This is a genomic window from Sphingomonas sp. IBVSS2 (assembly GCF_002127225.1).
Taxonomy (GTDB): domain Bacteria; phylum Pseudomonadota; class Alphaproteobacteria; order Sphingomonadales; family Sphingomonadaceae; genus Sphingomonas.
Window position 1 is genome coordinate 1 of sequence record NZ_NFUR01000005.1, and the last position, 52,758, is coordinate 52,758.

The 52,758-nt window shown below is 68.5% G+C and carries 65 protein-coding genes (1 of these 65 only partly in view); 40 read left to right on the plus strand and 25 right to left on the minus strand.

Translation table 11 applies throughout. The annotated features are described in order from the left end of the window. On the plus strand, positions 1-726 hold a 726-nt coding region (locus CAP40_RS15480; protein WP_306298586.1), incomplete at its 5' end, for a sigma factor-like helix-turn-helix DNA-binding protein. A 4-nt stretch (positions 727-730) separates the two neighbouring features. Here CAP40_RS15480 and CAP40_RS15485 read toward each other — a convergent pair. Genes CAP40_RS15485 through CAP40_RS15495 form a run of 3 tightly spaced genes read right to left on the minus strand, consistent with a single transcriptional unit; the run spans position 731 to position 2,934 of the window. Further along, on the minus strand, positions 731-1,186 hold the full coding sequence (locus tag CAP40_RS15485; protein WP_086130461.1) for a GNAT family N-acetyltransferase: 456 nt from the start codon (positions 1,184-1,186) through the stop codon (positions 731-733). 33 nt (positions 1,187-1,219) lie between these two features. Next, a complete protein-coding gene (locus CAP40_RS15490) occupies positions 1,220-2,338 on the minus strand; it encodes a M14-type cytosolic carboxypeptidase (RefSeq protein ID WP_086130462.1) in 1,119 nt (372 codons plus the stop codon). Further along, positions 2,335-2,934 (minus strand): DUF4136 domain-containing protein, encoded by a 600-nt coding sequence (locus tag CAP40_RS15495; RefSeq protein WP_086130463.1) that lies wholly within the window; start codon positions 2,932-2,934, stop codon positions 2,335-2,337. The genes CAP40_RS15490 and CAP40_RS15495 overlap by 4 nt, the downstream gene beginning before the upstream one ends. A gap of 172 nt (positions 2,935-3,106) precedes the next feature. Between CAP40_RS15495 and ykgO the strand changes: the two genes are divergently transcribed. Both ykgO and CAP40_RS15505 read left to right on the plus strand, forming a co-directional pair. After that, positions 3,107-3,232 carry a type B 50S ribosomal protein L36 gene (gene ykgO / locus CAP40_RS15500; RefSeq protein ID WP_086130464.1) on the plus strand — a complete coding sequence of 42 codons (126 nt, stop codon included), beginning with the start codon at positions 3,107-3,109 and terminating at the stop codon, positions 3,230-3,232. A gap of 5 nt (positions 3,233-3,237) precedes the next feature. After that, a complete protein-coding gene (locus CAP40_RS15505; protein WP_086130465.1) occupies positions 3,238-3,849 on the plus strand; it encodes an HAD family phosphatase in 612 nt (203 codons plus the stop codon). Between the two features lie 44 nt (positions 3,850-3,893). On the opposite strand, the gene pyk is transcribed toward CAP40_RS15505, so the two are convergent. Beyond that, a complete protein-coding gene (gene pyk / locus CAP40_RS15510) occupies positions 3,894-5,372 on the minus strand; it encodes a pyruvate kinase (protein ID WP_086130466.1) in 1,479 nt (492 codons plus the stop codon). A 75-nt stretch (positions 5,373-5,447) separates the two neighbouring features. Between pyk and CAP40_RS15515 the strand changes: the two genes are divergently transcribed. After that, on the plus strand, positions 5,448-5,810 hold the full coding sequence (locus CAP40_RS15515; protein ID WP_086130467.1) for a DUF1244 domain-containing protein: 363 nt from the start codon (positions 5,448-5,450) through the stop codon (positions 5,808-5,810). On the opposite strand, the gene CAP40_RS15520 is transcribed toward CAP40_RS15515, so the two are convergent. Beyond that, a complete protein-coding gene (locus CAP40_RS15520; RefSeq protein WP_086130468.1) occupies positions 5,773-6,624 on the minus strand; it encodes an SGNH/GDSL hydrolase family protein in 852 nt (283 codons plus the stop codon). The two genes, CAP40_RS15515 and CAP40_RS15520, sit on opposite strands and share 38 nt — an antisense overlap. 125 nt (positions 6,625-6,749) lie before the next feature. Between CAP40_RS15520 and CAP40_RS15525 the strand changes: the two genes are divergently transcribed. The 4 genes from CAP40_RS15525 (at position 6,750) to ruvC (ending at position 10,329) form a co-directional block, all read left to right on the plus strand. Continuing rightward, positions 6,750-8,435, plus strand: coding sequence for a serine hydrolase (locus CAP40_RS15525; RefSeq protein WP_179188262.1), 1,686 nt, complete (start codon positions 6,750-6,752; stop codon positions 8,433-8,435). Between the two features lie 64 nt (positions 8,436-8,499). After that, entirely contained in the window at positions 8,500-8,736 is a 237-nt protein-coding gene (locus CAP40_RS15530; RefSeq protein ID WP_086130470.1) for a DUF2312 domain-containing protein, read from the plus strand. Positions 8,737-8,861: 125 nt separating this feature from the next. Then, complete coding sequence (locus tag CAP40_RS15535; RefSeq protein ID WP_086130471.1) at positions 8,862-9,605, plus strand: YebC/PmpR family DNA-binding transcriptional regulator; 744 nt, start codon at positions 8,862-8,864, stop codon at positions 9,603-9,605. 235 nt (positions 9,606-9,840) lie between these two features. After that, positions 9,841-10,329 carry a crossover junction endodeoxyribonuclease RuvC gene (gene ruvC, locus CAP40_RS15540; protein WP_086130472.1) on the plus strand — a complete coding sequence of 163 codons (489 nt, stop codon included), beginning with the start codon at positions 9,841-9,843 and terminating at the stop codon, positions 10,327-10,329. Here ruvC and CAP40_RS15545 read toward each other — a convergent pair. Beyond that, positions 10,326-10,769 (minus strand): hypothetical protein, encoded by a 444-nt coding sequence (locus CAP40_RS15545; protein ID WP_086130473.1) that lies wholly within the window; start codon positions 10,767-10,769, stop codon positions 10,326-10,328. The two genes, ruvC and CAP40_RS15545, sit on opposite strands and share 4 nt — an antisense overlap. 220 nt (positions 10,770-10,989) lie before the next feature. On the opposite strand from CAP40_RS15545, the gene ruvA reads away from it, so the two are divergent. Continuing rightward, on the plus strand, positions 10,990-11,589 hold the full coding sequence (gene ruvA / locus CAP40_RS15550; protein ID WP_086130474.1) for a Holliday junction branch migration protein RuvA: 600 nt from the start codon (positions 10,990-10,992) through the stop codon (positions 11,587-11,589). Beyond that, entirely contained in the window at positions 11,586-11,984 is a 399-nt protein-coding gene (locus CAP40_RS15555) for a GFA family protein (protein WP_086130475.1), read from the plus strand. Before ruvA ends, CAP40_RS15555 begins: the two co-directional genes overlap by 4 nt. Here the strand turns inward: CAP40_RS15555 and CAP40_RS15560 are convergent. Beyond that, complete coding sequence (locus tag CAP40_RS15560) at positions 11,956-12,885, minus strand: 2-hydroxyacid dehydrogenase (RefSeq protein WP_086130476.1); 930 nt, start codon at positions 12,883-12,885, stop codon at positions 11,956-11,958. The two genes, CAP40_RS15555 and CAP40_RS15560, sit on opposite strands and share 29 nt — an antisense overlap. Before the next feature lie 45 nt (positions 12,886-12,930). Between CAP40_RS15560 and CAP40_RS15565 the strand changes: the two genes are divergently transcribed. The 9 genes from CAP40_RS15565 (at position 12,931) to pal (ending at position 19,296) form a co-directional block, all read left to right on the plus strand. Then, positions 12,931-13,485 carry a DUF4337 domain-containing protein gene (locus CAP40_RS15565; RefSeq protein WP_086130477.1) on the plus strand — a complete coding sequence of 185 codons (555 nt, stop codon included), beginning with the start codon at positions 12,931-12,933 and terminating at the stop codon, positions 13,483-13,485. Continuing rightward, positions 13,482-13,886, plus strand: a complete 405-nt coding sequence (locus tag CAP40_RS15570; protein WP_086130478.1) for a hypothetical protein — start codon at positions 13,482-13,484, stop codon at positions 13,884-13,886. Before CAP40_RS15565 ends, CAP40_RS15570 begins: the two co-directional genes overlap by 4 nt. Next, on the plus strand, positions 13,883-14,905 hold the full coding sequence (gene ruvB, locus CAP40_RS15575) for a Holliday junction branch migration DNA helicase RuvB (RefSeq protein ID WP_086130479.1): 1,023 nt from the start codon (positions 13,883-13,885) through the stop codon (positions 14,903-14,905). Before CAP40_RS15570 ends, ruvB begins: the two co-directional genes overlap by 4 nt. Positions 14,906-14,950: 45 nt before the next feature. Beyond that, positions 14,951-15,397 (plus strand): YbgC/FadM family acyl-CoA thioesterase, encoded by a 447-nt coding sequence (locus tag CAP40_RS15580; RefSeq protein ID WP_086130480.1) that lies wholly within the window; start codon positions 14,951-14,953, stop codon positions 15,395-15,397. Between the two features lie 7 nt (positions 15,398-15,404). Beyond that, positions 15,405-16,094, plus strand: a complete 690-nt coding sequence (tolQ, locus tag CAP40_RS15585; RefSeq protein ID WP_086130481.1) for a protein TolQ — start codon at positions 15,405-15,407, stop codon at positions 16,092-16,094. A gap of 4 nt (positions 16,095-16,098) precedes the next feature. Continuing rightward, positions 16,099-16,542, plus strand: coding sequence for a protein TolR (tolR, locus tag CAP40_RS15590; RefSeq protein ID WP_086130482.1), 444 nt, complete (start codon positions 16,099-16,101; stop codon positions 16,540-16,542). Then, positions 16,542-17,336 (plus strand): TonB C-terminal domain-containing protein, encoded by a 795-nt coding sequence (locus tag CAP40_RS15595; protein WP_086130483.1) that lies wholly within the window; start codon positions 16,542-16,544, stop codon positions 17,334-17,336. Before tolR ends, CAP40_RS15595 begins: the two co-directional genes overlap by 1 nt. 2 nt (positions 17,337-17,338) lie before the next feature. Then, the gene (gene tolB / locus CAP40_RS15600) at positions 17,339-18,715 is read left to right on the plus strand and encodes a Tol-Pal system beta propeller repeat protein TolB (RefSeq protein WP_086130484.1); all 1,377 of its coding nucleotides are present in this window, start codon (positions 17,339-17,341) and stop codon (positions 18,713-18,715) included. Between the two features lie 68 nt (positions 18,716-18,783). After that, positions 18,784-19,296 (plus strand): peptidoglycan-associated lipoprotein Pal, encoded by a 513-nt coding sequence (gene pal / locus CAP40_RS15605; RefSeq protein ID WP_086130485.1) that lies wholly within the window; start codon positions 18,784-18,786, stop codon positions 19,294-19,296. A 61-nt stretch (positions 19,297-19,357) separates the two neighbouring features. On the opposite strand, the gene CAP40_RS15610 is transcribed toward pal, so the two are convergent. Next, entirely contained in the window at positions 19,358-20,731 is a 1,374-nt protein-coding gene (locus CAP40_RS15610; protein WP_179188263.1) for a serine hydrolase, read from the minus strand. A gap of 131 nt (positions 20,732-20,862) precedes the next feature. Between CAP40_RS15610 and CAP40_RS15615 the strand changes: the two genes are divergently transcribed. From CAP40_RS15615 to CAP40_RS15630, 4 genes are all read left to right on the plus strand, one after another. Further along, positions 20,863-21,768, plus strand: a complete 906-nt coding sequence (locus CAP40_RS15615; RefSeq protein WP_086130788.1) for an SPFH domain-containing protein — start codon at positions 20,863-20,865, stop codon at positions 21,766-21,768. A gap of 17 nt (positions 21,769-21,785) precedes the next feature. Beyond that, on the plus strand, positions 21,786-22,001 hold the full coding sequence (locus CAP40_RS15620) for a toxin-antitoxin system HicB family antitoxin (RefSeq protein WP_086130487.1): 216 nt from the start codon (positions 21,786-21,788) through the stop codon (positions 21,999-22,001). Between the two features lie 154 nt (positions 22,002-22,155). Then, positions 22,156-22,428: a hypothetical protein gene (locus tag CAP40_RS15625; RefSeq protein WP_256924261.1), complete on the plus strand. Its 273-nt coding sequence runs from the start codon at positions 22,156-22,158 to the stop codon at positions 22,426-22,428. Beyond that, positions 22,428-23,390, plus strand: a complete 963-nt coding sequence (locus CAP40_RS15630) for an alpha/beta hydrolase (protein WP_086130489.1) — start codon at positions 22,428-22,430, stop codon at positions 23,388-23,390. The genes CAP40_RS15625 and CAP40_RS15630 overlap by 1 nt, the downstream gene beginning before the upstream one ends. On the opposite strand, the gene CAP40_RS15635 is transcribed toward CAP40_RS15630, so the two are convergent. Together CAP40_RS15635 and CAP40_RS15640 are read right to left on the minus strand one after the other, a co-directional pair. Beyond that, positions 23,387-24,223 carry a S1/P1 nuclease gene (locus tag CAP40_RS15635; protein ID WP_086130490.1) on the minus strand — a complete coding sequence of 279 codons (837 nt, stop codon included), beginning with the start codon at positions 24,221-24,223 and terminating at the stop codon, positions 23,387-23,389. The genes CAP40_RS15630 and CAP40_RS15635 overlap by 4 nt on opposite strands. Continuing rightward, complete coding sequence (locus CAP40_RS15640; RefSeq protein WP_086130491.1) at positions 24,223-25,392, minus strand: acyltransferase family protein; 1,170 nt, start codon at positions 25,390-25,392, stop codon at positions 24,223-24,225. The genes CAP40_RS15635 and CAP40_RS15640 overlap by 1 nt, the downstream gene beginning before the upstream one ends. A gap of 85 nt (positions 25,393-25,477) precedes the next feature. Between CAP40_RS15640 and CAP40_RS15645 the strand changes: the two genes are divergently transcribed. Further along, a complete protein-coding gene (locus CAP40_RS15645; protein ID WP_086130492.1) occupies positions 25,478-26,311 on the plus strand; it encodes a LytTR family DNA-binding domain-containing protein in 834 nt (277 codons plus the stop codon). Here the strand turns inward: CAP40_RS15645 and CAP40_RS15650 are convergent. Next, the gene (locus CAP40_RS15650) at positions 26,204-27,436 is read right to left on the minus strand and encodes an acyltransferase (RefSeq protein ID WP_179188265.1); all 1,233 of its coding nucleotides are present in this window, start codon (positions 27,434-27,436) and stop codon (positions 26,204-26,206) included. The genes CAP40_RS15645 and CAP40_RS15650 overlap by 108 nt on opposite strands. A gap of 139 nt (positions 27,437-27,575) precedes the next feature. Here CAP40_RS15650 and ispG point away from each other — a divergent pair, with 139 nt between their 5' ends. Genes ispG through CAP40_RS15680 form a run of 6 tightly spaced genes read left to right on the plus strand, consistent with a single transcriptional unit; the run spans position 27,576 to position 31,151 of the window. Continuing rightward, positions 27,576-28,700, plus strand: coding sequence for a flavodoxin-dependent (E)-4-hydroxy-3-methylbut-2-enyl-diphosphate synthase (ispG, locus tag CAP40_RS15655; RefSeq protein WP_086130494.1), 1,125 nt, complete (start codon positions 27,576-27,578; stop codon positions 28,698-28,700). Positions 28,701-28,736: 36 nt separating this feature from the next. Next, complete coding sequence (locus CAP40_RS15660) at positions 28,737-28,982, plus strand: AbrB/MazE/SpoVT family DNA-binding domain-containing protein (protein ID WP_086130495.1); 246 nt, start codon at positions 28,737-28,739, stop codon at positions 28,980-28,982. After that, a complete protein-coding gene (locus CAP40_RS15665) occupies positions 28,982-29,359 on the plus strand; it encodes a type II toxin-antitoxin system VapC family toxin (protein WP_218822163.1) in 378 nt (125 codons plus the stop codon). Before CAP40_RS15660 ends, CAP40_RS15665 begins: the two co-directional genes overlap by 1 nt. A gap of 2 nt (positions 29,360-29,361) precedes the next feature. Continuing rightward, positions 29,362-30,264: a DMT family transporter gene (locus tag CAP40_RS15670; protein ID WP_086130497.1), complete on the plus strand. Its 903-nt coding sequence runs from the start codon at positions 29,362-29,364 to the stop codon at positions 30,262-30,264. After that, on the plus strand, positions 30,261-30,734 hold the full coding sequence (locus CAP40_RS15675; protein WP_086130498.1) for a GNAT family N-acetyltransferase: 474 nt from the start codon (positions 30,261-30,263) through the stop codon (positions 30,732-30,734). The genes CAP40_RS15670 and CAP40_RS15675 overlap by 4 nt, the downstream gene beginning before the upstream one ends. 60 nt (positions 30,735-30,794) lie before the next feature. Continuing rightward, entirely contained in the window at positions 30,795-31,151 is a 357-nt protein-coding gene (locus CAP40_RS15680) for a TfoX/Sxy family protein (protein ID WP_086130499.1), read from the plus strand. 60 nt (positions 31,152-31,211) lie between these two features. Here CAP40_RS15680 and CAP40_RS15685 read toward each other — a convergent pair whose 3' ends face one another. From CAP40_RS15685 to CAP40_RS15705, 5 genes are all read right to left on the minus strand, one after another. Then, positions 31,212-31,763, minus strand: a complete 552-nt coding sequence (locus CAP40_RS15685) for a hypothetical protein (RefSeq protein WP_144034390.1) — start codon at positions 31,761-31,763, stop codon at positions 31,212-31,214. A gap of 204 nt (positions 31,764-31,967) precedes the next feature. Continuing rightward, complete coding sequence (locus CAP40_RS15690) at positions 31,968-32,618, minus strand: DUF1345 domain-containing protein (RefSeq protein ID WP_179188267.1); 651 nt, start codon at positions 32,616-32,618, stop codon at positions 31,968-31,970. Further along, a complete protein-coding gene (locus CAP40_RS15695) occupies positions 32,615-33,256 on the minus strand; it encodes a hypothetical protein (protein WP_086130501.1) in 642 nt (213 codons plus the stop codon). The genes CAP40_RS15690 and CAP40_RS15695 overlap by 4 nt, the downstream gene beginning before the upstream one ends. 29 nt (positions 33,257-33,285) lie before the next feature. Continuing rightward, positions 33,286-33,834, minus strand: coding sequence for an inorganic diphosphatase (ppa, locus tag CAP40_RS15700; RefSeq protein ID WP_086130502.1), 549 nt, complete (start codon positions 33,832-33,834; stop codon positions 33,286-33,288). Between the two features lie 42 nt (positions 33,835-33,876). After that, a complete protein-coding gene (locus CAP40_RS15705; protein ID WP_086130503.1) occupies positions 33,877-35,784 on the minus strand; it encodes a M61 family metallopeptidase in 1,908 nt (635 codons plus the stop codon). Between the two features lie 138 nt (positions 35,785-35,922). Here CAP40_RS15705 and CAP40_RS15710 point away from each other — a divergent pair, with 138 nt between their 5' ends. After that, positions 35,923-37,224, plus strand: coding sequence for an isoprenylcysteine carboxylmethyltransferase family protein (locus CAP40_RS15710; protein WP_144034391.1), 1,302 nt, complete (start codon positions 35,923-35,925; stop codon positions 37,222-37,224). A gap of 96 nt (positions 37,225-37,320) precedes the next feature. On the opposite strand, the gene CAP40_RS15715 is transcribed toward CAP40_RS15710, so the two are convergent. Then, on the minus strand, positions 37,321-38,061 hold the full coding sequence (locus tag CAP40_RS15715) for a 16S rRNA (uracil(1498)-N(3))-methyltransferase (protein WP_086130504.1): 741 nt from the start codon (positions 38,059-38,061) through the stop codon (positions 37,321-37,323). A 32-nt stretch (positions 38,062-38,093) separates the two neighbouring features. Continuing rightward, the gene (locus CAP40_RS15725; protein ID WP_179188269.1) at positions 38,094-38,777 is read right to left on the minus strand and encodes a hypothetical protein; all 684 of its coding nucleotides are present in this window, start codon (positions 38,775-38,777) and stop codon (positions 38,094-38,096) included. Positions 38,778-38,890: 113 nt separating this feature from the next. On the opposite strand from CAP40_RS15725, the gene ubiA reads away from it, so the two are divergent. Genes ubiA through CAP40_RS15740 form a run of 3 tightly spaced genes read left to right on the plus strand, consistent with a single transcriptional unit; the run spans position 38,891 to position 41,961 of the window. Further along, positions 38,891-39,808: a 4-hydroxybenzoate octaprenyltransferase gene (gene ubiA / locus CAP40_RS15730; protein WP_086130505.1), complete on the plus strand. Its 918-nt coding sequence runs from the start codon at positions 38,891-38,893 to the stop codon at positions 39,806-39,808. 31 nt (positions 39,809-39,839) lie between these two features. Further along, entirely contained in the window at positions 39,840-41,186 is a 1,347-nt protein-coding gene (locus CAP40_RS15735; RefSeq protein WP_086130506.1) for a TldD/PmbA family protein, read from the plus strand. Continuing rightward, positions 41,179-41,961: a 3'(2'),5'-bisphosphate nucleotidase CysQ gene (locus CAP40_RS15740; protein WP_086130507.1), complete on the plus strand. Its 783-nt coding sequence runs from the start codon at positions 41,179-41,181 to the stop codon at positions 41,959-41,961. The genes CAP40_RS15735 and CAP40_RS15740 overlap by 8 nt, the downstream gene beginning before the upstream one ends. 15 nt (positions 41,962-41,976) lie before the next feature. Here CAP40_RS15740 and CAP40_RS15745 read toward each other — a convergent pair whose 3' ends face one another. After that, positions 41,977-42,810 carry a class I SAM-dependent methyltransferase gene (locus CAP40_RS15745; protein WP_086130508.1) on the minus strand — a complete coding sequence of 278 codons (834 nt, stop codon included), beginning with the start codon at positions 42,808-42,810 and terminating at the stop codon, positions 41,977-41,979. Positions 42,811-42,897: 87 nt separating this feature from the next. On the opposite strand from CAP40_RS15745, the gene CAP40_RS15750 reads away from it, so the two are divergent. Continuing rightward, positions 42,898-43,359, plus strand: coding sequence for an Rrf2 family transcriptional regulator (locus tag CAP40_RS15750; RefSeq protein WP_086130509.1), 462 nt, complete (start codon positions 42,898-42,900; stop codon positions 43,357-43,359). Here CAP40_RS15750 and CAP40_RS20215 read toward each other — a convergent pair. The 4 genes from CAP40_RS20215 to CAP40_RS15765 all read right to left on the minus strand — a co-directional run bounded on the left by CAP40_RS20215 (position 43,351) and on the right by CAP40_RS15765 (position 45,930). After that, positions 43,351-43,533, minus strand: a complete 183-nt coding sequence (locus CAP40_RS20215) for a hypothetical protein (protein WP_144034392.1) — start codon at positions 43,531-43,533, stop codon at positions 43,351-43,353. The two genes, CAP40_RS15750 and CAP40_RS20215, sit on opposite strands and share 9 nt — an antisense overlap. Positions 43,534-43,564: 31 nt before the next feature. After that, positions 43,565-44,275 carry a hypothetical protein gene (locus CAP40_RS15755; RefSeq protein ID WP_086130510.1) on the minus strand — a complete coding sequence of 237 codons (711 nt, stop codon included), beginning with the start codon at positions 44,273-44,275 and terminating at the stop codon, positions 43,565-43,567. 3 nt (positions 44,276-44,278) lie between these two features. Then, positions 44,279-45,478 (minus strand): toxic anion resistance protein, encoded by a 1,200-nt coding sequence (locus tag CAP40_RS15760; protein WP_086130511.1) that lies wholly within the window; start codon positions 45,476-45,478, stop codon positions 44,279-44,281. Between the two features lie 104 nt (positions 45,479-45,582). After that, a complete protein-coding gene (locus CAP40_RS15765) occupies positions 45,583-45,930 on the minus strand; it encodes a hypothetical protein (RefSeq protein WP_144034393.1) in 348 nt (115 codons plus the stop codon). A gap of 140 nt (positions 45,931-46,070) precedes the next feature. Between CAP40_RS15765 and CAP40_RS15770 the strand changes: the two genes are divergently transcribed. After that, positions 46,071-47,786: a hypothetical protein gene (locus tag CAP40_RS15770; RefSeq protein WP_086130513.1), complete on the plus strand. Its 1,716-nt coding sequence runs from the start codon at positions 46,071-46,073 to the stop codon at positions 47,784-47,786. 13 nt (positions 47,787-47,799) lie between these two features. Here CAP40_RS15770 and CAP40_RS15775 read toward each other — a convergent pair whose 3' ends face one another. After that, positions 47,800-48,186: a VOC family protein gene (locus CAP40_RS15775; protein WP_218822164.1), complete on the minus strand. Its 387-nt coding sequence runs from the start codon at positions 48,184-48,186 to the stop codon at positions 47,800-47,802. An 80-nt stretch (positions 48,187-48,266) separates the two neighbouring features. Between CAP40_RS15775 and CAP40_RS15780 the strand changes: the two genes are divergently transcribed. After that, entirely contained in the window at positions 48,267-49,040 is a 774-nt protein-coding gene (locus CAP40_RS15780) for a helix-turn-helix transcriptional regulator (RefSeq protein WP_086130515.1), read from the plus strand. Here CAP40_RS15780 and CAP40_RS15785 read toward each other — a convergent pair. Next, complete coding sequence (locus tag CAP40_RS15785; RefSeq protein ID WP_086130516.1) at positions 49,015-49,590, minus strand: NADPH-dependent FMN reductase; 576 nt, start codon at positions 49,588-49,590, stop codon at positions 49,015-49,017. The two genes, CAP40_RS15780 and CAP40_RS15785, sit on opposite strands and share 26 nt — an antisense overlap. Before the next feature lie 248 nt (positions 49,591-49,838). On the opposite strand from CAP40_RS15785, the gene typA reads away from it, so the two are divergent. The 3 genes from typA to CAP40_RS15800 form a co-directional block, all read left to right on the plus strand. Next, positions 49,839-51,677 carry a translational GTPase TypA gene (gene typA, locus CAP40_RS15790; protein ID WP_086130517.1) on the plus strand — a complete coding sequence of 613 codons (1,839 nt, stop codon included), beginning with the start codon at positions 49,839-49,841 and terminating at the stop codon, positions 51,675-51,677. Positions 51,678-51,744: 67 nt separating this feature from the next. Further along, positions 51,745-52,305 (plus strand): hypothetical protein, encoded by a 561-nt coding sequence (locus tag CAP40_RS15795; protein WP_144034394.1) that lies wholly within the window; start codon positions 51,745-51,747, stop codon positions 52,303-52,305. Continuing rightward, positions 52,302-52,758, plus strand: the 5' portion of a protein-coding gene (locus CAP40_RS15800) for a hypothetical protein (protein ID WP_086130519.1). The gene runs 116 nt beyond the window's last position; only the first 457 of its 573 coding nucleotides appear in the window; its start codon is at positions 52,302-52,304; its stop codon lies off the right edge, out of view. Before CAP40_RS15795 ends, CAP40_RS15800 begins: the two co-directional genes overlap by 4 nt.

Below are 52,758 nucleotides of genomic sequence, written 5' to 3' on the forward strand. Positions count from 1 at the left end.
ACCTTCGTGAACTGGCAGATCCGCGGCGAGCTCCAGAGCCTGCGCTTCCGCCTGATGACCGACCAGCGCCCCTCGGCCAGGAAGGTCGAGGCCACCACCGTCTCGCTCAGCGCGCTCGCCGCCACCGACGGCGACGAGATCGCCCCCGAGGCGATGATCGAGGACGAGGACGCCGTCGCCCGCACCGAAGCCGCCGCTTCCGACTATCTCGCCGAGGGCGCCGTCTCCCAGCTCATCCATGCCTATGTCGACCAGCTCCGCAAGGTCGGCGTCGAGGCTCTCCGCCGCCGCCCGCGCGTCAAGGCCGTGGTGCGCGGCGAGGGCCCGCGCTTCAAGACGGTCGACTCCGCCGAACTGGAGAAGCTCGAGGCCAGGCTATCGCGGGACCGCGAGATCGTCGAACGCCGCGTCTTCGACGGCGCCACGCTCGACGAGGTCTCGCTCGCAACCGGTGTGACCAAGGAACGTGTCCGCCAGATCACCAGGCAGGCGACGAAGCTGCTCACCGAGATCGCCGCCGAAGCGCCGCGCTTCGCCGTGATGGCCGACAAGGCCCGCCGCACGATGCCGCCGGCCCGCCCGCGCCGCAGCGGCACGGCGAAGGTGCCGCTGCTTCCCGATCCAGGCGCGCTCCACAACCGCCTCGCCCATGTCGAGGCGATCGAGGCGGAGCGGGCGTCCTATGCCACGCCCGTGCTGCCGGTCGCCCAGCTGGTGCTGCACTGATCCTTCATACCACGCGCGACAGGAAGCGGCTGAACGGATCCTCGCGATAGTCGCCGAACGGCCCGCATTCGGTGAAGCCGAACTGGCGGTAGAGCGCATGGGCGGCGTCGAAGGCATCGCCCGATCCCGTCTCCAGGCTCACGCGCCGATAGCCCCGCGAACGGGCGGTGCTCAATATGTGCCCGACCAGCTTGGCGCCGGTGCCGCGGCGGAGATGCTCCGAGGCGGTGCGCATCGACTTGATCTCGCCATGTTCGGGATCGAGCTCGCGCAGCGCGCCGCAGCCCAGCAGGTCCTCGCCATCCCACACGCTCCAGAAGGTCACGTCGGGCGCGGCGAGGCCGGAGAAGTCGAGGAAATGCGTGCTGTCCTTGGGCGAATTGGCCAGCATGCCGGCAAAATGCGCCTCGAGCAGCGACCGGACTCGCGCATCGTCGAGCCCGCCTTCGCGGATTTCCATGTTCGACCCCCTCTGTCGTTCTTCGTTCTCGCGTCAGATCTCGTCGATAAATCCTGCCAAAGTCTCAAGACAGGAATGCGCCAGCATCTTGCAGCGCGCCGGCGACCAGGCGAATTCGGGATCGGCGTTCGCCTCGTGATCCTTGAACGGCATTTCCAGCGTCATCGAGACCGCGCCGAAGCGCTCGGCGAGCTGGTTGGTCGACATCGAGAGATTGGCCTGGCCCGGCGCCGATTTCTCATAGCCCAGGTCGAGCTGGAAATCGGGCGTCGCCCTGGCGAGGCGACGGGCATATTCGTAGAATTTCTCGCCATGCGCGTCGGTCCATGACGCGATGCCTTCGAACCCTGCCAGGAAATTGGCCGGGATCGCCTCGTCGCCATGCACGTCGATCGCGAAGTCGACGCCGGTCTCGTCCATCGCCGCGCGGACCAGGAACACCTCGGGGCTCTTCTCCATCGTCGGGGCATGCCATTCGCGGTTGAGGTTGATGCCCGCGGCGTTGGTACGCAGATGCCCGCGGCGCGAGCCGTCCGGATTCATGTTGGGCACGATGTGGAACACGGCCTTCTCGCGCAGGGCAAGGGCGGTCGGGTTGGCCGGGTCGGTCAGGAACTCCAGCGCCCCCTCCATCCACCATTCCGCCATGGTCTCGCCCGGATGCTGGCGCGCATAGAGCCACACCGTCTTCGGCCCGGTGCCGAGCGTCAGCAGGTCCATCGGCTGGCCGTCGAGCGTCTTGCCCAGCTCGCGGTGCGACACGCCCGGCATCAGCGCCATGCGGCTGACCAGGTCGTGGTGCCGCTCCATCGAATAGGGCGCGAAATAGGCGAACCAGACCAGATCGGTGTCGATCGCCTTGGTGAAGCTCAGCACGCCGTCGGCATAGCTCGATTCGGCCGTGCGCCATGCCTCGCGGTCGGTCGACCAGCGCGCCTTGTAGCCCGGCCAGCCGAACGCATAGGCCGCTCCGCCCGCGTTCAGCAGGCGGAAGGTGAGCGTGCGCCCCTTCGCCCCGGCCACGCGGAAGTGGAACCACTGGTAGAAGTCCGAGAGGTGATCGGTGACGATCTCGAGGTCGACGCGGTCGCCCTCGATCCCCACGACGCGGATGTTGCCGGAATCGAAGCCGGAATTGATCTGGATGGTCATTTCACCGTGATAGTGATGCCGGACTCGCCGGGGAAGTCCTTGAAGAGTGCCTTGGCCATGCGCGCGGCCGCTGCCCCGGGCTGGTCGGGATCGGTGCCGCTCACGCTGCCGCTCTGCGCCCGGCCTTCCCACACGGTGGTGTTGTCGCTGCGGCGGCGCAGCTGCACCCACAGCTCGGTCTGGTACAGCTCGCGGGTCTTGCCGCCGATGCCGAAGCCGACATCGCCGCCGACGCCCACGCCGCCGCGGCGCCCGCCGCTGAAGCCGCCCGCGCCCAGGCCGATGCTGACGGGCGGCGGTTCCTTGAACGCGCCCTTGCTCGTGCGGCGGAAGCCGACCGCGGCGATATAGCCCGAAGGCGTGCTGCTCACCGACTGGACATAGCCCAGCCGCTCCAGCTCGGCGCGCACCGCATCGGCATAGGTCTGGTATTCGGGGCCGAACGAATCGGTGTTGGCCATCGGCTCGACCGCGACGGTAGTGCGCTCGATCGGCGCGCCCAGATGATAGCGGGTGACGTCGATCGGCTGGGGGCGATAGCTGGGAGCGCAGGCTCCCAGCGCGGCGAGCAGGGCGATGCTGAGCGGCTTCTTCACGCGAGGAACTCCTGTTTCGCGGACGGAACGTCTCGGTTTTGCCCTCCAACACGGATCAGGTCGAGTCGGTTCCGCAGCGTCGAGGGGCGACTCCTGCCTTGACTTGGCGGGCGTCGGCCACTAGGCGAGCCCCTCTTTCCGGCATTCCTATAGTTTGAGAAGCGAATCGGTCATGAAGATCGTGAATTCATTGAAGTCGCTCAAGGATCGGCATCGCGACAACCGCGTGATCCGCCGTCGTGGGCGCATCTACGTCATCAACAAGACCCAGAAGCGTTTCAAGGCCCGCCAGGGCTGATTCGCGTGGTCCAGCCCCATACCGTCATCTTCGATGTCGGGAAGGTGCTGTTCGACTGGGAACCTCGGTTCCTCTACGAGCGCCTGATCGAGGACGATCGGGCGCTCGAAGCGTTTCTGGCGAACGTCGTCACCCGGGAATGGCATTTCCAGCACGATGCGGGGCGTCCGTTCGCGGAAACCTCGGCGGAGCTGCGCGCGCGCTTTCCGGAGCATGAAGCGCTGATCGCCGCCTGGGCGCCGCGCTTCAACGAAACGCTGGGCCCGGCGATTCCCGGCATGACCGCGCTCGTCGAGGCGCTCGATGCCGCCGGCGTGCCGCTCTTCGCGATCACCAATTTCTCCGGCGAGTTCTGGCCGCCGTTCCGTGCGCGCGAAGCCGCGCTGTTCGACCGCTTCCGCGACATCGTCGTCTCGGGCGACGAGAAGCTGGTGAAGCCCGATCCCGCGATCTACGCGCTCGCGCTGCGCCGATTCGGCCTGGAGGGGCCGGATGCGGTGTTCATCGACGACAGCCTGCCCAATGTCGTCGCGGCGGCGGATGCGGGTATCCACGCCTTGCACTTCACCGGCGCGGCGAAGCTGCGGGCGGATCTCGAGGCGTTCGGGCTGCTTTAATCTTCAGTCTTCTCCCCTCCCTGGAAGGGAGGGGAGCGCAAGGATCAGATCGCGTCCGGCCCTTCGCGGCCCGGATGGTTCTTCAGCTCGTCGCCGACCAGCGTCACCACGTGCAGCACATTGGTCGAGCCGGGCGTCCGGAAAGGCACGCCGGCGCACAGCACGACGCGGTCGCCCGCCGCGGCGATGTGGTGGCGCAGCGCCATCCGCTTCGACTTGGCGACCATCTCCTCGAACGAATCGACGTCGCGGGTGTGGACCGCGTGCGTGCCCCAGAGCAGGCCGAGCCGGCGCGCCGTCTCGATCTTGGGGGTGAGCACCAGGATCGGCACCGACGGGCGCTCGCGCGCGATTCGCCGCGCGGTCGAGCCCGAACTGGTGAAGCAGGTAATGCCGGAGGCGGAGACGGTGCGCGCGATGTTCTTCGCGGCCTCGGCCAGCGCGTCGGCGGTGGTGGGGTCGGGGCGCGTCACGGTGAAGTGGACGCGGTCGCCATGCGCAGGGTCGCGCTCCACGGCGTCGGCGATCGAGTTCATCATCGAAACCGATTCGACCGGCCATTTGCCGGCGGCGCTTTCCGCCGAGAGCATGATCGCATCGGCACCGTCATAGACCGCCGTGGCGACGTCCGAGACTTCGGCGCGCGTCGGCGACGGACTCTCGATCATCGATTCGAGCATCTGGGTGGCGACGATCACCGGGCGGCCCATGCGGCGCGCGGTCTCGACGATGCGCTTCTGGAGCGGCGGCACGGTCTGCGGCGGCAGTTCGACGCCCAGGTCGCCGCGCGCGACCATCACGCCGTCGCATTGCTCGACGATCTCGTCGAGCCGTGCGATGGCCGAAGGCTTCTCGATCTTGGCGAGCAGTGCCGCCTTGCCGCCGATCAGGCGGCGGGCCTCCATCAGGTCCTCGGGGCGCTGGACGAAGCTGAGCGCGATCCAGTCGGCGCCCTGCTCGACGGCAAAGGCGAGGTCGCTGCGGTCCTTTTCGGTGAGCGCGGCGAGCGGCAGCACCATGTCGGGCACGTTCAGGCCCTTGTTGTTCGACAGCGGACCGCCGACCTCGACGATGGTCGTGAGGCGATCCGGCGCGACCGAGACCACGCGCAGCACCAGCTTGCCGTCGTCGAGCAGGAGGCGGGCATTCTCGTGCGCCGCCTCGAAGATCTCGCGGTGCGGCAGCTCGACGCGGGTGGCGTTGCCGGGCGTCTTGTCGCGGTCGAGGATGAACTCGTGGCCGGTGACCAGCTGCACCTTGCCGTCGGCGAACTTGCCGACGCGCAGCTTCGGGCCCTGAAGGTCGGCCAGGATCGTGGTCGGGCGGCCATATTTCTGCTCGAGCCCGCGAATCGCCTCGAACAGCGGCACCTTCGATGCCTGGTCGCCATGGCTCATGTTGATCCGGAACGCGTCGGCGCCGGCTTCGAACAGCTTGGCGATCATCTCGGGCGTCGCGCTGGCGGGGCCGAGCGTGGCGAGGATGCGAACCTTGCGCGTGCGGGGGCTGATTGCCTTTGTCATCGTTGTCATATCCTCGGCTTGTGCCTCGGTGCCTCTAGCCTCATATCCCGGAGGATCAACCGTGGAGGTGCGATAATGGACGAACTCGACCGGCTGGATGACGCTACCGCCGCCAAGGCGTTCCGCAGCCTCGTCCGCCATCTCCGCCATCGCACCGACGCGCAGAACATCGATCTGATGGGCCTGGCGGGCTTTTGCCGCAACTGCCTGGCCGACTGGATCGTCGAGGCCGATCCGTCGATCGCCAGGGACGCGGCGCGCCATATCGTCTATGGCATGCCCTTCCCGGAATGGAAGGCGCGCCACCAGGGCGAAGCCACGCCGGAGCAGATCGCCCGGATGGAAGCGAGCCTGAAGCGGAACGAAGCGCTGGACGAGGCGCTCGACGAGAGCTTCCCGGCTAGCGATCCGCCTTCGATGACCGAGCCTGGGCGCTGACCGCCGGCCGGGCCGGATTCGTCACGGCTGGGGCCGGGGAGAGCTTCCACTTCATCGCCTTCGCCACCGCCACGCGCCAGATGTCGTAGCCGGCGCGAGTCATGTGCAGGCCGTCCTCGCGATAGAGTTCGGGGCGCGGCTTGCCGTCCGGGCCCAGCATCGCGGGGAAGATGTCGACATAGCCGAGCCGCCGGTCGGTCGCGACATAGTCGCGCACCAGCGTGTTGGCTTCGCGGATTCCGTCGATCAGCCGCCAGCGCGACGGGCTGGGCTTGATCGCGATGAACAGGATGCGGGTGCCGGGCAGCCTGAAGTGCACCTTGGTCACCAGCGCCTGGAAATCGGAGAGGACTTCCTCCGGGCTGTGCCCGGCCTCCAGGTCGTTGTCGCCGGCATAGAAGACGATCGTCTTCGGCGCATGGGGCGCTACGATCCGATCGGCATAGCGGACGCTGTCGGGAATCGTGGAGCCGCCGAAGCCGCGATTGATCACATTGTGGCCGGGGAACTCGCGCGCGAGGTCGGGCCACATCCGGATGCTCGAGCTGCCGAGGAACAGCACCCCGCCCTTTGCCGGCCTGGCCATGGCGTCGCGCGCCTCGAACGCGGCGATCTCGGCAGCGAAGGGTGCCTTGTCCGCCGGGATCGGCGCGGGGCGGAGATGGGCCGGCACCCGCATGGTGGGCGGAAGCTGGACCGGCGCGGCGGGCTTCGCCGGAGCCGGGGCCGGCGGCCGGTTCTGCGCGGGCGCGGTGGCCGGCAGGAGAGCGAGCATGGCGGCGGCGAAGAGCGCGATTCGGCGGGAAAGGGGCATGGCCGGCAGATAACCGCACCGGCCGCCAGGGGCAATTCGCGGGTAAGCGACGGAAGCGGACCGTATCGCGACAAAGCCCGAGCGGATCGATTGCCGGATTTTGATTACATTTGTAGTCGATGTCGATGCGCCTTCTCGTCCGGCTCCTTGCCAGCTCGCTCCTCCTGGTCCCCGGCATCGCATCGGCGCGTGCCGCCGATCCCGTGGGCGAGGTCGACAAGCTGCTTGCTCCGTGGAGCAAGCCGGACGCGCCGGGATGTGCCGTGTCGGTCGCGCGCGACGGGCAGCTGCTCCATGCACGCGGCTATGGCGCCGCCAATGTCGAGGCGGGCATCGCCAATACGCCCGACACGGCCTTCCACATCGCCTCGCTCTCCAAGCAGTTCACTGCCTTCGCGGTGCTGCTCCTCCAGGCGGAGGGCAAGCTCGCGCTTGCCGACGACGTGCGCAAATATGTCCCCGAGCTGCACCGTTTCGCGCGGCCGATCACGCTCGCCCAGCTCATGCATCACAGCAGCGGGCTGCGCGACCAGCTGAGCCTGTTCTGGCTGCAGGGCCGGCGCGGCGAGGACAGCATCACGCAGCAGGACGCATTGCGGGTGATCTTCGGCCAGCGCGAGCTCAACTTCGCGCCCGGCACCGCTTTCGGCTATTCCAACTCGAACTACACGCTGCTCGCGCTGGTGGTCGAGCGCGTCTCGGGCAGGTCCTTTGCCGACTTTCTCGCGGAGCGCGTGTTCCGGCCGCTCGGCATGGATCATAGCTATGTCGTCGACGACTATCACCGCATGCGTGCCGGCCAGGCGATGCCCTATGCGCCCGGCGGGAAGGAGGATGCCCCCGGCGTGAGGCCGCCGGAGCGCCGCTTCCTCCCCTATGCCACCTATGGCTCGACTGGTATCCGCTCGACCGCGGCGGACCTCGCCCGCTGGGCGCGCAACTTCGCCGAGCCGGGCGTGGGCACGAAGGCGGTCATCACGGAGATGCTGAAGGCCGATCCCGTCACCGGCTATGGCGGCGGGCTCCATATCGGCCGCCATCGCGGTGCGCCGATCACGGGGCACAGCGGCATCGATCCCGGGTTCGTCGGCCATTTCCTGGTGATGCCGGAGCAGCGCCTGTCGGTCGCGCTGATCTGCAATGTCGAGGGCGAGGATCCGGCGGCGTTGGCACGCAGGATTGCCGATCTCTACCTGGGGAAGGCTCCCGCCGATCCCGCCCCGCGCCCCGAAGTCGCGCTGGCCCCGGCGGAACTGCTGCGCCTCGCCGGCAAGTATCGCGATCCGCTCGGCGCCGGCTTCCTGATCGAGGCGCGGGAAGGCAGGCTCTGGATGCAGGGTTTCGATCCGATGATTCCGCACGGCGCGGGCGCCTTCAGCATGAAGAGCGCGCCGGTCGCGATCCGCTTCTCGGGCGAGGTTCCGGCGCGGACGCTGACGATCGACGGCCCCGGCGGCCTCCTGGTGGCGACACGCTATGTCCGGCAGCCGGCGACGGCGCTCACGCCCGCGCGCATGGGCGATTATCTCGGCACTTATTACAGCCCCGAGCTCGCCATCCTGGTGACGGTCGAGCGGCGCAGCGACGCGCTCTGGATCGTGGGGCCGGGCTGGGAGAGCCGGATCAGCCAGCCGCCCGAGAAGTATCGCGAGCGCGATACGTTCGATACCGACACGGTCACCGGCACGGTCCGCTTCCACCGCGACGTGCGAGGCAAAGTGACCGAGTTGCGCAGCACCAATGGCCGCATCGTCAACCTGCGCTTTCTGCGCGTGACGGGCCTGCCTCGGCTCGGCGCGGTTGGGGGTTGAGCGGAGCCGCCCGCTCCGATAATCGCGCCCCTTTCCGAACCAGATTCTTCCAGGAGCTTCCACCTTGTCCGATTCGATTTCCGCCGAGCAACTGCGCCTTCTCATCGAGCGGATCGAGCGGCTCGAGGAAGAGAAGAAGGGCATCGCTGACGACATCAAGGACGTCTATGGCGAAGCCAAGGCGACCGGCTTCGACGTGAAGACGATGCGCTCGATCGTCCGCCTGCGGAAGATGGAGAAGCATCATCGCGACGAGGCGGAGATGCTGCTCGAGACCTACAAGCAGGCGCTCGGCATCTAAGGCCGGTATCGTCCCCGGCGCCTCGGCTCGGATCCGGGGCCGCCGGGGGACGATGTTCGGGCAAGCATTGCCCATGGCCCCGCGCCTGGCCTAAAGCCGCGCGATCAGTTTCATACGAGAGCGCAATGGCAGGCCATTCCAAATTCAAGAACATCATGCACCGCAAGGGCGCGCAGGATAAGAAGCGCTCGAGCATGTTCTCCAAGCTCAGCCGCGAAATCACCGTCGCCGCCAAGATGGGCTTGCCCGATCCCGACATGAACCCGCGCCTGCGCGCCGCGATCGCCGCGGCCAAGGCACAGTCGATGCCGAAGGACAATATCCAGCGCTCGATCGACAAGGCGAGCAAGGGCGACGGCGAGAATTACGAAGAGATCCGCTACGAGGGCTTCGGCCCGGGCGGCGTCTCGCTGATCATCGAGGCGTTGACCGACAATCGCAACCGCACCGCCACCAACGTGCGCACCGCGGTCTCGAAGAATGGCGGCAATCTCGGCACCGCCGGCTCGGTGAGCCACGGCTTCGACCGGATGGGCCTGATCAACTATCCGGCCAAGGCCGGCGACGCCGAGAAGGTGTTCGAGGCCGCGCTCGAGGCGGGGGCCGAGGACGTGGCCAGCTCCGAGGAGGGCCATGAGATCTGGACCGCGCAGGAAGCGCTCCACGAAGTCGCCAGGGCGCTGGAGCCGGTGCTCGGCGAGGCCGAGGGCGCCAAGCTCGCCTGGCGGCCCCAGACCATGGTCGATGTCGGCGAGGAGGACGCGGCCAAGCTGTTCAAGCTGATCGATGCGCTCGACGATGACGACGACGTCCAGACGGTGTGGGGGAATTACGAAGTCTCGGACGATGTGATGGAGAGGCTGGGCTGAGATTGTTTCACGCGAAGGCGCGAAGCCGCGAAGATTGTCGGTTCGCACGGAGGCGCGGAGGCGCGGAGAGCGCTTGTCGCGCCGGCGGCCCTGAAATCCGCGACGGTGTCGTACACATGGAGCACCGGGTTATTCCGGCGCTTCGCGCGAGCGCAGCAATCTCCATGCCTCCGCGCCTCCGCGCGAACCACTCTCTGGCACCTTCGCGCCTTTGCGCCTTCGCGTGCAAAAACCGATGATCGTCCTCGGCCTCGACCCCGGCCTCGGCACCACCGGCTGGGGGCTGATCCGCGCCGAGGGCAATCGCCTGTCGCACCTCGCCAACGGACGGCTGAAGACCGATACCCGGGCGCCGCTGCCGCGCCGGCTCGCGCATCTCGACGCCATGCTGGCCGCGCTGATCGCCGATCACGGGCCCGAGGCGGCGGCGGTGGAGGAGGTGTTCGTCAATTCCAACGCCCAATCGACGCTCAAGCTCGGCCAGGCGCGCGGCGTGGTGTTGTGCGCGGCGGCGCGGACCGGCATCGATGTCGGCGAGTACAAGCCGAGCACGGTCAAGAAGTCGGTGGTCGGCATGGGCAATGCCGAGAAGGCGCAGGTGCATGCGATGGTGCAGGTGCTGCTGCCCGGCGTGAAGATCGCCGGGCCCGATGCCGCCGACGCGCTGGCGGTCGCCATCTGCCACGCCCACCATCTGGCGAGCGCGCGCTTCGGGTTGCGTTAGGCGGCCAGCGCGAAAGCCGGTCCGTCCTCGTCGTCGTTGGAGGCGTGCATCACCGGCCGGGCGCGGCGCGCGCGCCTTGCCCGTCCGGCCATCGGCAGCCGTGCGGCGATCCAGTGGCGCGCGGTGCCGAAGCGCAGCGTCGACGCCGCCATTGCCGCCACCGCCAGCGCTTCGACGATCGAGGCGATCTCGAACATCGAGATCCAGCCGGCGATCTCGGGCATCGCCATGGCGAAGAGCCTGAGGCCATCCTCCTCGAGGAACCAGAAACAGAGCAGCGCAATCGCGCCGAGGATCAGCCAGGTGATCACGGCACCCCGCCGGATCTGCGCCAGCCGCGCCGCCGGCCATTCGACGAGCGCGTGGCGCATCTGGCGGCCGGCCGGCGTGTTCCCCGCCAGGAGCAGGGTGAGCCATAGCCCCAGAAGCGCGACGATCATTTCTCCCTCCCCCGTTTCCGCACGCGACTTGGGGAGCCGTGCGGCAGCGTGCCAGGGGCGCCGGGTGATTTCGCTTTCCTAGGCTCGCATGTTCCGCTTATGTACCACACATGCGCACGCGTCTCCTTTCCAGCTCCGCCTGCCTGCCATTCGCCGGATGTCGTGCGCGGCGGGGGAGGCGTAGCGTGAACCGGGCACACTTCCACGCGAGGGATCGGGCATGATCGTGCACCTGAAGGGCCGGCTGGAGGCGACGGGCGCCGACCATGTCGTGATCGACGTCAACGGCGTCGGCTATCTCGCCGGGGCGTCGGGCAGGACGATCACCGCGCTGGGCGCCACCGGCGGATTGGTCACGCTCCACACCGAGATGCTGGTGAGCGAGGATTCGATCCGGCTGATGGGCTTCGCCACCGCGAGCGAGCGCGACTGGTTCCGCCTGCTCACCAGCGTGCAGGGCGTCGGCGCCAAGGTGGCGCTCGCGATCCTTTCGATCCTGTCGCCCGAGGAAGTGCAGACTGCCGTGGCGCGTGCCGATTCGGCGATGATCGCGCGGGCGAACGGGGTGGGTCCCAAGCTTGCCCAGCGCATCGTCAACGAACTCAAGGACAAGGCCGGCGGCGTGGCGCTCGGCAGCGGTGGCACTCCGGGCGTGGCGGCGGCGGGTGGCGCCGCGCAGGATGCGATCTCGGCGATGCTCAACCTGGGTTTCAAGCCGGCCGAGGCGAGCGCCGCGGTCAACGCCGCCGCCGACGAGCTGGGCGCCGGTGCGACGCTGGACGCGCTGGTGCGGCTGGCGCTGCGCAAGGCGGCGAAATGACGCGCCGAACCGCCGCCTGTCGCTGCGGGCAGCTCCGCGCCGAATGTACGGGCGAGCCGGTGCGCGTTTCGGTCTGCCATTGCCTGAACTGCAAGCAGCGCAGCGGATCGGCCTTCGCGGTGCAGGCGCGCTTTCCGGCGGGGCAGGTGACGATCACCGGCCGTTCGACCGAATGGATCGCCGCGTCGGAGAGCGGCGGGCTGCCGGCCAGCTTTCACTTCTGCCCGATCTGCGGCGGCAATGTCTGGTACAGCGGCGGCGGCATCCCGGACGCGATCGCGATCCCCGTCGGCCATTTCGCGGACCCCGGTTTCCCGGCACCCACCGTCTCGGTGTACGAGGAGCGACAATGCCCCTGGCTCGAGATCATCGGCCCGGTCGAGCATCATGGCTGAGCGGCCGGACCAGGGGCGTCGGCACGGGGTGCCCCGCGAAATGCGCATCGAGATTGGCGAGCACCAGGTCGCGCATTTCGGCTCGGCCTTCCTCGGTCGCGCTGCCCTGATGCGGGGCGAGCACGACGTTGTCGAGCGCGCGCAACGCCTCGGGCACCTCCGGTTCCTGCGCGAACACGTCGAGCCCCGCGCCGGCGATGCGCTTCTCCGCCAGCGCCGCGATCAGCGCGTCCTGGTCGATCAGGCTGCCGCGGGCGATGTTGATCAGCACGCCGCCGGGCCCCAGCCGGTCGAGCACCCCGGCATCGACGATGCGATCGGTTTCCAGGCCGCCCGGCGCGGCGAGGATCAGCACCTCGCTCGCCTCGGCCAGCGCGGCGATGCCGGGCACGAAGCGCCACGGCGCCGGCTTTTCGGCGCGGGCGGTGTAGAGAAGCGCGCCGGCAAAGGGCGCGGCACGCAGCGCGATGGCGTGGCCGATCCGGCCCAGCCCGAAAATGCCGATGCGGCGTCCGCTGGCCCGGCGGCCGAGCGGCGCGGCCCAGCCCCCGCCGCGCACCAGCGCGTCGTTCGCGGCCACGCGTCGCTGCACCGCCAGCATCAGCGCGATCGCCTGGTCGGCGACGTCCTCGGTCAGAACGCCCGGCGTGGTGGTGACGCGGATGCCGCGGGCGTCGAGAGCGTCCAGGTCGAGCCGGTCATGGCCGACGCCGTGGATCGCGACGATCTCCAGCGCGGGCAGGCGGGCGAGCAGCGCGGCATCGATCTCCATCGCACCGCCGCCCACCACGGCGCGGATGCCGGGCGGCGGATCGCCTTCGTGCAGCGTGAATCGTTCGGCGAGCGCCGTGCGCAGCGGCGCGGGAACGGGCGTTGCGAGCAGCAGGTCCGGGCGCGCCATGTGCCTGCTCTAGCGGCGTCGGCACGAGAGGAATAGGGCAGGGCCATGGAAATCGAAGTCAGCGCCGAGGCCAAGGACAAGTCGCTCAACCGGAACGTGGCGATCACGGTGGTGGTGCTTTCGGTGTTCATGGGCGTGTGCGGAATCAAGGACGGCAACATCGTCCAGGCGATGCAGCAGGCCCAGTCCGATTCGGTCGACAAGTGGAACCAGTATCAGGCGGCCAGGACCAAGCTGCACGTCGCCGAGGCCAGCCGCCTCCAGATCGCCCTGCTGGCCGATCCGAAGCGCGCCGCGCCGGTGCTCGCCGGGCTCGACCGCGACATCGCGAAATACAAGGCGGAGGCGCCCGGCCTGGCCGCCGATGCGAAGGCGCGGAGCGACCTCTACGATGCGCTGAACGTGCATGACGACCAGTTCGACGCGAGCGACGCCTCGGTCGCCACCGCCATCTCGATCGCCGCCGTCGCCGCGCTGGTGGAGAGCGGCTGGCTGCTCTGGGCGGCCTGGGGCTTCGGCGCCTTCGGCGTATTCATGGGGCTGTGCGGGTTTCTGGGCTGGAGCTTCCATCCGGCGCTGCTGAGCGGGTTGCTGGGATGAGCAAGGTCGATCATCCCTTCGTCCCGGGATGGCAGGGTGAGGCTGGCTGGGCCGCTCCCGGCGAACCGCCTTCGTCGTTCCTGTCGTTCGAGGCGGGCGACCTGGGCGCGCCCTTCCGCATCGCGCATGGGCGGGACATGATGTTCGATCACGGCGCGCTCGTGCAGGACTATAATTTCCTCGATTATTTCTTCGGCGACCCTGCCACGCCGGTGCGTGCGCGGCATTATCTGGGCGAGCGCGGCGTGGCAGTCTATCTTCCCGGCTTGCCGGAGGATGCGACCCTGGCGCAGGCGCGTGCAGCTTTCCCCGAAGATGTCCTTCGCTACCTCCAGCGGCGCTTCGACGCGGTCGAGGTGTTGACCGGCGAGGGATATTGCGAGCTTTGGGCGACAGCATGACCGATTCCGATCGCCTCCTCTCCTCCGCCCGCCGCATCGACGATGTCGATGCCGCGCTGCGCCCCAAGAGCCTCGACGAGTTCGTCGGCCAGCGGGCGGCGCGCGAGAATCTGCGCGTGTTCATCGATGCGGCCCGGTCGCGCGGCGAGGCGCTGGATCATGTGCTGTTCTTCGGCCCGCCGGGGCTGGGCAAGACCACGCTCGCCCAGATCATCGCGCGCGAGATGGGCGTGGGGTTCCGCGCCACTTCGGGTCCCGTGATCGCCAAGTCGGGCGATCTCGCGGCGCTGCTCACGAATCTCGAGGATGGCGACGTGCTGTTCATCGACGAGATCCACCGGTTGAATCCCGCGGTCGAGGAAGTGCTCTATCCGGCGATGGAGGACCGGGCGCTGGATCTCATGATCGGCGAGGGGCCGTCGGCGCGCAGCGTGCGGATCGATCTGCCGCGCTTCACCCTGGTCGGCGCCACCACCCGCCAGGGGCTGCTCACCCAGCCGCTGCGCGACCGGTTCGGCATCCCGGTGCGCCTCAATTTCTATGCGGTCGACGAGCTGGAGCGCGTGGTCGCCCGCGCCGCCCGCCTGCTCGACCTGCACGTCGCCCCCGACGGCGCGCACGAGATCGCGCGGCGTTCGCGCGGCACGCCGCGCATCGCCGGGCGGCTGCTCCGCCGGGTGCGCGACTTCGCCAATGTGCTGGGCGAGGAGATCGTGCACGCCAGGGTGGCGGACCAGTCGCTCACTCGGCTCGAAGTCGATGCGCTGGGGCTCGACGCGATGGACCGGCGCTACCTCACCATGATCGCCGACATCTACAAGGGCGGCCCGGTGGGGGTGGAGACGCTGGCGGCCGGGCTCAGCGAGCCGCGCGACACGATCGAGGAAGTGATCGAGCCCTATCTGATCCAGATCGGGATGATCGCCCGAACGGCGCGGGGACGCTGCCTCAATGCGGCGGGATGGAAGCATCTCGGGCTCACGCCTCCGTCCACCGCGCAGGAAGGGCTGTTCGACTGAGGCAAGGGGTTCCCCCGGCGGAATCGCTGGGTTAGGTGCCGGGCCATGGACGCACCCTTTGCCCCTGGCCGCTTCGCGGGCCTCGAGCATCATTTCGTCCTGCGTGTCTATTTCGAGGACACCGATCTGAGCGGGGTGGTCTATCACGCCAACTATCTCAGGTTCATGGAGCGGGCCCGCTCGGATATGCTGGCGCTTGCCGGCATCGACCAGCGCGCGGCGCTCGAAGCGGGCGAGGGCGCCTATGCGCTGCGCGAGGCGAACATCCGTTACCGGGCGCCGGCGCGCCTGGGCGACGAACTGGTGGTGGTCAGCCGGCTGGTCCGGCTGCGCCCCGCCGCAGTGGACATTCATCAACGAGTCATGCGCGACGTTACCATAGTGGCCGAAGCGGAGATCGAGGCGGTGTTCGTCGCCCCGTCCGGCCGTCCGCGCCGCCAGCCGGCGGCGTGGATGGACCGTTTCACACCGCTGCTCTTCAAGGGGACCTGAACCGATCATGGAATTCATCAGCACCGACGCCGCAACCATGTCGCCGATCGGCCTGTTCCTGCAGGCGGACTGGGTGGTGCGCGCCGTGATGATCGGCCTGCTGCTCGCCTCGCTCTGGACCTGGGCGATCATCCTGTCGTTCGGCTTCAAGGTCGGCGCAGTGAAGAAGGCGATCGACCGGTTCGAGGCGGAATATCGCGAAGCCGACGACATCGACGAGTTCCATCGCCGCGCCGCCGGCCGCGACCAGCCGATCGCCCGCGTCTTCGCCGCCGGCGTTACCGAATGGCGCCGCTCGACCAGCGGCAAGGCGATCGACCGCGAGGGCACGCGCGAACGCCTGGCCACCGCGATGGGCGCCACGATCGCGCAGGAGATCGACAAGCTCGCCGATCGCCTCAACTTCCTCGCCACGGTCGGTTCGGTCGCGCCGTTCGTCGGCCTGTTCGGCACGGTCTGGGGCATCATGCGCAGCTTCACCGGCATCGCCAAGGAGCAGAGCTCGTCGCTCGCCGTGGTCGCTCCCGGCATCGCCGAGGCGCTCTTCGCGACGGCGATCGGCCTGTTCGCCGCCATTCCGGCGGTGATCGCCTATAACCGCTACTCGCATGGCGTGAACCGCGTCGAGGCACGGCTCAACCGCTTCGCCGATGGCTTCCACGCGACGCTGAGCCGCCGCCTGGAGATGGAGGCCTGAGCCGATGGCGATGCACCTCCCCTCGAACAAGGGCCGCGGCCGCCGCCAGCCCATGGCGGAAATCAACGTCACGCCGCTGGTCGACGTGATGCTGGTGCTGCTGATCATCTTCATGGTGACGGCGCCCCTGCTCACTGCCGGCGTGCCGGTGAACCTGCCCGAGAGCCGGGCCAAGGCGCTCGACCAGGATCAGAAGCCCGTCCAGATCGCGATCGACGACAAGGGCCAGATCTTCGTCGACAACGAACTGACGACGGACGAAGCGCTGCCCGGCAAGCTCGAGGAGATCGCCGGCCGTGCGCCGGGGCCGGACGGCAAGCCGGCGGCGGTGTTCCTGCGCGCCGACCAGGGCCTGGGCTATGGCAAGGTCATGAAGGTGATGGGCGAGCTCAACCATGCCGGGCTCAACCGCGTCTCGCTGATCACCGATGCGAGCGCGAAGCCGTGATGAACCGGGCCGAGGGTGCGGGACTGACGGTTGCGGTGCTGGGGCATGTCGTGCTCTTCGGCCTGTTGTCGGTCGGCTTCCTCGCCACGCCCAATCCCCTGAAGCTGAAGCCGACGCCGATCGAAGTCGCGCTGGTCGACCAGGTGGCGCTGGAGAGCAGTTCGCCCAACCCCACAAGCGAGGCGCCCGCCGCGAAGCTCGCGCCGGTGGAAGCGCCGATCGCGCCGGACAGCCCCCCGCCCGAGCCGGCGCCCAATCCGCAGCCGATCGTCAAGCCGCAGCCGGCGCCGCCCAAGCCTGTGCCCGCGCCCGATGCCGTGAAGCCCGCGCCGAAGACCCCGCCCAAGGCCGCGCCGGCCCAGGCGCCCGCGCGTCCTCCCGCCCAGCGCCCCGTTGCGCCGACCGGGCGGCTCGACGGCCTGCTTAACGGCATCAACGACAAGCCGAGCAAGAGCGCATCCGTCACGCCGCCGGCCGCGACTGCCGGGCCCGAGGTCAAGGCCGCGCTGAGCGCCGCGATCATCCGCCAGATCCGCCCGCACTGGGCCCCGCCCAGCGGCGCCGATTCGGACAAGCTGCGCACCAAGGTGACCGTCAGGCTCAACCAGGACGGCTCGCTCGCCAGCGAACCGCAAGTGACGCAGACGGGCATCACCGACAGCAACCGCGCCCAGGCCGATCTCGCCAAGGATCGCGCGATTCGCGCGGTGAAGCTCGCCGCTCCCTTCAAGCTGCCCGCGCAATTCTATGATGCGTGGAAAGTCATAGCCCCGGTTTTGTACGAGGACCTGTGAAGATGAAATTTGCCCATCTGACGATCGCGGCCCTGCTGGCGAGCACCGCCGCCACCGTCGCGCAGGCGCAGGACGTGCCGGCGCCCGCTCCGCAGCAACAGGCGCAGCCGCAGCCCCAGGACCAGCCGCTGAGCGTCGACGTGACCAACACCGCCGCCAAGGACCTGGTCATCGCGATCCCGGCGATGCCGACCTCGGAGAGCGTCTCCACCCCGGCCGGCCCGACCGACCAGCTCGGCGCCAAGCTCGCCCAGGTGGTCGAGGACGATCTGCGCAACACCGGCCTGTTCAAGACGCGCGGGCCCGCGGCCAGCCGCGGCATCGCCTATGGCGAAGTGACCGCCCCCAATTACGGCAGCTGGAACGGCAACCAGGCGATCATCCAGGGCTATGTTCGCGCCAACGGCAATGGCTCGCTCACCGTGGGCTGCTATCTCTACGACGTGCTGCTGCAGAGCGAGCTGGTCCGCCAGGGCTTCGTCGTCTCGCCGGCCGACTGGCGCCGCGCCGCGCACAAATGCGCCGACGCGGTCTATTCGAAGCTCACCGGCGAAGGGCCGTATTTCGACAGCCAGGTGGTGTATGTCGCGGAGACCGGTCCGAAGAACAAGCGCCGCAAGCAGCTGGCGATCATGGACCAAGACGGCGCCAACCACCGCTTCCTGACCAACGGCCAGTCGATCGTGCTCACCCCGCGGATGAGCCCGAAGCAGAACGCGATCGTCTATATGAGCTATACGCAGCGCAAGCCGGCCATCTATGTCTACGACATGGGGACGCGCGAGAACCGGCTGCTCGTCTCCAATGTCAGCCTCAGTTTCGCGCCGCGCTTCTCGCCCGACGGTCGCCATGTGCTGTTCTCGATGGCGCAGGCCGGCAATACCGATATCTACCGCATCGCATCGGCCGGCGGCGAGCCGCAGCGGCTGACCAACTCGCCGGGCATCGACACCGGCGGCAGCTATTCGCCCGACGGCTCGAAGATCGTGTTCGAGAGCGATCGCAGCGGCACGCAGCAGCTCTATGTGATGAACGCCGACGGTTCGAACCAGCACCGGATCAGCTTCGGCGGCGGGCGCTATGCCACGCCGGTGTGGAGCCCGCGCGGCGATCTGATCGCCTTCACCCGCACCGGCGGCGGCGCGTTCCGGATCGGCGTGATGAACCCGGGCGGCGGCGGCGAGAAGCTGCTCACCAACAGCTGGGGCGACGAAGCGCCGAGCTGGTCGCCCAACGGCCGCGTGCTGATGTTCTTCCGCTCGGCCCAGGGCTCGGGCCGGCCGGATCTGTGGTCGGTCGACCTTACCGGCACCAATGCGCGGCGGATTCCGACGCCGCTCGATGGATCGGATCCCAGTTGGGGACCGATTCGTCCCTGAAACGTAACGGCATTCGTGCTAAGGCCCCGGCAAGCGGACCGGGTGCGACGAGAAAAGGAGAAAAGACCATGTCCAAGATCACGACCGGCCTGGTGCTCGGCATCGCGCTGCTCGCCACCGCGGGCTGCGCCAAGAAGCGCGACGCGACCACGATTCCGCCGGCGCCGTCGGAGACCGGCCCGGTCAATCCGGGCGAGGGCGACAGCGACACGGTCGCGGCGCCGATCAACGAGCAGTTCCGCCGCGAGGTGTCGAGCGACACCGTGCATTTCGCGTTCGACCAATATGACATCGATCCCGAGGCGCGGGCGATCCTGGACAGCCAGGCGCAGTGGCTGACCAGCCATCCGAACACCCGGATCACGATCGAGGGGCATTGCGACGAGCGCGGCACCCGCGAGTATAATCTCGCGCTGGGCGACCGCCGTGCCAATGCGGCCAAGAACTATCTCGCCTCGCGCGGCATCTCGCCCGCGCGGATCACGACGATCAGCTATGGCAAGGAGCGCCCGATCGCGCTGGGCTCGGACGATGCCAGCTGGGCGCAGAACCGCCGCGCGGTGACGATCGTCATCAGCTAGGGCGTTCGCGCTTTGGAAAAGGGGCCGCCGGGGGAAACTCCGGCGGCCTTTTCGTGCGTGCCTAATGCGGGTCTGCCCGGAGCAGCGCCAGGGGCGGGCCCTCGCCCTTGGCGAAATAGTCGAGCCGGATCACCTTGCCCGCCGCGTCGCGCACCGGGGTGAAATAGCTGATCTCGTCGGGCACGAAGCGGATATCGCCGCGCGCATCGAGCATGACCGGGATCGCCGCGCGTCCGGCACGGGCAATGGTGAGGTGGCCCCCGGCAATTGCGAGCGTGCGCATCGTCGCCGGATCGCTGCCATAGGTTCCGGGCAATACGGCTGCTTCCGGGGGCAATGCACGTTCGGGGAGCGGCAGCGGATAGGGCTTGCCCAGGGCGATCGCCGCCATGCGCCGCGCGAGCGTCTGCGCATCGAATGCGTCGTTGTTCGCGAGCACGACGATCACCGTGTCCGATGCGGGCAGATAGAGCAGCGCGGATGCGAAGCCGTCGATCTGGCCGGTATGCCCGATCGCCGTCTGCCCGCGGATCTGCCAGACATAGAGGCCCAGCCCGTAACGCTCCTGCAGCGGCACGCCGGCAAGCGCGGGCTGCGCCATCTGTGCGAAGCCGGCCGCGCTCACCACCCGGCCATGCGCCAGTGCCCGCATCCAGCGCATCAGGTCTGCTGCCGAGGATCGCAGCGATCCCGCGGTCTTGGGGAGCGACATGTTGAACGCCGCGGCGTTGCGGAGCCGCCCCTCGGCCAGCGTGTATCCCGCGACTCGCCGGGCCACGATCGCGTCCCGGCGGTCATAGGCGGTGTCGGCGAGCGCGAGCGGCGCGAACAGGCGCGTGCGCATCGCTTCGTCCCAGGACTGGCCGGTCACTTTCTCGATCACCGCGCCCAGCAGCATATAGCCCGAGTTGGAATAGCGCTGCTCGGTGCCCGGGGCGGAGCGCAGCGGCCGCGCCGCGATCCGCGCGACCTGTTGCGCCAGCGGAACCTCGCCCGGGCCGAAGGGCGGTTGCGGCGTGGCGTCGTTCTCCGCGATCCCGGCGGTGTGGCCGAGCAACTGGCGCAGCGTGATGCGCGGATCGAGCGGCAGTTCGGGCAGATAGCGGGCCGCCGGCGCGTCGAGCGCCACTTCGCCGCGCTCGGCCATCTGCACGATCAGGGCGGCGGTGAAGCTCTTGGTGATCGAGGCGATCCGGAAGATCTGGTCCGGTGCCATCGGCATGCCCAGCTCGACCTCCGCCATGCCGCGCGCGCGCCGGTAGAGGATCGTGTCGCCGCGCGCGATCAGCACGGTGGCGCCGGAACCCTTGGGAGAGACGGTGGCGGCCAGTGCCGCATCCGCTTCGCGCGCGAGCGCCGCGGGGGCGGGATGCGCCGGAGCCGGCGCAGCGGGCAGCAGCAGGGCCACGCAAAGGGCGGGCAGGAGCGGTCGCATCGATTTCCCCCGATCGAGATCGGCCGATCGTCGCGCCACTCGAATGAGCCTTGCCTGAACGGCTCCCGATTCCGTCTTGCGACACGCTCGGAAACGATATAAATACGATATCATAATTTCGGGAGGTAATGATGACCGACGTTCGTAGCGCCACTCCGGCACTGCGCCAGAGCAGCGAGAAGACCGCAATCACCATGAGCGGCTATGGCATGCTTCTCGTGCTGCTCGTCGCGCTTGCCGCCACGGTGGGGGCGCTCACCCAGATCGACCGGATGGTGGACTGGATCGTGATTTCCTGGTTGCTGGCTTCGATCCTGGTCGAGCTGTTCGTGCTTTGCGGCTTCTACCTGCTCCAGCCCAACCAGGCGGCGGTGATCACGCTGTTCGGCGACTATCGGGGCACGGACCGCACCACGGGCCTGCGCTGGACCTGGCCGTGGATGATCAAGAAGAAGGTCTCGGTGCGCGCCAACAACATCATCTCGGAGCGCATCAAGGTGAACGACCTGCGCGGCAATCCGATCGAGATGGCGGCGCAGGTGGTGTGGCGCGTGACCGACACCGCGCAGGCGCTGTTCGACGTCGACGACTACAAGGCGTTCGTGAACGTCCAGATCGAGGCGGCGGTGCGCACGATCGGCTCGCGCTATCCCTATGACGATTTCGAGCATCAGGAAGTCACGCTGCGCGGCAATCACGACCAGGTCGGCTCGGAGCTGCGCGAGGAGCTGATCGCCCGCCTGCGCGTCGCCGGCATCACCGTCGACGAATGCGGCTTCACGCACCTGGCCTATGCGCAGGAGATCGCCGGCGCGATGCTCCGCCGCCAGCAGGCGCAGGCGGTGGTCGCCGCCCGCCAGACGCTGGTCGAGGGCGCGGTGGGCATGGTCGAGATGGCGCTCGCCCAGCTTTCCGCCAAGCAGGTGGTCGATCTCGACGACGAGCGCCGTGCGGCGATGGTCTCGAACCTGATGGTGGTGCTGTGCGGCGAGCGCGATACCCAGCCGGTGGTCAACACGGGCTCGCTCTATCAGTGATGCACAAGGCGTAACCCGTGTCCCAGCCGCCGCAGAAGAAAGCCTTTCCCTTGCGTCTCGATCCCGCCCTGCACGCGGCGATCGAGCGCTCGGCGGCGAGCGATCTGAGGAGCGTCAACGCCCAGGTCGAATGCCTGTTGCGCGAGGCGCTGGCGCGGCGCGGCGTGAAGCTGGCGGAGCCGGTGCGGCCCAGGCGCGGGCGCCCGCCCAAGGTGCAGGAAGGTGGGGAATGACGGGCCCGGGCGCGCGCCGGCGCCCGGTTCGCGCCGAAGACTGGAGGAGAAAGCAGATGTTCCTTGCCATGCACGTCCGCCGCGCGCGGCTGCCCTTCGTCCTCGCGATCGCCGGGGCGGGGCTGCTCGCCGGCATCGCCGTGGTGCTGCTCCAATGATGGGCAGGCCTTTCCGCGACGCCGCGAGTGTCCGCCCCGGCTATTGGTTCCGGCCCAAGCGCTTCGGCTTTGGAGCGAAGCCGGTCACTTGGCAGGGCTGGGCGGCGACCCTGCTCTTCGGCGCGGCCGCCGGGCTGATCGTCAATTTCGCCACGCACCGCGACCGGTTGTGGCTGGTGCTGCTGGTGCCGCTGATCGTCGCCTTCCTCTGGCTCGTGGCCGTCAAGACCGATGGCGAATGGCGCTTCCGCTGGGGTGGGGACACGTGATGCGTTGCGCGATCCTTGCGTTCGCCGCATTCGCCGCGGTGCCGTCCGCGCTGGCGCAGGCGCTTCCCGCCGGCACCGAGGTGACTGCGCCCGGACCGCTGGGCACCCTCGCCGGCACGCTGCTCGATCCCGATCCCGGCGCACCGCTGGTGCTGCTGGTCCCGGGTTCCGGCCCAACCGATCGAGACGGCAACAACCGTTACGGCGTGGCCGGCGGCCCCTATCGCCAGCTCGCCGAAGCGCTGGCACGGCGCGGCGTCGCCACGCTGCGGATCGACAAGCGCGGCATGTTCGGCAGCGCCGGCGCGATCGCCGATGCCAATCGCGTGACGATCACCGACTATGCAGCGGATGTCCGCACCTGGGTCGATGCCGCGCGCAAGCGCACCGGCCGTGCCTGTATCTGGCTGCTCGGGCATAGCGAGGGCGGACTGGTGGTGCTGGCCGCCGCGCAGCGGCCCGAGGGGATTTGCGGCGTGGTGCTGGTCAGCGCCGCGGGCCGGCCGCTCGGCACGATCATGCGCGAGCAGTTCCGGGCCAATCCGGCAAACGCGCCGTTGCTCGCGCCGCTCCTTGGGCTGATCGACACGCTCGAGGCCGGCAAGCATGCGGATACCGCCGCGATGCCGGCGCCGCTCCCTTCGCTTTTCCCGGATGCGGTGCAGGATTTCCTGATCGACGAGTTCCGCCACGATCCGGCCCGGCTCGCCGCGAGCCTAGCGCTGCCGCTGCTCGTCACCCAGGGCGACCGCGATGTCCAGATCGGCATTGCCGATGCGCAGGCGCTTGCCGGCGCCAGGCCCGCCGCGAAGCTGGTGATCGTGCCGGGAATGACGCACGTGCTGCGCGTGGCGGCCGGCGAAGGCCGCGCGGCGAGCATCGCCACCTATACGGACGGCGCGCTCCCCGTGGCGCCGCTGCTGGCCGAAGCCATTGCCGGGTTCGTGACCGCGAAGCGCTAGGCCAGCGCCTCGTCGAGCAGCCGGGCGAGGCGCAGACCGCCCTTGATCACCTGGGTCCGGGCCTCGGGCACCCATTTCTCGATCATCGCCTCGCTGATCGCGACGCGGCCGGTGATCGGCTTGCAGGCGTCGCCGCCGTTGAGATCGGCATAGACGGTCCTGGCCAGCTCCCAGCTGTCCTTGCCCCAGTCCTGGACGGTGCCGCCACCCAGCGCGGCACGGTCCTTGCGGCCATAGGTGCGCACGATGTCGGGCCCCGAGGTGATCGCGCGCTCGGCGAGCAGCCCGTCCCACACCGAATGGAGGTTCAGCCGGTCGGTGGTGTAGATGCCATAGCTCACCATCGCCTTGTTGCCGCCGGCGTCATGATCGTGCTCGGCGCCGTGGAGCGGCTGGCCGATGTCGCCGACGAAATGGACGAGGAAGAGCAGCGCCTTAACGCGCTCGACTTGCGGCGCCTTGCGGTCCTTGAGGATCTTCACGTCGCGCTCGATCTGGGCGGAGACGCAATTGCCGTCCTTGCACTCGGCGGTCACGTCGAACGGCTTGCAGACGTCCGCGTCCTGATAATGCCAGACCGATGCGTAGCGCCAGTCGCTGCCCAGCTTCTTGATGCAATCGGCCCAGACCGAGGCTTCCTCGATATTGGTCGCCGGGCAGCCTTCGGTCTTCAGCAGGTCGGTGTGGCGGAGCAGCTGGCCGATCTTCGTGCGGGTGGCCGGCGTGACGTTGCGCCAGGCGATCGCGGCGACGGTCTGATGGCCATATTCCCAATAGGCATTGGCGGGCGCGGCGAACCCGAGCAGGGCCGCGAGGACGAGAAGAAGGCGCATCAGGCAACTCCGCTGGCAGATGCCGCTTCCCTAGCAGAACGGGCGGGCTTGGCCAGCCGGGGGCGCAGCCCGATCAGCGGGCGGAGCCAGCCGATCTCGCGGCCGGCGAGATAGAAGGCCCAGCAGGCGCTCCAGGTCCCCGCCACCAGGATCGCGAACTCGGCGGCGGGATGCAGGCGCAGCGGCAGCAGCCAATATTCGCCGAGCACGATCGCGGTCTGGTGGATGATGTAGAAGGGGAACACCGCCTCGGTCAGCGTCGCGCGCCATTTGTGATCGTGGTTGAGAAAGCGCTCGGCCAGGCCGATCAGCGCGGCGATGCTCGCCCAGGTCTGGACTTCGCGGGCGACGCGGAACAGTTCGGCAATGGGCCGGCTCGGCATCGCGAAGCCGGGATAGGCGGCCTCGACGCCCGCGACCACCGCATAGCCGGCCAGAGCCAGTATCGCGCAGGGCAGCCATATCCGCGCGAATGCCGCCATCGTCATGCGCGAGCCCGCCAGGCCGAAGCCGAACAGGAAGGCGGGGAAATAGGCGAGGTGCGCGATGCCGTCGCCGATCAGGTCGTGCGTCTCCTCGCCGCGATGGAACAGCAGCACCTGGAAAACGAGCAGCCAGGCAAGCGGGATCCACAGCGCGCCGGCGCCGCCGAACAGCCGGTCGAAGCCCTTCTGCAGGTCGAGCTTCAGTATCAGCAGCGCGCCCAGCGCCAGCGTATAGACCCAGAGATAGGCGACGAACCACAGATGGTTCCAGGTCGGCAACAGGATGCCGTCGAGCCGGCCGAAGCGAAAATAGTCGCGCGCCCAGAACCAGAGATAGTCCTGCGCATAACCATGCTTCCCGACCAGTTCGACCCAGCTCTGCGGCGGCACCACCACTGCCATGCCGAAGGCGAGCGGCAGCAGCAGCCGCGCATTGCGATTGGCCAGGAAGCGCCCGATGCCCGGCGACCTGGCGAGCAGCATCCGGCTGGCGAAGCCCGAGACGAGGAAGAGCAGCATCAGCCGCCAGGCATTGGGCAACAGCATCGGGATCGCCACCCAATCGGCCGGCGCGGCGGTCTTCACATGATAGCCCCAGGGCACGAAGACCATGCCGACATGATAGAAGATCAGGATCGCGAACGCCCCGATCCGCAGCCAGTCCATTCCGTAATGCCGTTCCATCGCTTGTGCTCCTGTTGACGGCAGACGGCTAGCGGCGCCGCCCCGCGACCGGTATCGAAGAGGGAGAGGCGGCGGGTCGGCAGGGATGAGCGAAGATAGGGCAGGGACGAGCGGCGGGCAGGGCGGGGCGAGCGGCGAGCGTCGCCGCAAGCGCGCGCTGCTCGCCCTGGCGTTCCTGGGATTCGTGCTGGTCCAGTCCTTTGCGAACGTCGAGAGCTCGCGCGCCGACCTCGCCCGCGCGGGCCTGGTCGAGCGGCCTGCCCATATCTGGCTCTGGGAGCTGAGCAGCGTCGCCATGTGGGTGCTGCTGCTGCCCGCGATCGGCTGGATGGTGGCCAGGGTCCGCCCCCCGCGCGTGGCATGGGGCTGGGCGGTGCTCGCCCATGCCGCGGCGACGGTGCCGCTCTCGGCCCTCCATGTCGCCGGCATGATCGCGATCCGGCTCGGCGTCTATGCGCTGTGGGGCGAGCGCTATCGCTATGGCGGGGCGCTCGATCGGTTCGTGTACGAATATCGCAAGGACGCGGTGGCCTATCTGCTGCTCGCCGCCTTCATGGCGGTGGCGACATGGTGGCTGGCGCGCCGGGAGTCCGTGCCGGCGGCGCGTGCGGAGCAGGTCCTGCTCGTGCCCGACGGCAATGTGACGCACCGAGTGCCGGTCGGCGCGATCGACTGGGCGGCGTCGGCCGGCAATTATGTCGAGATCGCCTGGGGCGGCCGCACCCTGCTGCACCGCTCGACCCTGGCCGCGCTTGCGGAGGAACTGGGGTCCGGCTTCGTCCGCATCCATCGCGGACGGATCGTGCGCGCCTCAGCGGTGCTGCGTGTCGAGACCGATCGCAGCGGCGACTTCACCGTCACTCTCGCCGACGGCACCGCGCTGCGCGGCAGCCGGCGTTTCCGGACGAACCTGGGATAGGCCGATCAGCGGCCGCAGCCAGGCGATGCGCCGGCCGATCAGATAGGTCGCCGCGCACACGGCGCCGGTGCCGCCGAGCAGCAGCGCGAACTCCGCCGGCGCGCTCAGCCCCAGGGGCAGCGAATACCAGGCGATCAGCACGATCGCGGGATGGTGGACGATATAGAAGGGGAACACCGCCTCGGCGAGCGGCTTGCGCAGCCGGTGGTCGTGGTTCCAGCGGGTCTCGGCGATGTGGAACAGCGCGAGGATCATGCCCCAGGCCATGGCGGTGCGCGCGGCCCGGTCGAGCGCCATCACGTCGTGCGGCGGCACGCGCGTGCCGGGCCATAGCAGCTCGACGGTGACGATCACCGCGCCGGCCAGCGCCGCCATCGCCGCGGCGGGCTTCCAGCTGCGCGCCACTGCCGGCCACAGCCGCGGCGCGCCGGCCAGGGCGAAACCGAACAGGAAGATCGGGACATATTGGGCATGGCCGCCCCAGTCGCGCAGCAGCCCCTGGCGCTCGGGCGCGACGAACAGCAGGGCCAGCCGCGCCGTCGCGAGCGCCGCCACCGGCACCCAGAGCAGCCTGTGCCCCACCGCGAGCCAGTCCGCCGCCGCGCCGATCGCGCGCATCGCGCGGTTGCCGCCCAGTGCCAGCACGCCCGCGAGCAGCAGCGTATAGGCAGCGAGATAGGCGACGAACCACAGATGCTCCCAGCTCGGGAATTCGCGGCCCCAGAAGTCGCCCGCGCGCCAATAGTCGAGCGCCCAGAAATGGAGATAGCCGTGCGGATAGCCATTCTCCATCACCCGCACCCACATCTCGAGCGGCACCAGCGCGACCATGCCGAAGGCGAGCGGCACGAGCAGCCGCACCGCGCGCGAACGGGCGAAGTCGCGCGCGCCCGCCGAGCGGTCGAACAGCTTGCGCGAGGCATAGCCCGAGACGGCGAAGAGCAGGGGCAGGCGCCAGGGCGTCAGCAGCGCCATGGGCGGGATCAGCCACCCAAAGGCATAGTTGGTCTTGATCACCCAGTCCCAGGGCGAGAAGGCCATGGCGATGTGATAGAGGATCAGCAGCGCGAAGGCGGCGATGCGCAGCCAGTCCATGCCGTAATGGCGTTGGCTGGTGCGCGGCACGGCAGCGAATTGTGGGTCGTGCTGCAACGCGCGAGAGCCTTGATCCGGGAAACGAGCCGGAGGAATAGCACCGCGCCTATTAGCATCGCGTAAACCGCACCGGGTTGGCGCGGGCGCAGGCCAGGCGTATATGGCGCCCATGTCCGTACGTCCCTGGCGCGATATCGTCCGGCGGCCCAGCCGTCAGATCATGATTGGCAATGTCCCCGTTGGCGGCGATGCGCCGGTGACGGTGCAGACGATGACCAACACCGCAACCTCCGATGCCCGCGCGACCATCGACCAGATCCGCCGCTGCGAGGATGCCGGGGTCGACATCATCCGCGTCTCCTGCCCCGACGTTGAATCGACCGCGGCGCTGAAGCAGATCGTCCGCGCCGCGCGCGTGCCGATCGTCGCGGACATCCATTTCCACTATAAACGTGCCCTGGAAGCCGCCGATGCCGGCGCCGCCTGCCTGCGCATCAACCCGGGCAATATCGGCAGCGCGGACCGGGTGAACGAAGTGGTCAACGCCGCCAAGGCCAATGGCTGCGCGATCCGCATCGGGGTGAACGCGGGTAGCCTCGAGAAGGATCTGCTCGAGAAATATGGCGAGCCCTGTCCCGAGGCGCTGGTCGAATCGGCGCTTGACCATATCAAGCTGCTCCAGGACCGCGACTTCCACGAATTCAAGGTCGCGGTGAAGGCGTCGGACGTGTTCCTCGCCGTCGCCGCCTATCAGCAGCTCGCCGATGCAGTGGATTGCCCGCTGCACCTCGGCATCACCGAAGCCGGCGGCTTTGTCGGCGGCACGGTGAAGAGCGCGATCGGCATCGGCTCGCTGCTCTGGTTCGGCATCGGCGACACGATCCGCGTCAGCCTTTCGGCCGAGCCCGAGGAAGAAGTGCGCGTCGGCTTCGAGATCCTCAAGGCGCTGGGCATTCGCAACCGCGGCGTCCGCGTCGTCAGCTGCCCCAGCTGCGCGCGCCAGGGCTTCGACGTGATCCGCACCGTCCAGGCGCTCGAGGACCGGCTCCAGCACATCCGCACGCCGCTCTCGCTCTCGGTGCTCGGCTGCGTGGTCAACGGCCCGGGCGAGGCGCGCGAGACCGATATCGGCCTTACCGGCGGCGGCAACGGCAAGCACATGGTCTATCTTTCGGGCGTCACCGATCACACGGTGAACGATGCCGACATGCTCGATCACATCGTCAAGCTGGTCGAGGCCAAGGCGGCGGAGATCGAGGCGGCCAGCGAGGCCGCCGCGGTGGCGGCGGAATAGGTCCCATGCTATATGTCAGGTCCTGGAGGGCCTGACATGACCTATCACGCCAAGGTGATCGCCGGCGGCAAGATCGTCATCCCCGCGGAGCTGCGCCGCGCGCTTGGGATCAAGGACGGGGATGTGCTGGTGCTCGATCGCGCCGCCGACGGCTCGCTCGCGATCAGGACGCATATGCAGGTCATCCAGGAGGGGCAGCGGAAGCTCCGCGCGATGATCACGCATCCTTTCACGGTGGATGATTTCATTGCCGACAAGCGTGCCGAGGCCGAACGCGAATAATGTTCGTCCTCGACGCCTCCGTACTTCTCGCCTTGCTGCTCGGGGAAGCGGGCACCCGGCAAGTGGCCGCCGCGGTTCGCGGGGCCGAGATGTCGATCGTCAATCTGTGCGAGGTGATCACCAAATTGGCGGAAGGCGGTGCCGATCCGGACGCAGTATATGGGATCGCGATTTCCTACGGAGTTCGCGTCCAGGCCTTTCGCGAGGCGCATGCGATAGAGGTTGCGAGATTGCGCCCGCTCACCAAACATCTCGGCCTGTCGCTCGGCGATCGGACCTGCCTGGCGCAAGGCAGATTCAGCGCATTGCCGATCCTCACCGCCGACGCCCGAATGGCATCCGCCGATATCGGCCTCGACATCCGCATGATCCGCTGACCATGTCGCGTGCCACTCCGATTCTCGCGGCCCTGCTCGCCGCCTGTGCGGGCATCGCGCTCTATTCGATCATGGACGCGGTGATGAAGGGGCTCAGCCTCGCCATCGGTGCCTATGCCGCGCTGTTCTGGCGGCTCGTCGCCGGCGCCACGATCATGACGCCGCTATTCGCGTTCAGCCGGCCGCGCCTGCCCGCGCGGCGCGTGCTCGCGATCCATGCGATCCGCAGCGCGGTGATGGCGGTGATGGCGATCGCCTTCTTCTGGGGCATTGCCCGCGTGCCGCTGGCGGAGGCGATCGCGCTCACCTTCATCGCGCCGCTGATCGCGCTGGCCCTTGCCGCGATCTTCCTGAAGGAGAAGATCGGCCCGCGCTCGGTCCTCGGCTCGCTGCTCGGGCTGGCGGGCGTCGGCATCATCCTGGCCGGCCAGCTGGGTGCGCCGCATCGGCCCGATTCGGCACTCGGCATGGCGGCGGTGCTCGTCTCCGCGGTGTTCTACGCAGTCAATCTCGTCATCGCGCGCCACCAGGCGCAGCGGGCCGGGCCGATCGAGATCGCCTTCTTCCAGAACTGGTTCATCCTCGCCCTGTTCGTGTTGCCCGCCCCCTGGCTGCTGACGATGCCCGCGGCGGGGCAATGGCCGCTGGTCATACTTTCGGCGGCGCTGGCGATCGCCTCGCTGCTGCTGCTCTCCTGGGCCTATGCGCGCGCCGAGGCGCAAGTGCTGCTGAGCGTCGAATATACCGCCTTCGTCTGGGCGGCGCTGATGGGCTGGCTGTTCTTCAGGGAGCCGCTGACGGTGCTCACGATCGCCGGCACCTTGCTGATCGTCGCGGGATGCTGGATGGCGGCGCGCAGCCGGCCCGGCATCGCCGAGCCCGAAGTGGAGCCCGCATTGTCATGATCGCCATTCGCACCGCTACCCCGGACGACGTCCCGCTGATCCTCGATCTCGTCCGCGAGCTTGCGATCTATGAGCGCGAGCCCGATGCCGTGGTGGCGACCGAGGCGATGCTGCACGACGCGCTGTTCGCGCGCCGCGTCGCCGAGAGCCTGATTGCGGAGCTGGACGGCAGGCCCGTCGGCTTCGCGCTGTTCTTCCACAATTTCTCCACCTGGACGGGCAAGGCCGGCATCTATCTGGAGGATCTGTACGTCACGCCCGATGCGCGCGGCGCGGGGGCGGGCAAGGCATTGCTCCGGCACCTGGCCGGCATCGCGCTGGACCGGGATTGCGGCCGTTTCGAATGGGCCGTGCTCGACTGGAACACCCCCGCGATCGATTTCTACCGGGCGATGGGCGCGCAGGCGATGGAGGAATGGACCGTCCAGCGCGTCACCGGCGATGCGCTCGTGGCGCTGGCCGGGCGCTGAGCATTGCGCGAGAATGGGAATCGGCTCTTCGCAAGAGCGATGCGATAACGGGAGGCTCCGATGGCGGTGGACCAAGGCCTGGTCGAATGGATCAAGGAGGCGATGGAGCCGGTCGGCACCGTCACGTCCAAACGGTTGTTCGGCGGCGCGGCGCTCTATCTGGACGAGTTGGCCTTCGCGATCCTCGCCTTCGATGCGCTATGGTTCAAGGCGGATGCCGAAAGCGCGGCCGAATGGGGCGATGCCGAGCGCTTCTCGGTCACGCGCGAGGACGGCAGGGTCCAGTCGCTCAACTATCGCCGGGCTCCCGACGAGACCTATGACGATGCCGATGCGCTGCGCCGCTGGGCGTTGCTGGCGATCGCGGCCGCCCGGCGCGCGCCGCCGAAAAAACCAAGGGCCCGGAAGCGGACCTAGGCTGGAGGCGCATGTTCTCCACCGTCATCCCCGCCCGTGCGGGGATGACGGGCCGGCCGGCTAAGGCAGCGCGTTCACGTTCGCCGGAGTGCAGGGGTCGAGGAACTTGGGCGCCGGCCCGGGATCGCGTGCCAGCAGTACGCTTTCACCCGAGGCGCTCTTGTAGAGCAGGTTCATCTGGGCCGTCTTGAGTGCCGCGGGGTCGTCGCTCGGCAGGTTGATCACCACGCGCCCCAGCGATCCCGAAGTCGTGCCCTTGGGCACCAGCTTCGGCACGGCGATACCCGTCAGCAGATAGGTGAACGAAGCGCCGGGCGTGCCCGGCACTGTGTTCCCCTTGGAATCGCCATTGGCGAAGAGCTTGGCCGGATCGAAGTTGAAGTCCTTCGCGCCCGAGGCTTTGTTCTCGATCGAGACGATGTCGTAGAACAGGAACATGCCCGAGCCGGCGGACGTGGTCGTGTGCGGCGATCCGGTGGGATTGCTGTCGAACAGATAGCAGTTCGCCGGCTGGCGATAATGCAGGATCACCGTATTCTGGCATCCGGCCAGGAATATGCTTCCGAGAGAGCCGATCAGTATCGTGCGAATATTGGCATGGAGTTGCAGCATCATCTGCCTCCTTCATGGGAAGATGGAAAAGCCGACTCGCGCCCGAAGGGAAGATGTTATCCGCGTTCGCAGTCGTCTTGCGAAGTCGGATAAGGGACCGATTTGGATACTGGACATGGTCGCCAGGCAGGCGGTCGACCCCGAAACTGCTTCCGCCATCCTCGCCTCCGCGGGGGCAACGGACATGATCTCAGATGCTTGTCTCTAGCCCCCGCCCAGCACGTTGATGCTGAAGGCGATGATGCCCAGGTTGAACACGAACGCGGCCAGGCAGTGCGCGGTCACCACGCGCCGGATGCGGCGGCTGGTGATGTTCATGTCGCTGGTCTGAAAGGTCATGCCGAGGCAGAAGGAGAAATAGACAAAGTCCCAGTAATCGGGATCGGGAGTCTCGGGAAAGGTCAGGCCGCCGCTGTCGCCGCCTTCGGCCTTCTCCGAATAGAAGAGATGCGCATAGTGCAGCGCATAGATCATGTTGCTGAAGGTCCAGCAGAGTGCCAGCGTGCCGACGATCAGCGCCAGTGCCCAGTCCCGCGTGCGCTCCTTCTCCATCAGCTCGCTGGCGACGGCCGCCAGGATCACCAGGCTCACCAGGCCGGTGATCACCAGCAGCAGGAAGCGGTTGCCGTCGTTGCGCTTGGCGGATTGGCGCATCCCCTCGGCTTCCTGCCGGAAGAGCGGGGCGATCGCGGCAAGGAAGGTGATCGCGCCGATGTCGAACCCGGTCATCAGCCCGAAGCGCAGGCCGAGCGGCGGAATGGCGAGCCAGCCGGCGACCAGGGTGACCGCGAGGAACAGCAGGAAGCGCGGCGGGGCAACGACGTTGCCGATGCCCCGATGGTGTCGTTTCGTCATGGTCGTCGTACCCAGCGCGGACGGATCGATCCGATGGCGGCCAGCGCGAGCAGCGCCATCCAGGCATAGCGGTGGCCCAGCATCATCGCCGGGTCGTGAGGCGCGCTGAACAGGAACCAGAGCGAAGCCAGGCCACCCCCGGCGAGCGGAAGCGCGGCGACCTTCGCGATCGGCGTTCCGCGCCAGGCGAGCGCCGCGAGCAGCAGCGAACCGATCCCGAGCAGTGCGAATTTGGGGCGCACGGTGAAGAACAATGCGCCGAACAGGTCGGGCGGGCTCTGCCAGTGATGGGCCAGCTGGAAGAGGATCAGCCCCTCGATCTCGTCGAGCAGCGCCCCGGCCAGCAGCACGGCGATCGCGATCCGCGAGAGCCGGCGCGCGTCTCCGCCCAGCGCCCGGGCGCCGAGTGCGAGGAACGCGGCATAGGCGGGGATGAAGGCCAATGCGTCCCACCAGCTCGCGCGAATCTGCGCGGCCTGGAAAGCACCGGAGCAGGAAGGCGGGCCGAACAGTTCGGCCAGCTGGGCGGGGCTTCGCACCAGTTCGAAAGCGATGATCGGCCCCGCGCCATGGGTAGGCCCGCAGGCGGGAACGAGCGGAAAGCCCGTCGACGCCGCGAGCGTCGCCAGCCCGGCCACTGCGCACAGTCGCCAGGCCAGCGCGCCGGTCAGACGGCCTCGGCCTCCTTGGCCTGTTTTGCGGCTTCGATCGCCTCGATCACGATCTTGCGTGCCTCTTCCGCATCGCCCCACTGGCCGATGCGCACCCACTTCTCGGACTCCAGGTCCTTGTAGTGCTTGAAGAAATGCTCGATCTGCTGGAGCACGATCGAGGGCAGGTCCTGCCGCTCGCCGATGTCCGAATAATAGGGGAAGGTGCTGTCCACCGGCACGCAGACGAGCTTCTCGTCGCCGCCGGCCTCGTCCTCGAGCTTGAGCACGCCGATCGGGCGGGCGCGGACGACGCAGCCCGGCACGAAGGGCGAGCGCGCGATGACGAGCGCGTCGAGCGGATCGCCGTCGGGGGAGAGCGTGTGCGGCACGAAGCCGTAATTCGCCGGATAGCGCATCGGCGTGTGCAGGATGCGGTCGACGAACAGCGCGCCGCTCGCCTTGTCGAACTCGTACTTCACCGGCTCGCCGCCGACGGGAACCTCGATGATCACGTTGAGGCTGTTCGGCGGATCATCACCCACCGGAATCAAATCGATACGCACGCTATGCTTTCCTTAAGCTGGGCGGTTGCGCCCCCCAGTCCGTTATTTCGGCTGGAGGAGCTTATCCAGGCCAGCCTCTCCTTCGGTTGTTTTCTCGAGGTGCGGATAGCGCAGGCCGCCATGATAGTCGATGGCCACTTCGCGATAGCGCGTGCCGCGCTTCAGGGTGAGCCGGATCGGGTCCTTCGTGCCCTTCGCCGCCTTCACCGCATCCTTCAGCTTGTCGCCGGTATAGGCCTGGCCGTTCACCGCGACGACTTCGTCGGCAAGGGTGATGCCCGCGTCGAAGGCGGGGCTGCCCCACATCACGCCCGAAATGCCCTTGGGGCCGATCGCCAGGCCCAGCGAGAAGGAGAGGTCGGTGGCGGTCTTCGGCGTCGCCTTGTTGGGATGCTCGGTATAGACCAGCTTGTAGCCGTTGCGCTCGAAGCCCTTCAGCGGCGCCCGCTCGGAAACCTGGTTCACCCGCTCGTCGAGGAATTTCTTCCAGTCCCAGGGCACGACCTGGTTGAGGGTCGCGGCCACGTCGTCGAAAGTGTAGGTCAGCTCGCCATAGTCGCCGTCGCGGCCGCCGAAGAAGATGCGGGCGAAATCGTCGATAGACTTGGTGCCGCCGGATTTCTCGCGGAGGATGGAATCGGCTTCCATCCAGACCAGCAGGCCCTCGTTGTAATAATCCTCGCTGCGCTGCCAGCTCACCCAGCCCTTCGGCGCACGCGGGCTGATGACGGGGTCGTTGGTGGTATCGACCAGCGGGCGCCAGGTGCGGCCCTGGCGATTGTCGAGCGTGGCGGCGATATTGGCATAGGCGTCGAGCGTGTCGGCCTTGCTCACCAGCCCGGAGCGCGCCTGGAAGACATAGCCCCAGAACTGGGTCTGCCCCTCATAGACCCACAGCAGCGAGCCGCGCATCGGCACGCGATAATCGGGGGTCCACAAGTCGGCGCCGCGGCGGAACTTGCCGTCCCAGCTATGGGTGTATTCGTGCGGCAGCAGGTTGCGGCTGGTCGCCTTCTCGTCCCACTTGGTGAAGAAGCCCAGGCCGGTGCCGTTTTCCGAGCTGCGGTGATGCTCCACGCCGATCCCGCCCAGCTCGTCGCTGATCGAGAACAGGAAGCGGTAATGGTCGTAATGCTCGACCCCGAAGGTCTTCACGGCCTGGTCGACCAGGTTCTTGAGCTTGTCGACCTGCTCGGGCGTGGCGGCCAGTTCCTCGGCCGTGTCGGCATAGGTCTCTACCGAGACGCGGTCGGTGAGCTTGAGCTGGCGGTAATAGCGGCCGGCGAGCACCGGCGAATCCATCAGCACGTCGTAATTGGTCTTGTCATAGGTGTAGACGTTGCCGCTCACCTTGGCGTCCACCGCCGAGCTGGCGGTCCAGCCCTCGGGGTAGGTCACCTTGGCCTGGATGGGCACGCGGCGGACGAAATAGCCGGCCGGATAGAGGCTGAGCGAGAAGAACTGCAGGCTCATCAGGTTGGGCGTCATCACGATGCGGCCCTGGTCCGCCACGGTGGCCGAGACGAAGTTGAAGCTCAGATCCAGCTTCTTCACGCCCGCCGGCACGTCGACATGGAAGGCGAACACGTCGACGGGATCGCGCTTCCACGGGATCACCTTGCCGTTGCCGCGGATCACCAGGCCGCCCAGCTTCTCGATCTCGCCGCGCGGGCCGTGCTTGCCGGGGATCCATTTCGGATAGAGCAGCACCATGTGCCCGCTCCTGGCGACGGGGATCGTCTCCTTCACGTTGAAGATGCCGCGCGCCACGTCGGTCGCGTCGATATCGAGCGTCAGCGTGCCCGGATAGGGGATGTCGCGCGCATCGGGGATGGTGCTGGGATAGGGTGCGGTCTGCGCCGGCGCCGAATTCTGGGCCGCCGCGTTCTGGGCAAGGGCGGGGGCGGAGACGGAAGCGAGCAGGGCGGCTGCGGCGAGCGCACGGATCATCGGTGGAGCGACCTCATTTGGCTTGATCTGCAGGTCATAGGACCGGCCGGGCGGACAATGCAATTCTCCCTCTCCCCGCCAGCGGGGCGGAGGGAGTGCTAACGGGACGCTAACCATTGCGCGCTAGCTGTTTCCGCCATGTATCACGATCCCCAGCTGGCGGCCGAGGCCAAGGCCGATCCGCGTCCCCGCTCGGCGGTGAGCACCGGAGTCGGCATGGCCGGGCTTGCCGGCATGGCGCTGTGGACCGCGATCGCCACTCTCTACCGGCTCGACGGGCCCTATAGCGCGCTGGTCAACGTCGTTGCCTGCGCAGCGCCGATGGTGCTCTGGTCGGTGCTGGTCGACAGGGTGCATCTGAACCCCTCGACCGGCATCGACTGGTCCTCGAAGCGCACGCTCAAGGACACGCTCGACGTCTCGGTCACCAAGCTCACCGGCCTGTGGCTCACCTGGGGCGGGATCGCGCTGATCTATGCCACCTTCCCCTTCTGGTGGAACGGGGGTTCCGCCAATTTCGCCTGGTCGATCTGGTGCATCGAGATGGCGGCGCCGGCGCTGTTCCTGCTCTCCATCCCCTATGTCCTGTGGCTCGACCGCAAGCTGGTGCAGCCGCGGGACGGCGCCTGGCATCTCGGCGCATGGCTGATGGGGCTGAAGGAACCGATCGACCACGGCGCCATCCACAACCATCTGCGCAGCTGGGCGGTGAAGGGCTTCTTCCTGGCCTTCATGCTCTCGATCGTGCCGCCCAATTTCGCCGATTTCGTCGGCTGGAACTTCGATCGCATGTTCGAGAGCCCGGCAGTGATCGCGAACTACTGCATCGCCTTCATGTTCGTGATCGACGTCGCCTTCGCCACCGCCGGCTACATCCTGACGATGCGGCCGCTCGATTCGCACATCCGGACCGCCACGCCCCTCGCGGCGGGCTGGACCGCGGCGCTGATCTGCTATCCGCCCTTCGTGCTGATGAACGAGGGCGGCGTGCTCGACTATCACCAGGGCAGCGCCGACTGGACCTGGTGGTTCGCCGGCCATCCCTGGATCCTGGGCGGCCTCGGCGCGGTGCTGGTGGTGCTGACCGGCATCTATGCCTGGGCGACGATCGCCTTCGGCCTGCGCTTCTCGAACCTGACGCATCGCGGCATCCTGACCCATGGGCCCTATGCCTGGAGCCGCCATCCCGCCTATCTCTCCAAGAACCTGTTCTGGTGGCTCTCCGGCCTGCCTTTCCTCGCCACCACCGGCTGGGCGGAGGGGCTGCGCAACGCCGCGATCATGGCAGTGGTGAGCGGCATCTATTACTGGCGCGCCCGCACCGAGGAGCAGCATCTGGGCTCGGATCCGGCCTATCAGGAATATAGCGCCTGGATGGCCCGCAACGCGCCCGTGCCCCGGTTCTTCGCATGGGCAGGGGGCAAGCTGCGCACGACCTGAGCCGGTATCGTCTCCCGACGCAAAGCCGGAATCTCGTGCCGTATCGCGTCTCCGCCCGAGATCCGGGCTTTCGCCGGAATGACGGATTGGGGAAGCTCACCAGTCTCCGGCGGCTGCCATCCAAAGGGCAACCGCGGCAGCGGCCGCCGTCTCGGCGCGCAGGATCCGCGGCCCAAGCGAAATCCCGACGGCCCGGGGATGTGCCTTGATCGCCGCGCGCTCGGCATCGTCGAACCCGCCCTCGGGCCCGACCAGGATCGCCGCGGGTCCCGGATGCGCGCGCATCGCTTCGATCGCCGGCACGCCGCCCGCTTCGTCCGCGAAGAACAGCGTGCGCTCCTCGGGCCAGTCGCGGAGCAACGCCGGCAGCTTCACCATCTCGTCGAGCGCCGGCAGCGCGGTGCGGCCGCATTGCTCGGCTGCTTCGATCATGTGCGCGCGCAGCCGCTCGAGATTTAGCTTGTCGACCACGCTGCGCCGGGTCAGCACTGGCACCAGCCGGTCGACGCCCAGCTCGCAGGCCTTCTCCGCGATCCAGTCGATCCGCCCCTTCTTGATCGGCGCGGCGCACAGCCACAGATCGGGCACCGCCTCGCGCTCGCGCAGCCGGTCGGTGATCTCCAGGATCAGGTCGCGCTTGCCGATCTGCCGCGCCACTCCGGCCCATTCGCCGGTGCGATCGTCGAACAGCTTGATCGCCTCGCCGAGCTTTATCCGCATCACCGAGATCAGATAATGGGCCTGCGCCCCGTCGATGCGAATCTCGCCGGGCGAGAGTTCGGCCTCGACGAACAGACGCGGTGCGGATTGGGGCGGCCAGGCGGGCGTAGCGGGCATGGGCCCGCTCTAGCGCCCCTGCCGGGCCCGCGTCACTCCCCCAGGCCGCCCGGGTTCATGCCGCCCATGCCGCCGCCGCCGAAGCCGCCGCCTCCACCGCGCCGGCCGCCGCCATGCCTGCCCATGCCGCCTCGGCCACCGCCTTGCCTGCCTTGCCTGAAGCTGGGCGGGGAGAGCTTGGGCAGTTCGGATTTCTCCAGCTTGCCATCGCCATTCTTGTCGAGCATCGCGAAGCGCTTGTCGGCGGCGATGCGGAATTCGCGCGCATCCACCCCGCGATCGAAATTGGTGTCGGCGACGATCACCGGCTCGGGATAGTTGAAATAGCCGAAGCGTGCCGCGCCCTGCGGCACATAGACGGGCCTCTTCGCCGGTGCGTCCGAATCGCCGGTGCTGGGTGGCGCTTCCTCGGGCCCGGCATTGCCGACGCTGATCATCGGCGCGATCTGCGTCTCGTATATCTCGATCTCGTCCGGATCGATCTCGCCGTCCTTGTTCTTGTCGAGAATCGCGAAGAAGCGCGCCGCGTCGGCTTCCATCTCCTCCACGGTGAGCACGCCGTCATGGTTGGTGTCGGCCTGGTCGAACCAGATATTGGGCGCGTCATGCCCGCGGAACGGCTCGCCCATCGGGCTGATGAAGAAACTGGGCGGATCGTCGGCCAGGGCAGGCGTGGCGACCGTGGCGAGCGTCAGGCTGGCGAGGAGGAGGCGCATCGGATGTTTCCAGGGTGAAATGGTCTCAGCCTGCCCCTGTACTCCGATTGTCGCGAAATTATGCCAGATTGTTGCGGGCTTGATCTTTGCGGCGCCTGCGCGGAGGACGGGCCATGGCCGAGGCGCAGCAGCAGATCGTTCCCGATACCGAGCATCGCGGGCTGGTGGGCCTGCTTCCCGCCGGCTGGCGGCCCTATGCGCTGCTCGCCCGCTTCGACCGGCCGATCGGCTGGTGGCTGCTCTTCTGGCCCGGCGCCTGGGCCGTCGCGCTGTCGGGCGGCGCGGTCCGGCAATGGGCGCTGGTCCTCTGGCTGCTGCTCGGCAGCATCGCGATGCGCGGCGCCGGCTGCGTCTACAACGACATCGTCGACCGCGACCTGGACCGGCAGGTGGCGCGGACCCGCAGCCGCCCGGTGGCGAGCGGTGCGGTGTCGGTGAAGGCGGCCGCGGCATGGCTTGCCATGCTCTGCCTGGTCGGGCTGGTCGTCTGGTTCCAGCTCCACTGGCCCGCCCGCCTGGTCGCGCTCGCCAGCATCGCGCCGGTCGCCGCCTATCCCTTCATGAAGCGGATCACCTGGTGGCCCCAGGCCTGGCTCGGCCTGGTCTTCTCCTGGGCCGCGCTGGTCGGCTGGGTGGAGATCGGCAGCCAGCCGCTGCTGCCGCTCGCGCTGCTCTATGCCGGCTGCATCGCCTGGGTGATCGGCTATGACACGATCTATGCGGTGCAGGACATCGAGGACGATGCGCTGGTCGGCGTGCGTTCGTCGGCGCGCGCGATGGGCAGCCATGTCCGCGGCGGCGTTGCGCTCTTCTACCTTGCCGCGCTCTGCTGCTGGGGCGCGGCGATTTGGCAGCTTCGGCCCGATCCGCTCGCGCTGGCCGCGCTGCTGCCCATGGCGCTGCACCTGGCCTGGCAGGTCGCCACGCTCGACCCGGGGGACGGCGCCAACGCGCTCGCCCGCTTCCGCGCGAACCGCAATGCGGGCCTGCTGATGTTCGCCGCCTGCCTCGTCGTGGGCCAGACGCTTTGACGTTGCGCCCGCGCATACCTAAGTCGGCGCGATGCTGACCATATCCGAAGCCTGTGAACGCGCCGCCGATGCCGTTGCCCGGGCGCGCGCCGCGGGCGCCGACGCCGCCGATGCCGTGTTCGCCGCCGACAGTTCGCAATCGGTCTCGGTGCGCATGGGCGCGCTCGAGGACGTCGAGCGCTCGGAGAGCGAGGAGCTCGGCCTGCGCGTCTTCATCGGGCATCGTTCGGCCAGTGTCTCAACTTCCGATCTCAGCCCCGCCGCGATGGACATGCTCGTCGAGCGTGTCGTCGCCATGGCCCGCGAGGCGCCCGAGGACAAATGGGCCGGCCTGGCGCCCGAGGACCGGCTGCTCCACGGCAGCCCGCCGCTGCTCGATCTCGACGACGGCGCCCGCGTCGATCCGCCCAGCCTCAGGGAGCGCGCGCGCCGGGCCGAGGAGGCGGCGCGTGGCGTGCCGGGCGTCACCAACAGCGAGGGCGCCAGCGCGGGCGCCTCGCGCGCGGTGATGACGCTTGCCACCAGCCATGGCTTCACCGGCGGCTATGCCCAGACCAGCCATGGCCTGTCGGCCAGCGTGCTCGCTGGCGCGGGCGGCGGCATGGAGCGCGACTATGCGCATCATTCCGCCCGCCACGCCGCGCTGCTCGAGGCGCCGGAGGCGATCGGCCGGCTGGCCGGCGAGCGCGCGGTCGCCCGGCTCGATCCGGCCAGGATTCCCAGCGGCACGATGCCCGTGGTGTTCGATCGCCGCGTCTCGGCGGGGCTGATCGGCCATTTCCTCGGTGCGATCGGCGGCGCGGCGATCACGCGCAAGACCAGCTTCCTGCTCGACCGGCTCGGCCAGCAGGTCTTCGCCCGGGGCGTGACGATCTGCGACGATCCCCATCGCCCGCGCGGCCTGCGCTCGCGCCCGTTCGACGGCGAGGGTCTGCCCGTCCAGCCGGTCAAGCTGGTCGATGCCGGCATGCTGGAGACCTGGCTGCTCGACAGCGCTTCGGCCCGCCAGCTGGGCCTGGAGCCGACCGGCCATGCCGCGCGCGGCATCGGCGGCGCACCGGGCGTCGCGCCTTCCAACCTCTATATGGAGGCCGGCCATATCCCGGCCGAAACGCTGGTCGGCGAGATCGACCATGGCATCCTCGTCACCGAACTGATCGGCCAGGGCGTCAACGGCGTGACCGGCGACTATAGCCGCGGCGCTGCCGGCTTCCTGATCGAGAAGGGCGAGATCACCCGCCCCGTCTCGGAGATCACCATCGCGGGCAATCTGAAGGACATGTTCCTTGCGCTCACCCCGGCCAGCGACCTCGAGTTCCGCTACGGGATCAACGCGCCGACCCTTCGCATCGACGGGATGACCATCGCCGGTGCCTGAGGCCGGCCTCGCCTCCCAAGTCGCGGAGATCGCCGCCGAGGCGGGCCGCCTCGCCATGGCGCGCTGGGAGACGGAGTTCCGGCGCTGGGAAAAAGTGCCCGGCAGCCCGGTCTGCGAGGTCGACCTGGAAGTCGACGCGCTGCTGCGCCAGCGGCTGGGGCTGCTGCTGCCCGATGCCGGCTGGCTTTCCGAGGAGACGGCGGACGATCGCGCCCGCCTCTCGGCCCGCCGCGTCTGGGTGGTCGATCCGATCGACGGCACCCGCGACTATCTGCGCCACCGTCCGGGCTGGGCCGTCTCGGTCGCGCTGGTGGAGGACGGGGCGCCGGTGATCGGCGTGCTCGACGCGCCGGCGCGGGGCGAACGCTGGACCGCGGAAGCCGGCAAGGGGGCATGGCGTGGCGGCGAACGTCTCCATGTCGCCGCGCGCGACAGGCTGGCCGGCGCGCGCGTCCCCGCCGATCAGCTGCCCAGGGTCGATGGCGACCTGGTCATGGTGGCCAAGCCCAATTCGATCGCGCTGCGCATCGCGATGGTCGCGGCGGGCGAAGCCGATCTGCTCGCGACGATTCGCTGGGGCAATGAATGGGACGTCGCGGCCGCCGTTCTCATCGCGCGCGAGGCGGGGGCGGCGATCACCGATGCGCTGGGCCGCCCGCTTGCCTTCAACACGCCCAGCGGCCAGGCCTTCGGCGTGCTCGCCAGCGCGCCGGGCATCCATGCCGCCGCGGTGGAGCGGCTCGCCGATCGAGCGCGGGACCTGCTGGGGAACTGACCGTCCGCATTGCTCTCATTTGATGGAGCGTGGGAGCCCCCGGGCCTGGCGTTCCGCCACTGCGATCAGCGCGGTCGAGGGGATGGGCAGGATCGTGCGCCCGCCCGCCATCCGGCGCACTTCGGCGACCACTTCCGCCTGCTGGACATCATCGAGCGCCGCCCAGTCCGGGCTCATCCCGAACAGCTTCTCCGGCGTATCGAGCTGGCCGATGTCGAGCGCGAAGTCGTGCGTCACGCTGTCGATCCGCGGCGCGCCGAACCCGGCATCGACCATCGCCGCCGACAGCCATTCGGGATCGCCCAGCGCCACTGCGCCTTCGGGCAGCCTGGTCTTGCCGTCGAGCTTCGGGAACAGGCGCCGGCGGATCTGCGAGAGCAGCAGGAAAGTCGCCGCGCCTTCGCTGCGCCAGGTGGCGAGCACGCCCAGGCCGCCGGGCCGGGTCACCCGCGCCATCTCGGCCAGCCCCTTGCGCCAGTCGGGGAACATGATGACGCCGAATATCGAGAAGCTCGCGTCGAACTCCGAGTCGGGCAGGTCGAGCGCCTGACCGTCCATCACCTCCGCATCGACATTGGGCAGCCTCGCGGCGGCGATCCGCGCGACCATGCCGGGCGAGAAATCGGTGGCGAGGACATAGGCTCCGCTCCGCGCCGCTGCGAGCGTCAGCGCGCCGGTGCCCGCCGCCACGTCGAGCACGCGCATGTCCGGCGTCAGCGTCACGCGCGCCAGTGCCTCCTCGGCGAAACGTGAGGTGAAGGGGTGGGCGGTGCGCTCGTAATGGGTGGCGGTCTCGTCCCAATGCGCGGGGTTCTCATGCTTCTTCGTCAGCTGTGCATTCTCGGGCATTGGCCATCCTTCGCGAATCATGTAACATCATAAGTATCGAGAAATCGCCTGCTTGCCAATCCGGTTTGCCGGCCCGAGGAACGTTCGATGCGAAAGGACAGCCGCCTCTCCCGGATGCTCCATGTGCTGCTCCACATGGCGCGGCATGACGGGCCGATGACGTCGGAGCACATCGCGCGCATGCTCCAGACCAATCCGGTGGTGGTGCGCCGGACGATGGCCGGGCTGCGCGACGCCGGCTATGTCCGCTCGGAGAGAGGCCATGGCGGCGGCTGGGCGATCGCCGCCGATCTGGAGCGGGTCTCGCTGCTCGACGTGCACCGCGCGGTGGGCGGCCCTACCTTGTTCGCGATCGGCGCCGAGCAGGACAGTCCGGCCTGCGCGGTGGAGCAGGCAGTCAATGCGGCGCTGGAGGACGCGCTGCGCGAGGCGGAGGCGCTGTTGGTCGCGCGGCTCGGCGCGGTAAGCCTGGCCGAGTTGGCCCGCAGCTTCGATGCGCGCTGCGTGGCGGGGCGGCTGGTCGCATCCGGTGAAAGGCGTTCAGGCTAGTGGTAATATAGCGACATCAAAACAGCGGTGAACGCTACTGCCAGGCACGATATGGGTCCGGCAAGCGATACGATGCCCCAAATGCCGGCAGCCCTGTTCGCACTCCTGAAGTCGGCGACCATAATAGGTGGCGGTGACCACCAGCAGCGCCAAAGGGATCAGCAGCAATTCCATCACGTGGATCCCGGCGCCGGGCCGAGCGCCATCAGCCCTCGTCGCCTTGATATTTGATCTGCAGGAACCGCCCCCGCGTCGCCAGGGCGTCCAGATCGCCCTGGGCCAGCTGCGAGGTCATCTCGGCAATCTCGTCGTCGATCAGCTGCAGGCCCTGGGCCAGCTGTTGGTCCGGCGTCAGGCCGTTGCGCTCCACCCGGCGCAGCGGCTCGGGCACGCGCTGATAGCCCTTGACCAACTCGGGCAGCTGCTCGCCGACCAGCTTGCGCACTTCCACCGCCGCCGGGCTGTGCTCGTCGAGCGCGGCGAGCTGGGGCGTCAGCGTCTCCAGCTTCACGCCGATCGAATCGACCAGCCCGCGCACCGGCGAGGGCAGGGCCGGGCGCTGCGTCTCGAGCCAGCGCTCGGTGCTGCGCGGCAGCGCCTTGAGCGGGATCTCGGCCAGCTTCTCGACATTCACCGGCGCACTCGCGGGCATTACCGCGAAGAGCAGGGTGGCCGCGACCAGCAGCAGCGCCACCAGCATCGCGCCCATCATGCCGAGCGGCGCCACCGCCAGCCCGAAGATGATCGCGCCCGCCAGGATCAGCCCGTCCGCCGCCGCGATCCGCCCGATCCGGCGAACCACTTCGGTTTCCCGGTGCTGGCGGTTGCGGCCGGACACGGCGAGGTCGGTGCGGGCGCGCACGCGATCGAGCGTGCCTCCGATCCGGTTCAGTTCGCGATCGACATCGGTGGGCACGGCCTACATCGCCTCCAGCTTGAACGTCTCCGCCCCGCCCGAAACCTGATTCTGCGCCGCCCCCTCGGCCCGCGCGATATAGCCCTTGGACTTCTCGACTTCGTTCGACAGCGTGTTGACCGTGGTCTTCATGCTGTCGAGCGCCTTGAGCTTGAAGGTGTCGATCGCGTCCATCGTGTCATAGATGTTCTGGAACGCGCGCTGCAGCGTCTCGACCGGGATCGTCGAGTTCGCCGCCTGCTCGTGGATCGCGGCCGACTGGCTCTTGAGCAGCGCGCCGGTCGAATCGATCAGCCCCGCGGTGGTGCTGTTCAGCGCAGTGATCTGGTCGAGCACCAGCTTCTGGTTGGTCAGCGCCTGCGCCACGGTGACGGCGGTGCGCAGCGCCGAGACGGTGGTGGTCGAGGCGCGGTCGACGCCCTTCACCAGCTCGACATTGTTCTTCTTGACCAGATCGAGCGCCAGATAGCCCTGCACCGTCACCGCCATCTGGGTGAGCAGGTCCTGAGTGCGCTGGCGGACATAGAAGAGCGCGGTCTCGCGCAGTGCCTTGGCCTTGGCGGGATCGGTGTGGTCCAGCTCGTTGGCCTTGTCCTCGATCTTCGCGTCCATCGCCTTGGAGAGATAGATCATCTGCTCCAGCCGCCCCATCGCGGCCCACAAGTTGGTCCGCTCGGTATCGATCGCGGCATTGTCCATCAGCAGCTCGTCCTTGCCGTTGGACAGGCTCTTGAGGATGCCGTTGATGTGAGTCTGCGACGATTGGTACTTCCGGAAATATTGCTGCATCCCGCCGCCGAACAGCTTCGACAGGAAGCCCTGGCTCCCGCCGATCAGCTTGCCGTTCTGGCTGGGGTCGAGCTCCTCGACCTTCTTGCGCAGCGCGAGCAGGTCGGCACCGACGCCGTCATTGCCCATCGCCTTGACCGGGCGATCGAGGAAGCGGTTGGACTGGCCCGCCGCGTCGCGGATCTCCTTCTGCCCCATCGCCGCGATCGCGTCGACGCGCTTGCCGAACTCGGGCGAGTTGACGTCCTGCGCGACGAGATCGTCGATGAAGCTGTCGACCCGCGCTTCCAGCTCGGTCTTCTTGCCGTCGTCCACCGGCACCAGCCCCGCCGCCTTCTCGGGCGCGACGGCCTTTACCGGCTCGGGCGGGGTGAGCACCAGATCCTGTTCGGCCACCGCAGTCTCGCTCGCCATTCCCACGTCTCCAAACTGTCCGGCCCCAGCATAGGATCATCCGGACGGCAAACCAACTGTGTGATTTATGTAATACACCCGGGCGCCCGCGCCAAGGGCCCGGCTCAGCGGCTTTCGCTCTTCACCAGGCTCGAGCGATAGATCTGCTCGCCATTGCGCAGCACGGTGAGCTGGCAGCCATTTTGCGGCTCGCTCTCGCCCGCGCAGAAGCGCGCGCCCTCGGCCGCGCCGCTGGCGGCCGTGGCGGTCGCGCCCTTGGCGGCGGAGAGGCGCACCGGTTCGCCCGATCCGGCCACCAGCACATGACAGGTGCCGCTGCTCGAATCGCGGCAGTTGAGCAGCAGCTTGCCGGTGGCGAAATCGGCATCGAGCACCAGGCTGATATTGCGCTTCTCGGTCTTGCCCGAACAGCCCGCGAGCAGCACCAGCGCCAGCAGCACACCCTTGTTCATCGCGATCTCCTTCGCTGCCAGCATAGCGCGGTTTCGCGCCCGAAATAGCCGGTACGACGATCGCCGGGCGGCATATCGTTCATCCGCCGGTCAGCCTTTGCGGCGATACATCTGGGCTGGGCACGGAAAAGGGGATCTTCATGCACCATTGGTTGCGCATCGCGGCACTGCCCGTCCTGCTCGCGTTCGGCGCGGCGTCGGCGGCACCGGCGCCCGCGATATCCTATGAACTCGCGCCGGTGATGCAGGGCGATGCGATCGCCGCGCTCGAAGTGACGATCCGGCTGCGCGCCGACAAGTCGGGCATCACGACGCTCGACTGGGCCGATGGCTGGGCCGGCGAGGACAAGCTCGGCCAATGGGCGCGCGACATCCGCGTCGAGGGCGGCAGGTCCGCCACCCCGGCGCCGCATGGCGGGCGCATCGTCCGCTCCGCCCCCGGCGCGGCGCTGGTCATGCGCTATCGGATCGTCTCGGCCTATGACGCGGATCCCAGCGTGGCGAACAGCGAGCAGGCTCGCCCGGTCGTGCGCCCCGGCTGGTTCTATTCGGTGGGCGAGATCCTCTATGCCCGCCCCGTCGGCCGCGACGATGCGCCCGCCCGTTTCGCCTGGAAGGGGCCGGCCGGCATCGGCTTCGCCTCGGATACCGAGCATTTGACCGGCCTTGGCGGCCATCGCCGCACCGTGGGCGACATCCTGGAGAGCATCGCGATCGGCGGGCGCGATCTCTCCGTCACCACCATCCTGGTGAAGGGCGCCCCCGTCCGCGTCGCGCATGTCGGTCGCTTCGGCTTCGACGTCCAGGCGTTCGACCGGCTGGCCGGCGAAGTGGTGGCGATGGAGCGCGACTTCTGGCGCGAGACCGGTGCCGGCCCCTTCCTGATCACCGCGATCCCGCTGGCGTCGATGCCCGGGCGGCTAAGCTATGGCGGCACCGGCCGCAGCGACGCCTTCGCCACCTGGATCGACCGCGACGCGCCGCTCTCCGGCCTGGGCTGGCTGCTCGCGCACGAATATTTCCACAGCTGGAATGCGCGCCAGCTCGGCCGCTTCCCCGAAACGGCCGAAGCCGAGGCCTATTGGCTGAGCGAGGGGTTCACGGATTTCTACGCGCGCCGGCTGATGCTGCGCGCGGGCCTGTGGACGCCGGAGAAGTTCGCGGCCGACTGGAACGAGATGCTGCGCGCCTATGCCGCCTCGTCCTTCCGGGCCACCGGCAATGCCGAGGCCGCCGCCAAGTTCTGGACCGGTGGCCAGGATGCGGAGAAGATCCCCTATCAGCGCGGATCGATGCTCGCCGCGCTGTGGGACCGGCAGCTCCAGGCAAAGGGGCTGGGCGACCTCGACACCGTGCTGCGCGCCCAGCGCGACCGGTTGCGCGGCGCCAAGGCACTGCCCCTGCTGACCGACGCGTTCGCCGCCGAGATGGACCGTGCGGGGCTCGACATCCGCCCCGACGTCGATCGCTATCTGGCGCGCGGTGAGCCGCTGTTCCTGCCCGAGGACGCCTTCGGCGCCTGTGCCCGGCTGGTCACCGCCGATGTGCCGGTGTTCGACCGTGGCTGGGACAATGCCGCCACGCAAAAGGCCGGCAATGTCCTTACCGGCGTCGATCCCGCTTCCAATGCCTATGCCGCCGGGCTGCGCGACGGGATGAAGATCCTGCGGCGCACCGCCGGCGAGCCGGGCAATTCGGCGGTGGATTTCGTGGTGGACGTGCAGGACGGCGCGACGAAGCGCAGCGTCACCTTTCGCCCCGCCGGCAGGAAGACGCTGCGCACCCAGCAGATCGTCCTCGATTCCGCGCGCTTCGCGGCCGAGCCGGAGAGGTGCAAGGCGGCGCTGGCCGGATAGGGCGGCCCCGCGCCTATCCGCGCAGCCGCGCCTCGTAACGCATCGCGCCGATGTCATTGCCCTCGGTGTCGAGGAAGCGGATCAGCGTGCCGACCGTGGGAATCACCGCGCGCGGCAGGGTGATCGTGCCGCCCTGCGCGACGACGCGCTCGGCCACTGCATCGACATCGTCGACCGCGAAGGTCGGCTCGATCCCGTTCAGTCCCGCGCCGCTGCGCGGGACTTGCCGCCTGTGCATCAGCCCCTGCACGCCCGGCGCATCCGCGTCGCCGGTATGGATCAGGTAGAAGCCCGGCGGCCCCCAGGGCTCGAACTCCCAGCCGAACACCGCTTCGTAGAAGCTGCGGGCGCGATCGACATCGTCGACATGGAGGGCGAAGGAAGCAAGGTTGGCGGGCATCGGCATCGCTCCGTATCGGGGAGGGCATGACGGGACTGTGTCGCGCTCGCGCCTTTGCCGCAATCCCGCTATGACGGCGCATGATGTCGCGAATCCGGCGCAGCGTGGCCGACGAGCCCTTTCTGCTGGTCCGCACGGCGGCGAGCGACCACCATGCGGGCGAGGCGATCGCGCCGCATGCGCATGACTGGCACCAGCTGGTCCATGCCTCTGCCGGGATGATGGAGATCTGGACCGAGCGGGGCTCGTGGATCGCGCCGAGCGGCCGGGCGGTGTGGGTGCCGGCGGGCGTGCGGCATGGCATCCGCTTTGCCGCGGCGAGCACGCTCCGCACCCTCTATCTCCAGCCGGAATGGGCGCAGGGACTGCCGCGCGATTGCGTGGCCGTCACGGTGTCGCCGCTGCTGCGCGAGCTGGTGCTGCGAGCCGTGGCCTGGGGGATGCTGGATGCGCGCCGCCCCGCCGAAGCGGCGGTGGCGCTGCTGGTGCGCGAGGAATTCCAGCGCTCCGACACGCCGCCCTTCGATCTGCCCGAGCCGCCTAGCCAGGCGATGCGGCGCGCCGCCGATCTGGCCCGGGCGGGCAGGCGCGGGCCGGAGATCGCGACGGCGACCGGCATGAGCCTGCGCGCGCTCGAGCGCCGCTTCCGATCGGAAACCGGCCTGAGCCTGGGCCGCTGGCGCCGCCATGCGCTGCTGCTGGCCGCGATGGAGCGGCTTGGCGCGGGCGAGCCGGTCAAGTCGGTCGCCGTCCATGCCGGTTTCGCCACGCCCAGCGCCTTCGTCGCCGCGTTCCGCGCCGCATTCGGCGAGACGCCGGGATGCTATTTCAGCCTGCCGCCCGCGCGTTCCTGAGTGCGTTGCCCCACCAGGCCAGCTCGTCGAACAGATGGTTCAGCCGTGCGCCCTCGCGCGTGTCCGCGGCGAAGCGGCCGCCCTCGCGGCGGTTCCACACGCCCTGCAGATGGAGTGCCCCTTCCAGCGGCGCCATCTGCAGCTCGCGCGAGACCATGGTGAGCTGCTCCACCGAGCGCGCGCCACCCATGCCGCCATAGGCGACAAAGGCCACCGGCTTGCGGTTCCATTCGGCATAGACGGTGTCGAGCGCGTTCTTGAGCACCGCGGGGATGCCGTGATTATATTCCGGCGCGATCAGGATGAAGCCGTCCGCGCTCGCCACCTTCTCGCCCCAGGCGATCTGCTTGGCGTCGGCATAGTCGCCCGCCGCGGGCGGCTTGGGATGATGATAGAAGGGCAGGTCCCATTGCTTCAGGTCGATCAGCTCGCAGTCGAGATCGTCGCGATCCGCATCCGCCGCGCCCATCACCCAATTACCGATCGGCTCCGCCATCCGCCCCTCGCGGACGGACCCGAGGATGACGAGGATCTTCAGCTTTTGCGTCATTGTCTTCCCTTCGTGCATGCCGCGCTGTCCTACGCGGTGCCTTTGTGGTTCAGGATGGCCGATGCGCGCGCTTGCTCCAACCGCCCATTTGGCCGCTCCCTCCGGCGATCGCCGCCCGGCGCTCCCGCCCAGGCACGGGGAGAGTCAACGGAGTCGATGTTTTCGTCCGGCGGGCTCCCGAATCACCGGGCTTCCCGCAACGCACAAATTGCTGTACGGGCCCGCCAACTTCTTTCCAGGAAAGCACCATGAACCTCCGCAACGTGGCGATCATCGCCCACGTCGACCACGGCAAGACCACGCTCGTCGACCAGCTCTTCCGCCAGTCCGGCACCTTCCGCGACAACCAGCGCGTCGAAGAGCGCGCGATGGATTCGAACGACCTCGAAAAGGAACGCGGCATCACCATCCTGGCGAAGCCGACCTCGGTCGAGTGGGCGCCCCCGGGGGGCGGCGACCCCGTCCGCATCAACATCGTCGATACGCCGGGCCACGCCGATTTCGGCGGCGAAGTGGAGCGCATCCTCTCGATGGTCGACGGCGTGATCCTGCTCGTCGACTCGTCGGAAGGCGCGATGCCGCAGACCAAGTTCGTCACCGGCAAGGCGCTCAAGCTCGGCCTGCGCCCGATCGTGGTCGTCAACAAGATCGACCGTTCGGACGCGCGCGTGCAGGAAGTGCTCGACGAAGTGTTCGACCTGTTCGTCACGCTCGAGGCCAATGACGAGCAGCTCGATTTCCCGGTGCTCTACGCCTCGGGCCGCAACGGCTATGCCTCGGACGATGCCGATGCCCGCGAAGGCACGCTGCAGCCGCTGTTCGAGAAGATCGTCGAGCATGTGCCGCCGCCCGCGCTCGACCAGGACGCGCCGTTCAGCTTCCTCGTGACGCTGCTCGACCGCGACAATTTCCTCGGCCGCATCCTCACCGGCCGCGTCCAGTCGGGCACGGTCAAGCTCAACCAGCCGATCCATGCGCTCGATGCCGAGGGCAAGGTGATCGAGACCGGCCGCGCCTCGAAGATCATGACCTTCCAGGGCCTGGAGCGCGTGCCGACCGACGAAGCGCGCGCGGGCGACATCATCTCGCTGGCCGGCCTGACGGTCGCCACCGTGTCGAACACCATCGCCGACACCTCGGTCAGCACGCCGATCCAGGCGCAGCCGATCGATCCGCCGACGCTGTCGATGCGCTTCGCCGTCAACGATTCGCCGATGGCGGGCCGTGAGGGTTCGAAGGTCACCAGCCGCATGATCCGCGACCGCCTCGAGCGCGAAGCCGAATCGAACGTCGCGATCAAGGTCACCGAGAGCGAGGACAAGGACTCGTTCGAAGTCGCCGGCCGCGGCGAGCTCCAGCTCGGCGTGCTGATCGAGACGATGCGCCGCGAGGGCTTCGAGCTCGGCATCAGCCGTCCGCGCGTGCTGTTCGGCGAAGAGGACGGCAAGAAGACCGAGCCGTACGAAACCGTCGTGATCGACGTGGACGACGAATTCTCGGGCACGGTCGTCGACAAGATGAACCAGCGCAAGGCCGAGATGACCGACATGCGCCCCTCGGGCGGCGGCAAGACCCGCATCACCTTCAGCGCCCCTAGCCGGGGTCTCATCGGCTATCATGGCGAGTTCCTGTCGGACACGCGCGGCACCGGCATCATGAACCGGCTGTTCGAGAAGTACGGCCCCCACAAGGGCAATATCGAAGGCCGCAAGAACGGCGTGCTGATCTCGAACGGCAATGGCGAAGCGCAGAGCTATGCCCTGGGCCCGCTCGAGGAGCGCGGCATCCTGTTCGTCGGGCACGGCGAGGCGCTGTACGAGGGCATGATCGTCGGCGAGAACGCCAAGACGGAAGACCTCGAGGTCAATCCGATGAAGGCGAAGCAGCTCACCAACTTCCGCGCCTCGGGCGGCAAGGACGACGCCGTCCGCCTGACGCCGCCGAAGAAGATGACGCTGGAGCAGGCGATCGCGTACATCGACGATGACGAGATGGTCGAAGTGACGCCCACCAAGATCCGCCTGCGCAAGCGCCACCTCGATCCGCACGAGCGCAAGCGCGCCAGCCGGGCGAAGCACGCCGCTTAAGGCCTTTCCTACTCGTAGCGAACTGTGTTTAGCTCCGCCCGGTCCTGGTGATCGGGCGGAGTTTTTCATGGCGGCCTTGCTGGCTTTCCTTGCATTGTCGGCGCCACTGCAGATGGGCTGCACGCTGGCGCAGCCGGCGATGTGCGTCAGCACCAACAGCCTGTTCGCGACGCCGGCCTTCGAAGCGGCTGTCCGGCGATTCGCCGGCAAGGGCCGATCGGACTGGCTCGATCACGGTAACCGCGCCTCGCAGCTGGCCGAGATGATCGGCGGCCCACCCGAGCCCCCGGTTCTGCTGGCGAACGGCATATATCGCCTCGCCGCCTGTCGCCCGCACAGCTGCCGGGAGAAAGGCGCGCTGTTCGTCTCGGAGGGCGTGATCCGCGCCGCTGCGGTGCTCCACTTCGCCTGTGGCCGGGGCAAGACCTGTGCGGATGATTACACGCTTTCAATCGTGATACATGGCAGCGATACGGCGCTCGTCGCCGAGGCGCGGCGCTGGGCCGCCGGCGCGATCGCCGCCGAGAACACGTATCCCGGCCAATCCCTCCGGTTGGGCGGCGTCGAGATGGTGGATCCCGGCGCGCCCGCCCCGATGGCAGCGCCAAGGCTTCGGGGAAAAAGATGATGCTCGCCGCAACGCTGCTGCTCCTGTCGCCCGTGCCGCAGGATCCGCCCGGCACCGTCAACCAGCCGAAACAGGCCGCGGACGGCAAGCAGAGCTGGTCGATCCTCAACGATCCCTGCGCCAGCGGCCCGCCGCGCAAGGCGGACGAGATCGTGGTCTGCGGCCAGGGCGCCGACTCGGTTCCCCGCCTGCCGCTGCCCGGTGAGCGCGGACCGCCCGACCGGCCGATGCCGAGCAACCCGGACGTCACCGGCATCGGCGCGCTCAATGCCTCGATCGCTCCCTGCGCCACGCGGTCCGAGGGCTGCACGACCGGCATCAACCTCTTCGGCATGGGCACTGCCCTGATCCGCGGCGTGGGCAAGCTGGTCGACCCGAACAGCTGCTGCGAGGAGCCGGGCGAGGCGACCAACCCGATCAAGCTGGTCGGCGATGCCGTCGGCGCCGTGGGGC

Coding starts and splice junctions, on each gene's coding strand:
- CAP40_RS15485 (WP_086130461.1), bottom strand. CDS start 1,186: ATGGAAATCCGCGAAGGCGGGCTCGACGATGCGCGAGTCCGGTCGCTG.
- CAP40_RS15490 (WP_086130462.1), bottom strand. CDS start 2,338: ATGACCATCCAGATCAATTCCGGCTTCGATTCCGGCAACATCCGCGTC.
- ykgO (WP_086130464.1), top strand. CDS start 3,107: ATGAAGATCGTGAATTCATTGAAGTCGCTCAAGGATCGGCATCGCGAC.
- pyk (WP_086130466.1), bottom strand. CDS start 5,372: ATGACAAAGGCAATCAGCCCCCGCACGCGCAAGGTTCGCATCCTCGCC.
- CAP40_RS15515 (WP_086130467.1), top strand. CDS start 5,448: ATGGACGAACTCGACCGGCTGGATGACGCTACCGCCGCCAAGGCGTTC.
- CAP40_RS15520 (WP_086130468.1), bottom strand. CDS start 6,624: ATGCCCCTTTCCCGCCGAATCGCGCTCTTCGCCGCCGCCATGCTCGCT.
- CAP40_RS15525 (WP_179188262.1), top strand. CDS start 6,750: ATGCGCCTTCTCGTCCGGCTCCTTGCCAGCTCGCTCCTCCTGGTCCCC.
- CAP40_RS15535 (WP_086130471.1), top strand. CDS start 8,862: ATGGCAGGCCATTCCAAATTCAAGAACATCATGCACCGCAAGGGCGCG.
- ruvC (WP_086130472.1), top strand. CDS start 9,841: ATGATCGTCCTCGGCCTCGACCCCGGCCTCGGCACCACCGGCTGGGGG.
- CAP40_RS15545 (WP_086130473.1), bottom strand. CDS start 10,769: ATGATCGTCGCGCTTCTGGGGCTATGGCTCACCCTGCTCCTGGCGGGG.
- ruvA (WP_086130474.1), top strand. CDS start 10,990: ATGATCGTGCACCTGAAGGGCCGGCTGGAGGCGACGGGCGCCGACCAT.
- CAP40_RS15555 (WP_086130475.1), top strand. CDS start 11,586: ATGACGCGCCGAACCGCCGCCTGTCGCTGCGGGCAGCTCCGCGCCGAA.
- CAP40_RS15560 (WP_086130476.1), bottom strand. CDS start 12,885: ATGGCGCGCCCGGACCTGCTGCTCGCAACGCCCGTTCCCGCGCCGCTG.
- CAP40_RS15565 (WP_086130477.1), top strand. CDS start 12,931: ATGGAAATCGAAGTCAGCGCCGAGGCCAAGGACAAGTCGCTCAACCGG.
- CAP40_RS15570 (WP_086130478.1), top strand. CDS start 13,482: ATGAGCAAGGTCGATCATCCCTTCGTCCCGGGATGGCAGGGTGAGGCT.
- ruvB (WP_086130479.1), top strand. CDS start 13,883: ATGACCGATTCCGATCGCCTCCTCTCCTCCGCCCGCCGCATCGACGAT.
- CAP40_RS15580 (WP_086130480.1), top strand. CDS start 14,951: ATGGACGCACCCTTTGCCCCTGGCCGCTTCGCGGGCCTCGAGCATCAT.
- tolQ (WP_086130481.1), top strand. CDS start 15,405: ATGGAATTCATCAGCACCGACGCCGCAACCATGTCGCCGATCGGCCTG.
- tolR (WP_086130482.1), top strand. CDS start 16,099: ATGGCGATGCACCTCCCCTCGAACAAGGGCCGCGGCCGCCGCCAGCCC.
- CAP40_RS15595 (WP_086130483.1), top strand. CDS start 16,542: ATGAACCGGGCCGAGGGTGCGGGACTGACGGTTGCGGTGCTGGGGCAT.
- tolB (WP_086130484.1), top strand. CDS start 17,339: ATGAAATTTGCCCATCTGACGATCGCGGCCCTGCTGGCGAGCACCGCC.
- pal (WP_086130485.1), top strand. CDS start 18,784: ATGTCCAAGATCACGACCGGCCTGGTGCTCGGCATCGCGCTGCTCGCC.
- CAP40_RS15610 (WP_179188263.1), bottom strand. CDS start 20,731: ATGCGACCGCTCCTGCCCGCCCTTTGCGTGGCCCTGCTGCTGCCCGCT.
- CAP40_RS15615 (WP_086130788.1), top strand. CDS start 20,863: ATGACCGACGTTCGTAGCGCCACTCCGGCACTGCGCCAGAGCAGCGAG.
- CAP40_RS15625 (WP_256924261.1), top strand. CDS start 22,156: ATGATGGGCAGGCCTTTCCGCGACGCCGCGAGTGTCCGCCCCGGCTAT.
- CAP40_RS15630 (WP_086130489.1), top strand. CDS start 22,428: ATGCGTTGCGCGATCCTTGCGTTCGCCGCATTCGCCGCGGTGCCGTCC.
- CAP40_RS15635 (WP_086130490.1), bottom strand. CDS start 24,223: ATGCGCCTTCTTCTCGTCCTCGCGGCCCTGCTCGGGTTCGCCGCGCCC.
- CAP40_RS15640 (WP_086130491.1), bottom strand. CDS start 25,392: ATGGAACGGCATTACGGAATGGACTGGCTGCGGATCGGGGCGTTCGCG.
- CAP40_RS15645 (WP_086130492.1), top strand. CDS start 25,478: ATGAGCGAAGATAGGGCAGGGACGAGCGGCGGGCAGGGCGGGGCGAGC.
- ispG (WP_086130494.1), top strand. CDS start 27,576: ATGTCCGTACGTCCCTGGCGCGATATCGTCCGGCGGCCCAGCCGTCAG.
- CAP40_RS15660 (WP_086130495.1), top strand. CDS start 28,737: ATGACCTATCACGCCAAGGTGATCGCCGGCGGCAAGATCGTCATCCCC.
- CAP40_RS15665 (WP_218822163.1), top strand. CDS start 28,982: ATGTTCGTCCTCGACGCCTCCGTACTTCTCGCCTTGCTGCTCGGGGAA.
- CAP40_RS15670 (WP_086130497.1), top strand. CDS start 29,362: ATGTCGCGTGCCACTCCGATTCTCGCGGCCCTGCTCGCCGCCTGTGCG.
- CAP40_RS15675 (WP_086130498.1), top strand. CDS start 30,261: ATGATCGCCATTCGCACCGCTACCCCGGACGACGTCCCGCTGATCCTC.
- CAP40_RS15680 (WP_086130499.1), top strand. CDS start 30,795: ATGGCGGTGGACCAAGGCCTGGTCGAATGGATCAAGGAGGCGATGGAG.
- CAP40_RS15685 (WP_144034390.1), bottom strand. CDS start 31,763: ATGCTGCAACTCCATGCCAATATTCGCACGATACTGATCGGCTCTCTC.
- CAP40_RS15690 (WP_179188267.1), bottom strand. CDS start 32,618: ATGACGAAACGACACCATCGGGGCATCGGCAACGTCGTTGCCCCGCCG.
- CAP40_RS15705 (WP_086130503.1), bottom strand. CDS start 35,784: ATGATCCGTGCGCTCGCCGCAGCCGCCCTGCTCGCTTCCGTCTCCGCC.
- CAP40_RS15710 (WP_144034391.1), top strand. CDS start 35,923: ATGTATCACGATCCCCAGCTGGCGGCCGAGGCCAAGGCCGATCCGCGT.
- CAP40_RS15715 (WP_086130504.1), bottom strand. CDS start 38,061: ATGCCCGCTACGCCCGCCTGGCCGCCCCAATCCGCACCGCGTCTGTTC.
- CAP40_RS15725 (WP_179188269.1), bottom strand. CDS start 38,777: ATGCGCCTCCTCCTCGCCAGCCTGACGCTCGCCACGGTCGCCACGCCT.
- ubiA (WP_086130505.1), top strand. CDS start 38,891: ATGGCCGAGGCGCAGCAGCAGATCGTTCCCGATACCGAGCATCGCGGG.
- CAP40_RS15735 (WP_086130506.1), top strand. CDS start 39,840: ATGCTGACCATATCCGAAGCCTGTGAACGCGCCGCCGATGCCGTTGCC.
- CAP40_RS15745 (WP_086130508.1), bottom strand. CDS start 42,810: ATGCCCGAGAATGCACAGCTGACGAAGAAGCATGAGAACCCCGCGCAT.
- CAP40_RS15750 (WP_086130509.1), top strand. CDS start 42,898: ATGCGAAAGGACAGCCGCCTCTCCCGGATGCTCCATGTGCTGCTCCAC.
- CAP40_RS20215 (WP_144034392.1), bottom strand. CDS start 43,533: ATGGAATTGCTGCTGATCCCTTTGGCGCTGCTGGTGGTCACCGCCACC.
- CAP40_RS15760 (WP_086130511.1), bottom strand. CDS start 45,478: ATGGCGAGCGAGACTGCGGTGGCCGAACAGGATCTGGTGCTCACCCCG.
- CAP40_RS15765 (WP_144034393.1), bottom strand. CDS start 45,930: ATGAACAAGGGTGTGCTGCTGGCGCTGGTGCTGCTCGCGGGCTGTTCG.
- CAP40_RS15770 (WP_086130513.1), top strand. CDS start 46,071: ATGCACCATTGGTTGCGCATCGCGGCACTGCCCGTCCTGCTCGCGTTC.
- CAP40_RS15775 (WP_218822164.1), bottom strand. CDS start 48,186: ATGCCCGCCAACCTTGCTTCCTTCGCCCTCCATGTCGACGATGTCGAT.
- CAP40_RS15780 (WP_086130515.1), top strand. CDS start 48,267: ATGATGTCGCGAATCCGGCGCAGCGTGGCCGACGAGCCCTTTCTGCTG.
- CAP40_RS15785 (WP_086130516.1), bottom strand. CDS start 49,590: ATGACGCAAAAGCTGAAGATCCTCGTCATCCTCGGGTCCGTCCGCGAG.
- typA (WP_086130517.1), top strand. CDS start 49,839: ATGAACCTCCGCAACGTGGCGATCATCGCCCACGTCGACCACGGCAAG.
- CAP40_RS15795 (WP_144034394.1), top strand. CDS start 51,745: ATGGCGGCCTTGCTGGCTTTCCTTGCATTGTCGGCGCCACTGCAGATG.